Annotated in this window: 55 protein-coding genes (1 of these 55 cut by a window edge); 34 read left to right on the top strand and 21 right to left on the bottom strand. The window is 64.1% G+C overall.

Annotated elements, in window-relative coordinates:
- The 4 genes in view from IVA80_RS19005 to IVA80_RS18990 are tightly spaced (at most 49 nt apart) and all read left to right on the top strand, a layout consistent with a single transcriptional unit that may run on beyond the window.
- On the top strand, positions 1–114 hold the 3' portion of the coding sequence (locus IVA80_RS19005) for an ABC transporter substrate-binding protein (RefSeq protein WP_247433739.1). The gene continues 867 nt to the left of window position 1, outside the view; the window shows 114 of its 981 coding nt (coding positions 868–981); its start codon lies off the left edge, out of view; the stop codon is at positions 112–114.
- A gap of 1 nt (position 115) precedes the next feature.
- Entirely contained in the window at positions 116–853 is a 738-nt protein-coding gene (locus IVA80_RS19000; RefSeq protein WP_247433492.1) for an ABC transporter permease subunit, read from the top strand.
- Positions 843–1,553, top strand: a complete 711-nt coding sequence (locus IVA80_RS18995) for an ATP-binding cassette domain-containing protein (protein WP_247433489.1) — start codon at positions 843–845, stop codon at positions 1,551–1,553. Before IVA80_RS19000 ends, IVA80_RS18995 begins: the two co-directional genes overlap by 11 nt.
- Before the next feature lie 49 nt (positions 1,554–1,602).
- Complete coding sequence (locus tag IVA80_RS18990; protein WP_247433486.1) at positions 1,603–1,956, top strand: hypothetical protein; 354 nt, start codon at positions 1,603–1,605, stop codon at positions 1,954–1,956.
- A 10-nt stretch (positions 1,957–1,966) separates the two neighbouring features.
- On the opposite strand, the gene IVA80_RS18985 is transcribed toward IVA80_RS18990, so the two are convergent.
- The 4 genes from IVA80_RS18985 to IVA80_RS18970 all read right to left on the bottom strand — a co-directional run bounded on the left by IVA80_RS18985 (position 1,967) and on the right by IVA80_RS18970 (position 3,995).
- The gene (locus IVA80_RS18985) at positions 1,967–2,176 is read right to left on the bottom strand and encodes a hypothetical protein (protein ID WP_027562369.1); all 210 of its coding nucleotides are present in this window, start codon (positions 2,174–2,176) and stop codon (positions 1,967–1,969) included.
- Between the two features lie 245 nt (positions 2,177–2,421).
- Positions 2,422–3,327: a hypothetical protein gene (locus IVA80_RS18980; RefSeq protein ID WP_247433484.1), complete on the bottom strand. Its 906-nt coding sequence runs from the start codon at positions 3,325–3,327 to the stop codon at positions 2,422–2,424.
- A gap of 24 nt (positions 3,328–3,351) precedes the next feature.
- Positions 3,352–3,432 (bottom strand): pyrroloquinoline quinone precursor peptide PqqA, encoded by an 81-nt coding sequence (gene pqqA, locus IVA80_RS18975; protein WP_008562446.1) that lies wholly within the window; start codon positions 3,430–3,432, stop codon positions 3,352–3,354.
- Positions 3,433–3,602: 170 nt separating this feature from the next.
- Positions 3,603–3,995, bottom strand: a complete 393-nt coding sequence (locus IVA80_RS18970; RefSeq protein ID WP_247433479.1) for an EF-hand domain-containing protein — start codon at positions 3,993–3,995, stop codon at positions 3,603–3,605.
- A gap of 366 nt (positions 3,996–4,361) precedes the next feature.
- Between IVA80_RS18970 and IVA80_RS18965 the strand changes: the two genes are divergently transcribed.
- From IVA80_RS18965 to IVA80_RS18945, 5 genes are all read left to right on the top strand, one after another.
- The gene (locus IVA80_RS18965; RefSeq protein ID WP_247433476.1) at positions 4,362–6,026 is read left to right on the top strand and encodes a methanol/ethanol family PQQ-dependent dehydrogenase; all 1,665 of its coding nucleotides are present in this window, start codon (positions 4,362–4,364) and stop codon (positions 6,024–6,026) included.
- A gap of 10 nt (positions 6,027–6,036) precedes the next feature.
- Positions 6,037–6,393, top strand: coding sequence for a cytochrome c (locus IVA80_RS18960; protein ID WP_247433473.1), 357 nt, complete (start codon positions 6,037–6,039; stop codon positions 6,391–6,393).
- Entirely contained in the window at positions 6,390–7,316 is a 927-nt protein-coding gene (locus IVA80_RS18955; protein ID WP_247433469.1) for a transporter substrate-binding domain-containing protein, read from the top strand. The genes IVA80_RS18960 and IVA80_RS18955 overlap by 4 nt, the downstream gene beginning before the upstream one ends.
- A 220-nt stretch (positions 7,317–7,536) precedes the next feature.
- Positions 7,537–8,538 carry a tripartite tricarboxylate transporter substrate binding protein gene (locus IVA80_RS18950; RefSeq protein ID WP_247433466.1) on the top strand — a complete coding sequence of 334 codons (1,002 nt, stop codon included), beginning with the start codon at positions 7,537–7,539 and terminating at the stop codon, positions 8,536–8,538.
- Positions 8,539–8,672: 134 nt separating this feature from the next.
- Positions 8,673–9,098 carry a hypothetical protein gene (locus IVA80_RS18945; protein WP_247433736.1) on the top strand — a complete coding sequence of 142 codons (426 nt, stop codon included), beginning with the start codon at positions 8,673–8,675 and terminating at the stop codon, positions 9,096–9,098.
- Between the two features lie 34 nt (positions 9,099–9,132).
- On the opposite strand, the gene IVA80_RS18940 is transcribed toward IVA80_RS18945, so the two are convergent.
- Positions 9,133–10,101: a helix-turn-helix domain-containing protein gene (locus IVA80_RS18940; protein ID WP_247433462.1), complete on the bottom strand. Its 969-nt coding sequence runs from the start codon at positions 10,099–10,101 to the stop codon at positions 9,133–9,135.
- A gap of 517 nt (positions 10,102–10,618) precedes the next feature.
- On the opposite strand from IVA80_RS18940, the gene xoxF5 reads away from it, so the two are divergent.
- The 7 genes from xoxF5 (at position 10,619) to IVA80_RS18905 (ending at position 18,487) form a co-directional block, all read left to right on the top strand.
- On the top strand, positions 10,619–12,427 hold the full coding sequence (gene xoxF5, locus IVA80_RS18935; protein ID WP_247433459.1) for a lanthanide-dependent methanol dehydrogenase XoxF5: 1,809 nt from the start codon (positions 10,619–10,621) through the stop codon (positions 12,425–12,427).
- A 111-nt stretch (positions 12,428–12,538) separates the two neighbouring features.
- Positions 12,539–13,030 carry a c-type cytochrome, methanol metabolism-related gene (locus tag IVA80_RS18930; RefSeq protein WP_346348005.1) on the top strand — a complete coding sequence of 164 codons (492 nt, stop codon included), beginning with the start codon at positions 12,539–12,541 and terminating at the stop codon, positions 13,028–13,030.
- A gap of 60 nt (positions 13,031–13,090) precedes the next feature.
- Entirely contained in the window at positions 13,091–14,200 is a 1,110-nt protein-coding gene (locus IVA80_RS18925; RefSeq protein WP_014493614.1) for an S-(hydroxymethyl)glutathione dehydrogenase/class III alcohol dehydrogenase, read from the top strand.
- Between the two features lie 32 nt (positions 14,201–14,232).
- Positions 14,233–14,796 carry an S-(hydroxymethyl)glutathione synthase gene (gfa, locus tag IVA80_RS18920; RefSeq protein WP_247433455.1) on the top strand — a complete coding sequence of 188 codons (564 nt, stop codon included), beginning with the start codon at positions 14,233–14,235 and terminating at the stop codon, positions 14,794–14,796.
- Positions 14,797–15,404: 608 nt separating this feature from the next.
- Complete coding sequence (locus IVA80_RS18915) at positions 15,405–15,857, top strand: (2Fe-2S)-binding protein (protein WP_247433451.1); 453 nt, start codon at positions 15,405–15,407, stop codon at positions 15,855–15,857.
- A gap of 2 nt (positions 15,858–15,859) precedes the next feature.
- A complete protein-coding gene (locus IVA80_RS18910; protein ID WP_247433448.1) occupies positions 15,860–18,172 on the top strand; it encodes a molybdopterin cofactor-binding domain-containing protein in 2,313 nt (770 codons plus the stop codon).
- A 54-nt stretch (positions 18,173–18,226) separates the two neighbouring features.
- The gene (locus tag IVA80_RS18905) at positions 18,227–18,487 is read left to right on the top strand and encodes a hypothetical protein (protein ID WP_247433445.1); all 261 of its coding nucleotides are present in this window, start codon (positions 18,227–18,229) and stop codon (positions 18,485–18,487) included.
- 440 nt (positions 18,488–18,927) lie between these two features.
- Here IVA80_RS18905 and IVA80_RS18900 read toward each other — a convergent pair whose 3' ends face one another.
- The 4 genes from IVA80_RS18900 to IVA80_RS18885 form a co-directional block, all read right to left on the bottom strand.
- The gene (locus IVA80_RS18900; RefSeq protein ID WP_247433442.1) at positions 18,928–20,655 is read right to left on the bottom strand and encodes a methanol/ethanol family PQQ-dependent dehydrogenase; all 1,728 of its coding nucleotides are present in this window, start codon (positions 20,653–20,655) and stop codon (positions 18,928–18,930) included.
- Positions 20,656–20,774: 119 nt separating this feature from the next.
- Entirely contained in the window at positions 20,775–21,437 is a 663-nt protein-coding gene (locus IVA80_RS18895) for a Rieske 2Fe-2S domain-containing protein (RefSeq protein ID WP_247433439.1), read from the bottom strand.
- A 260-nt stretch (positions 21,438–21,697) separates the two neighbouring features.
- A complete protein-coding gene (locus IVA80_RS18890) occupies positions 21,698–22,162 on the bottom strand; it encodes a group III truncated hemoglobin (RefSeq protein WP_247433436.1) in 465 nt (154 codons plus the stop codon).
- A 151-nt stretch (positions 22,163–22,313) separates the two neighbouring features.
- The gene (locus tag IVA80_RS18885; protein ID WP_247433433.1) at positions 22,314–23,165 is read right to left on the bottom strand and encodes a 3-hydroxybutyryl-CoA dehydrogenase; all 852 of its coding nucleotides are present in this window, start codon (positions 23,163–23,165) and stop codon (positions 22,314–22,316) included.
- 451 nt (positions 23,166–23,616) lie between these two features.
- On the opposite strand from IVA80_RS18885, the gene IVA80_RS18880 reads away from it, so the two are divergent.
- From IVA80_RS18880 to IVA80_RS18870, 3 genes are all read left to right on the top strand, one after another.
- Positions 23,617–23,850, top strand: coding sequence for a hypothetical protein (locus IVA80_RS18880; RefSeq protein WP_247433430.1), 234 nt, complete (start codon positions 23,617–23,619; stop codon positions 23,848–23,850).
- 222 nt (positions 23,851–24,072) lie between these two features.
- Positions 24,073–24,204: a hypothetical protein gene (locus tag IVA80_RS18875; RefSeq protein ID WP_346348003.1), complete on the top strand. Its 132-nt coding sequence runs from the start codon at positions 24,073–24,075 to the stop codon at positions 24,202–24,204.
- Entirely contained in the window at positions 24,201–24,899 is a 699-nt protein-coding gene (locus IVA80_RS18870; protein ID WP_247433428.1) for an ABC transporter permease, read from the top strand. The genes IVA80_RS18875 and IVA80_RS18870 overlap by 4 nt, the downstream gene beginning before the upstream one ends.
- Here the strand turns inward: IVA80_RS18870 and IVA80_RS18865 are convergent.
- The gene (locus IVA80_RS18865; RefSeq protein ID WP_247433425.1) at positions 24,873–25,682 is read right to left on the bottom strand and encodes a substrate-binding domain-containing protein; all 810 of its coding nucleotides are present in this window, start codon (positions 25,680–25,682) and stop codon (positions 24,873–24,875) included. The genes IVA80_RS18870 and IVA80_RS18865 overlap by 27 nt on opposite strands.
- A 176-nt stretch (positions 25,683–25,858) precedes the next feature.
- Here IVA80_RS18865 and IVA80_RS18860 point away from each other — a divergent pair, with 176 nt between their 5' ends.
- From IVA80_RS18860 to IVA80_RS18850, 3 genes are all read left to right on the top strand, one after another.
- Positions 25,859–26,131 carry a hypothetical protein gene (locus tag IVA80_RS18860; protein ID WP_247433422.1) on the top strand — a complete coding sequence of 91 codons (273 nt, stop codon included), beginning with the start codon at positions 25,859–25,861 and terminating at the stop codon, positions 26,129–26,131.
- A gap of 224 nt (positions 26,132–26,355) precedes the next feature.
- On the top strand, positions 26,356–27,336 hold the full coding sequence (locus IVA80_RS18855) for a hypothetical protein (RefSeq protein ID WP_247433419.1): 981 nt from the start codon (positions 26,356–26,358) through the stop codon (positions 27,334–27,336).
- An 89-nt stretch (positions 27,337–27,425) separates the two neighbouring features.
- Complete coding sequence (locus IVA80_RS18850; protein WP_247433416.1) at positions 27,426–27,671, top strand: Plug domain-containing protein; 246 nt, start codon at positions 27,426–27,428, stop codon at positions 27,669–27,671.
- Between the two features lie 17 nt (positions 27,672–27,688).
- On the opposite strand, the gene IVA80_RS18845 is transcribed toward IVA80_RS18850, so the two are convergent.
- Positions 27,689–29,005 carry an alpha/beta hydrolase-fold protein gene (locus IVA80_RS18845; RefSeq protein WP_247433413.1) on the bottom strand — a complete coding sequence of 439 codons (1,317 nt, stop codon included), beginning with the start codon at positions 29,003–29,005 and terminating at the stop codon, positions 27,689–27,691.
- Between the two features lie 263 nt (positions 29,006–29,268).
- Here IVA80_RS18845 and blaBJP point away from each other — a divergent pair, with 263 nt between their 5' ends.
- Positions 29,269–30,156 carry a BJP family subclass B3 metallo-beta-lactamase gene (blaBJP, locus tag IVA80_RS18840; protein ID WP_247433410.1) on the top strand — a complete coding sequence of 296 codons (888 nt, stop codon included), beginning with the start codon at positions 29,269–29,271 and terminating at the stop codon, positions 30,154–30,156.
- A gap of 181 nt (positions 30,157–30,337) precedes the next feature.
- Here the strand turns inward: blaBJP and hutU are convergent, their stop codons facing one another.
- The 3 genes from hutU to hutI are packed head-to-tail and all read right to left on the bottom strand — an operon-like array spanning position 30,338 to position 34,791.
- Entirely contained in the window at positions 30,338–32,008 is a 1,671-nt protein-coding gene (gene hutU / locus IVA80_RS18835) for a urocanate hydratase (RefSeq protein WP_247433407.1), read from the bottom strand.
- 12 nt (positions 32,009–32,020) lie between these two features.
- The gene (gene hutH, locus IVA80_RS18830) at positions 32,021–33,580 is read right to left on the bottom strand and encodes a histidine ammonia-lyase (RefSeq protein WP_247433404.1); all 1,560 of its coding nucleotides are present in this window, start codon (positions 33,578–33,580) and stop codon (positions 32,021–32,023) included.
- Positions 33,577–34,791: an imidazolonepropionase gene (hutI, locus tag IVA80_RS18825; RefSeq protein ID WP_247433401.1), complete on the bottom strand. Its 1,215-nt coding sequence runs from the start codon at positions 34,789–34,791 to the stop codon at positions 33,577–33,579. The genes hutH and hutI overlap by 4 nt, the downstream gene beginning before the upstream one ends.
- Before the next feature lie 83 nt (positions 34,792–34,874).
- Here hutI and IVA80_RS18820 point away from each other — a divergent pair, with 83 nt between their 5' ends.
- From IVA80_RS18820 to IVA80_RS18790, 7 genes are all read left to right on the top strand, one after another.
- The gene (locus IVA80_RS18820) at positions 34,875–36,233 is read left to right on the top strand and encodes a formimidoylglutamate deiminase (protein WP_247433397.1); all 1,359 of its coding nucleotides are present in this window, start codon (positions 34,875–34,877) and stop codon (positions 36,231–36,233) included.
- Complete coding sequence (gene hutC / locus IVA80_RS18815; RefSeq protein WP_247433394.1) at positions 36,230–36,958, top strand: histidine utilization repressor; 729 nt, start codon at positions 36,230–36,232, stop codon at positions 36,956–36,958. Before IVA80_RS18820 ends, hutC begins: the two co-directional genes overlap by 4 nt.
- Before the next feature lie 106 nt (positions 36,959–37,064).
- Complete coding sequence (locus IVA80_RS18810) at positions 37,065–38,009, top strand: ABC transporter substrate-binding protein (RefSeq protein WP_247433390.1); 945 nt, start codon at positions 37,065–37,067, stop codon at positions 38,007–38,009.
- A gap of 73 nt (positions 38,010–38,082) precedes the next feature.
- Positions 38,083–38,856, top strand: coding sequence for an ABC transporter permease (locus tag IVA80_RS18805; RefSeq protein ID WP_247433386.1), 774 nt, complete (start codon positions 38,083–38,085; stop codon positions 38,854–38,856).
- Positions 38,853–39,638 carry an ABC transporter ATP-binding protein gene (locus IVA80_RS18800; protein ID WP_247433384.1) on the top strand — a complete coding sequence of 262 codons (786 nt, stop codon included), beginning with the start codon at positions 38,853–38,855 and terminating at the stop codon, positions 39,636–39,638. The genes IVA80_RS18805 and IVA80_RS18800 overlap by 4 nt, the downstream gene beginning before the upstream one ends.
- Complete coding sequence (locus tag IVA80_RS18795; protein ID WP_247433381.1) at positions 39,631–40,863, top strand: Zn-dependent hydrolase; 1,233 nt, start codon at positions 39,631–39,633, stop codon at positions 40,861–40,863. The genes IVA80_RS18800 and IVA80_RS18795 overlap by 8 nt, the downstream gene beginning before the upstream one ends.
- Positions 40,864–41,102: 239 nt before the next feature.
- Positions 41,103–42,263 carry an MFS transporter gene (locus tag IVA80_RS18790; RefSeq protein WP_247433378.1) on the top strand — a complete coding sequence of 387 codons (1,161 nt, stop codon included), beginning with the start codon at positions 41,103–41,105 and terminating at the stop codon, positions 42,261–42,263.
- Between the two features lie 6 nt (positions 42,264–42,269).
- Here the strand turns inward: IVA80_RS18790 and IVA80_RS18785 are convergent, their stop codons facing one another.
- Positions 42,270–43,259, bottom strand: a complete 990-nt coding sequence (locus IVA80_RS18785) for a tripartite tricarboxylate transporter substrate binding protein (protein WP_247433375.1) — start codon at positions 43,257–43,259, stop codon at positions 42,270–42,272.
- A 298-nt stretch (positions 43,260–43,557) separates the two neighbouring features.
- Between IVA80_RS18785 and IVA80_RS18780 the strand changes: the two genes are divergently transcribed.
- Positions 43,558–46,395, top strand: coding sequence for a winged helix-turn-helix domain-containing protein (locus IVA80_RS18780; RefSeq protein WP_247433372.1), 2,838 nt, complete (start codon positions 43,558–43,560; stop codon positions 46,393–46,395).
- A gap of 30 nt (positions 46,396–46,425) precedes the next feature.
- On the opposite strand, the gene msrA is transcribed toward IVA80_RS18780, so the two are convergent.
- The 6 genes from msrA to IVA80_RS18750 form a co-directional block, all read right to left on the bottom strand.
- The gene (msrA, locus tag IVA80_RS18775; RefSeq protein ID WP_247433370.1) at positions 46,426–46,941 is read right to left on the bottom strand and encodes a peptide-methionine (S)-S-oxide reductase MsrA; all 516 of its coding nucleotides are present in this window, start codon (positions 46,939–46,941) and stop codon (positions 46,426–46,428) included.
- Between the two features lie 175 nt (positions 46,942–47,116).
- Positions 47,117–47,539 (bottom strand): OsmC family protein, encoded by a 423-nt coding sequence (locus IVA80_RS18770; protein WP_247433367.1) that lies wholly within the window; start codon positions 47,537–47,539, stop codon positions 47,117–47,119.
- Between the two features lies 1 nt (position 47,540).
- Positions 47,541–47,708: a hypothetical protein gene (locus IVA80_RS18765; RefSeq protein ID WP_247433363.1), complete on the bottom strand. Its 168-nt coding sequence runs from the start codon at positions 47,706–47,708 to the stop codon at positions 47,541–47,543.
- Positions 47,709–47,771: 63 nt separating this feature from the next.
- A complete protein-coding gene (locus IVA80_RS18760) occupies positions 47,772–49,085 on the bottom strand; it encodes an epoxide hydrolase family protein (protein WP_247433360.1) in 1,314 nt (437 codons plus the stop codon).
- Positions 49,086–49,348: 263 nt separating this feature from the next.
- The gene (locus IVA80_RS18755; protein WP_247433357.1) at positions 49,349–50,038 is read right to left on the bottom strand and encodes a VOC family protein; all 690 of its coding nucleotides are present in this window, start codon (positions 50,036–50,038) and stop codon (positions 49,349–49,351) included.
- A 33-nt stretch (positions 50,039–50,071) separates the two neighbouring features.
- Positions 50,072–50,740 (bottom strand): sensor histidine kinase, encoded by a 669-nt coding sequence (locus IVA80_RS18750; protein ID WP_247433354.1) that lies wholly within the window; start codon positions 50,738–50,740, stop codon positions 50,072–50,074.
- Positions 50,741–51,068: 328 nt separating this feature from the next.
- Between IVA80_RS18750 and IVA80_RS18745 the strand changes: the two genes are divergently transcribed.
- The 3 genes from IVA80_RS18745 to IVA80_RS18735 all read left to right on the top strand — a co-directional run bounded on the left by IVA80_RS18745 (position 51,069) and on the right by IVA80_RS18735 (position 55,931).
- Positions 51,069–53,912 carry a winged helix-turn-helix domain-containing protein gene (locus IVA80_RS18745; RefSeq protein ID WP_247433351.1) on the top strand — a complete coding sequence of 948 codons (2,844 nt, stop codon included), beginning with the start codon at positions 51,069–51,071 and terminating at the stop codon, positions 53,910–53,912.
- 118 nt (positions 53,913–54,030) lie between these two features.
- The gene (locus tag IVA80_RS18740) at positions 54,031–54,738 is read left to right on the top strand and encodes a hypothetical protein (RefSeq protein ID WP_247433349.1); all 708 of its coding nucleotides are present in this window, start codon (positions 54,031–54,033) and stop codon (positions 54,736–54,738) included.
- 215 nt (positions 54,739–54,953) lie between these two features.
- Positions 54,954–55,931 (top strand): AraC family transcriptional regulator, encoded by a 978-nt coding sequence (locus IVA80_RS18735; RefSeq protein ID WP_247433346.1) that lies wholly within the window; start codon positions 54,954–54,956, stop codon positions 55,929–55,931.
- Positions 55,932–56,134 lie beyond the last annotated feature (203 nt).

The raw sequence follows: 56,134 nt of genomic DNA, 5'->3' as shown, positions 1-56,134 counted from the left end.
AAGGACGCGCGGGTGCTCTACCGCGTGCTGGCCGAGACCGGCGGCCGCGACCTGGTTGGCCCGGCGGCCGAGCTCGACCCCGGCACGTTCTATCACGCAGTCCCCGGAGACTGAGGTGCTGCGCCTTCTGTCGTTCACACTGTTCCTCGCGATCTGGTGGATTGCCGCGCTGTTCGTCGGCGGCGCAAAGCTGCCCTCCCCGCCCGCCGTGCTCGACGTCATCATCGCCGAAGCATCAAACGGCGCGCTGTTCCTGCATCTCGGCGCCACGCTCGCCCGCGTCATTCTCGCCTTCGTGCTGGCTATGTCGCTCGGCAGCGCCATCGGCTATTTGATGGGACGGGTGAAGCTTGCCGACCGACTCGGCGATCCCTGGCTGATCCTGCTCCTGAACCTGCCGGCACTGGTCGTGATCGTGCTGGCCTATATCTGGGCCGGCCTGACCGAAGCCGCCGCGATCGCGGCGATTGCCATCAACAAGCTGCCGACCGCCATCGTCACCTTGCGCGAGGGCACGCGCGCGCTCGACCGTTCGCTCGACGAAATGGCGACCGTGTTCGCGATGCCGCGCTGGCGCGCGTTCCGCCATGTCGTGCTGCCGCAGCTTGCGCCCTATATCGCAGCCTCGGCCCGCTCCGGATTGTCGCTGGTGTGGAAGATCGTGCTGGTCGCCGAACTCCTGGGACGACCGAACGGCGTCGGCTTCGAGATCGGCGTCGCCTTCCAGCTGTTCGATACGCCGCGGCTGCTCGCCTATTCCCTGACTTTCGCCGCCGTCGTGCTCGTGATCGAGACGGCGCTGGTGCAGCCGTTCGAAGCCCGCGCAACACGGTGGCGGCCCCGTGCGGCTTGAGGTCGAGATATCGGGCAAGACGTTCCGGAGTGTCGCGGGCGAAACGCACGAGGTGCTGGCGCCGGTCAACTTCTCGCTTCAATCCGGCGAGGTCGGCGTGCTCATCGGACCCTCCGGCTGCGGCAAGAGCACGATGCTGCGCATCATCCTCGGGCTCGACCGCGATTTTCACGGGACTATCGCGCGTCCGCCGGAGGCGCGGATCGGCATGGTGTTCCAGGAGCCGCGGCTGTTGCCGTGGCGCTCGGTCGAGCAGAATGTGCGGCTTGCGGCTCCGGGCATCTCCGAGACAAAACTGTCGGAGCTATTCAGGATCCTGGAGCTCGACGCGCATCGCGGCCACTTTCCCGGCGAATTGTCGCTGGGTTTGGCCCGGCGCGTCGCACTTGCCCGCGCCTTCGCGGTGGAGCCCGATCTGCTCGTGCTCGACGAGCCCCTCGCCTCGCTCGACGACGCGCTCGCCGGCCGCTTGCGCGGCGAGATCGCGACGCTGGTGGCGAGTCGCCCGGTCATGACGCTGCTCGTCACCCACAGCCTGGATGATGCGATCCGTCTCGGCGACCGCCTGTTCTTCCTGTCGCCAAGGCCGGCGCGCATCGTGCAGGAGGTGCCGATTGCCATTCCGCGCGCGGAGCGCAGCGAAGCCGCGCTCAGCAGGATCAGAACCGAGCTTGGGGCCTTGCTGCTTGAATCCAAATGAGAACTCGTGATCAACTGAAGCAAACGAACTTCTCGAGGGAGGCTTCACCATGCGGCGTACGCTGATTGCGATCGGCATCTTCTTGCTTGCGATGCCGGGCGCGGCGCTCGCGCAGGCCAAGGGCAAGGGCATCAGGCTCTGGAATTTGACGACGGAGACGATTTCCGGCTTCCAGCTCTCGCCCGCCGGCAAGACCGAGTGGGGGCCGAACCAATGCTTGAACGACAAAGACAAGGAGGTCGACCACGACGAGCGCTTGCGCATCACCGGCGTCGAGCCCGGCCGCTACGACGCCAGGGTGAGCTATCCCAATGCACGGCAGTGCGTCGTGCGTGATATCGACATCAAGGCCGATGCGGTGTTCTCGATCGCCGACAAGGATCTGAAGGACTGTACGAAGTAGCGCGGGCGCTTCACGCCTTGTCGTTCGGGTGCGGATATTCGCAGCGCCACCGCACCGCCTGCCACTTGGGATGGTCGCCGATCCATTGCGCGATATAGGGCGGCGCGGCCATCGCGCATTGCCTCGGCGAGCCCGCATAGTTGAATACCAGATGCTGCTCCTCGCAGGTCGCAGGCGAGAGCACCGCACACACAGTCACCACCAGGTCAATTGGGTTCATGCCGGAATCCTCTCGCAAGGGGCGATGGAGATTAGCACGAAAGATTACGCTCCGCAGGGCGGGAAGTTTCAATCGAGGATGGGAAAGGGGTGTGGGAACTGCCTCTTCCCTCCCTACTGTGGGGAAGCAAAATGCCGAAGCTTCCAGATCGTCTGGCCGGGCTTGTCCCGGCCATCCACGCCTTGCCCCGCGGTACAAAGAACGTGGATGCGCGGGACAAGCCCGGGGCATGACGACCTCCCGAGCTAGAAGTTAACGCCGAACACCAATCTCGCCTGGTGGCGCTCGAAATTGACGAGGTCGAGATTGGCACCCGATCCGGCCGGACGGCCCCAGGCCTGCATGCTCCAGCTCATGGTCAGCCGCGATCGCTCGGAGAGCTGGAAATAAGCGGTAGGTCCGACGAACACGGCCTGGCCGGAGAACTCACCAAGGCCGATGCCCTCGTACTGCCGGAAGTATCGCATCTCCCCGCCGAGCAGCAAATTGGGGCCCACGCGCACCATGCCGGCAAAAGCGGCGCCGACGGTGGAGCTCTTCTCGGATATCCCCGCCACCTCGAACCGCGCCCATTCCGGCTGGTAGATCAAATTGAGCGCGCCGATGGCGAAGTTCGGGATCAGCTCGCGATCGAAGGCGAGCGTAAAGTCGGTGCCATACATCCGGCCTTTTGCGCCCGAGGTCTCATCAATGCGGTCGCCATGGAGCTCGGCGGCGACAGTCAACCCAAATGGCGCGCGCTCGCGGTCGAGCAAGCGATAACGCAGGTCGAGCGAAGCGCCCTGGAAATTGAACTGGCGCCGATCGTCAATGCCGGGAACGCCGGTGATATCGTGCAGCGCGGCCGTGCCGCCGACCTCGATGCGGAAGTTCGGCAGCGGCACGATTTCGATCTCGACCTCCTGCTCGAGGGCACGATAGGTCCCAGCGCCCTTGCCGAAGCGTCCCGTGGTCCGGGTCTGGAATTCGCGCTCACCGGGATTGCCGACATCGGTGCCGATCATGAAGCCGAAGATGTGCTCGGTGTCGAAGCCCTCCTCGGCGTACACGCACGCCGGTGCGAGCGCGAATGTGCAGACAGCTATGATCCAGAATGTTTGGGCTCTCGCGCGCATCCCGAACACTACCACGGCTTCGACGGCGTTTACCATCGAAGCCGCGGCAGGTCGTCGGTCTTACTTGCGCGAAGCGCAGGCGTACATGTTGATTTCCATGCCGACCGGCACTTCCACGATCTTCGGAGCTTTCCAAGCCATTCGGGGTCTCCCAAGGGATGAGCGCGACATCGCGCGGGGCAAAACCTAGGGCTGCGTCAGCGACAGCGCAAGTCTGGAATCGGACCGCGAACACAGCGAACTGTCGCATCGCGCTCGCAAATTTCCCTCTTGGGCAAACCACCTTCGCTCCCAGTCAAGCGCGGCCGATTTCACCGCAACAATCGCAGCAGCGCGCGGCCGGCGCGCGAGTTCAGCTCCTTCGCATCCAGCGTTCCATCCTTGTCGGGATTCGCTGCGTTGAAGCGCTGCTCCACCACCGAGAGATATTCGTCGAGCGTGAGAGTCCCGTCGCGATCGGGATCGGCGGCGGCGAGTTCTTTTGCCGTTAACCGTCCGCGCAATTCGCGCGCATCCAGCGTGCCGTCGTGATCGGGATCGAGCTTTGCGAACGTTGCGGCGGCCGCCTTCTTCACCTCGGCAAGATCGAGCGTGCCGTCATTGTCGGTGTCGAACATTTTTACCGCGTTGCGGGATGCCGACCAGGCCGGACCGGACAGCAGTGCAATCGTGAGCGCAAGTGCAACAGAGCGACGCGATATCATGAAAACCTCCCTGGCCAAGAGCTCCGATTCGAGCCGGATGGAAACCACATAAGTCCACAAGCGAGCCCCGGTTCAAGTCCGGAATTGCAATCTACGCACCGCACGACTCGCGCAACCCGACTGCCCGAGCGCGGCGGCCACGCACTGGCATTGCTTCGTGCCGCGGAATTTTTTCAGCGCCTGCGCACAAGTGTTTTTCAGCGCCTGCGCACAAGTGAAAGTCTGTTGTAAGGTTTCCGTCAGGTGACCGGCGTCGGGCGCCCAGGATATCGGCATCGCAATTGCGACTTTCGTATTGACGCGTTTTGCGTTCGGGCGGAGTGTTGCTCCCGCAGCGTCAACAGGCGCGCATATTGGGAGGGACGGATGAAACGCTTTGCGATGGCCGCAAGCCTCGTCATGCTTGCATCGACTTGTGCAAGTGCACAGACCACCGAGCAGTTGGTCAAGGGCGCGACCGATACATCGAACGTTCTCAACTACGGGATGGGCTACAATCTCCAGCGCTTCTCGACGCTGAACCAGATCAACAAGGACACCGTCAAGAACCTTGTCCCGGTCTGGAACTATTCCTTCAACGACGATCGCAGCGAGGAATCGCAGCCGCTGGTGTACCAAGGCGTGATCTACGTGACCTCACACAACGCCACCATGGCGGTCGATGCCAAGACGGGCAAGCAGATCTGGAAATCCAAGATCGAATATCCCGCCGAGACGCCACGCATCGTCTGCTGCGGCATCATCAACCGCGGCGCCGCGCTCTATGATGGCAAAGTCTTCCGCACCACGCTCGACGCCAACGTGATCGCGCTCGATGCCAAGGACGGCAAGGAGCTGTGGCGGCAGAAGGCCGCCGATGTCAAGGAAGGCTATTCGATGACGGTGGCGCCCCTGGTCGCCGACGGCGTGGTCATCACCGGGATCTCCGGCGCCGAGTTCGGCACCCGCGGCTTCATCGACGGCTGGGACCCCGCAACAGGCAAGCATCTGTGGCGCACCCATTCGATCCCCTCGCCCGACGAGCCCGGCGGCGATAGCTGGAAGGGCGACACCTGGAAGCTCGGCGGCGGCTCGACCTGGATCACGGGCTCCTACGATCCCGAGCTGAACACGGTCTATTGGGGCATCGGCAACCCCGGCCCCTTCAACTCGGCGGTACGTCCCGGCGACAACCTCTACACCTGCTCCGTGCTGGCGATGGATCCCAAGACCGGCAAGATCAAGTGGCACTACCAGTTCTCGCCGAACAATCCGTTCGACTATGACAGCGTGGCCGAAATGGTGCTCGCCGACATGAACGTCGAGGGTAAGCCGACCAAGGTACTGATGGACGCCAACCGCAACGGCTTCTTCTACGTGCTCGACCGCACCAACGGAAAACTGCTCGCGGCCAATCCTTACGTGAAGGTGAATTGGGCAACCGGCGTCGACATGAAGACCGGACGTCCGATCGAGACCGACGTTTCGAAGGACGCGCGCGATGGCAAGAAGGTGACCGTCTATCCGTCGATCCTCGGCGGCAAGAACTGGGAGCCGATGTCGTTCAATCCTCAGACCGGATTGGCCTATGCCAACACGCTCGCCTTCGGCGGCAGGTACAAGACCGAACCGGTCACCTTCAAGCAGGGTGAATGGTATCTCGGCATGGACCTCACCGATCTCTGGGAATGGGGTGACGGTCCGCGCGGCCATCTGAAGGCGATCGATCCGATGACCGGCAAGGCCAAGTGGGAAGCGCCGGCCGACATCCCGCGCTTCTCGGGCGTGCTGTCGACCGCGGGCGGCGTCGTGTTCACGGGCGCGCTGACCGGCGAGTTCGAGGCCTTCGATGCCGACACCGGCAAGAAGCTCTGGCAGTTCCAGACCGGCTCCGGGATCGAGGGACAACCGGTGACCTGGCAGCAGGACGGCGTGCAGTATGTCGCGGTCACCTCCGGCTATGGCGGCGTCTATTCGCTGTTCTCCGGCGACGAGCGGCTTGCCAAGGTGCCGCCCGGCGGCTCGCTGTGGGTTTTTGCGGTCAAGCAGTAACCACGGCGCGATGCTGAAAGAAATATCTCACAAGACGGTGGCGATCTTCGCCACCGTCGCGGTGCTGACGGTCGCGCTTGCGGCGACCGTTCGTGCCGCGGACGACGCAACCGGCAATCCCCTTCAGGCGCAGATCGACCACGGCAAATCGACCTATGCCGAGAAGTGCTCGCACTGCCACGGCCCAAATCTGATGAACTCCGGCACCATCACGCCGGACCTGCGCGTCTTCCCCGACGACAAGACGCGCTTCGTCACCACGGTGAAGAACGGCAAGAACAACAAAATGCCACCCTGGGCCGACATCCTCAACGACGACCAGATCGGAGATCTCTGGGCCTTCATCTCCAGCCGGAGAAAGCCATGAGGACCTGGCTCGCTGCGTGCGGCGTTGCCGCGATCCTCGCGGCGGCCACGGCCGCCCGCGCGGCCGATGACCTGCTGAAAATATGCCTCGACGAGGACCGGCCGCCGCTCTCCGTGCATCACCGCGGCAAGCCGGATTCCGGCTTCGACGTGCTGCTGGCGCAGGCGATCGCAGACCGGATGGGCCGACCGCTGAAAATCCAGTGGTTCGAGAGCAAGCTGGACGAGGATTCCAGCCCGCAGCTCGAGGCCAACGCTTTGCTCTCCGACGGGCGCTGCTCGCTGGTCGGCGGCTATGCGCTGACCACGGATTCCCTCGTCAAGCCCGGCATGAAGACGGCACGCTTGCCGGATTTCACCGGGGCCACGCGCGAGGACCGGCGCCGCCGCGTCGCGCTCGGCGTGCTTGCGCCGAGCCAGCCCTATGTTTACGCGCCGATGACAGTCGTGCTCGGGCCGAAGGCGCAGGGTCGCAAGATCGGCAACGTCGGCGACCTCACCGGCCTTCGCCTCGCGATCGAGAGCGGCTCGCTGGGCGATGCCATCCTGATGACCTTCGACAAGGGCCGCCTGATCGACAGCATCACCCATCTCGTCCCCGGCCGCGACGATCTCCTCGGCGCGCTCCAGCGCGGCGACTATGACGCGACGCTGATCGACCTCGGCCGTTTCGACTCCCACCGCGCCGCGCATCCCGACACCGCGATCACACCTTCCGGCTATTATTATCCGATCGGTGCCAATCGCGGCTATGTCGGGCTCGCCAGCGATCCTGCGCTGATCGACGCCGTCAACAGAGCGCTGACCGGCCTTGCTGCCGAAGGCAAGATCGCCGAATTCGGCAAGCAGGCCGGCCTCACCTATTTGCCGCCGCGCGATCCTGCGATCCTCGGCGATGTCTGGATGAAGATCATTCAGCGTTAGTTGGTCATTCCGGGGCGCCTGCAGGGCGAACCCGGAATCCATTTCACGGCAGAACATCCGGCTCGATGGATTCCGGGCCTGCGTGCTGCAGAAGGTCCGATCGCCGGGGCGGCGAGCAAATGGGCGCCGCCGCCTTGTCGAATGCGCCAATCTGTCTCGCCTTCCGGCCCTAGCAGCGCGAGCTTGATGCAGTACCTTCGGCAAAAATCAGGAGGGAATCATGTCCGCAAAACTCGATCGCCGCCACTTCATCGCCGCCGGTACCAGCGCACTCGCGATACCCTTCGTCTCGCGCGGCGCCTCGGCGCAAGGCACATCGCAAGGCACGTGGCCGTCGCGGCAGATTCGCATGATCTGCAGCTATCCCGCGGGCGGACAGACCGACCTGCTCGCGCGCGCCTATGGCGAATTCATCTCCAAGCAGGTCGGCAAGACCGTCGTCGTCGAGAACAAGGCCGGCGCCTCGGGTGCGATCGGCACGGCAGAAGTCGCCCGCGCGGAGCCCGACGGCCACACCATCCTGTGCTCGATTTCGACCACCTACATCATGAATCGGGTCGTGATGAAGAATCCCGGCTACGACATGGGCAAGGATCTGACGCTCGTCAGCGTTATTCCGGGCGCCGGCCTGTTGCTGGTCGCGAACCCGAAAACCGGGGTCAAGACGCTGGAGGACTTCGTCGCCTTCGCGCGCAAGAGCGGCAAGGTCAACTTCGGCACCTATAGCGCGGGCTCGGCCCCGCACATGACGATCAACGAGCTCAACAAGCAGTACGGCCTTTCGATCGAACCGGTCCACTATCGCGGCGAAGCCCCGATGTGGACGGGGATGCTGGAAGGCACGCTCGATGCCGCGATGGGCAGCTTTACTGCCGCACAATCCGTTCTGCAAAGCGATCGCGGCACCGTATTCGCCGTGCACTCGAAGAAAGTCGATGCGATCCCTGCAATCAAGACCCTCCCCGAGCAGGGCGCGACGTCGAAATTCTTCACTGTGAGCGGCTTCTCGGGCTGGGCTGTGCCGAAGGCGACGCCGCAGCCGGTGGTAGACCGCCTGGCCGAGCTCTGCGTCTCCGCCAACAACGATCCGAAGGTGAAGGAGGTTCTCGCGACCTTCGTGCTCGAGCCGGCAATCGGCTTCAAGCAGACCAATGCCCTGTATCAGCGCGAGCTGCCGATCTGGATCGAGAGCGCGCAGTCGCTCGGCCTCGAGCCGGCCTGAACCTTACGCGGCGCACGGGCTATCCCATCGCGGCCCTCGGTCCGACCAAAGCCTAGTGTCGGAAGCGCATTTTCCCGCTATGATTGCGCGCCGCTGCCGGAAGCCCTCACCGGCGGACGAGAAAGGCCGATCGCATGACACCCGATGGCATTGCCGTAGCCGTCATGATCATCCTGCTCTTTCCGATGGGCTATTTCACGCTTGCCTCGCCCGCCTTCCTGCTGGTGAAGCTGGACATTCAACCCGTCGCCCAGTTGCTGCGCGGAATGTTCAATGCCCATTTTCTGGTGATGCGCGTTGCCGGAATCGTCGGAACGGCAGCTTTCCTGCTCGACGGTCGCCTGGTCGCCGCGATCGGCGTCGGCCTGATTGCGGCCTTGGCGATCTACGGACGCCGCTGGTTCATGCAGCGGATGGACGACCAGCTCAGCGCGAGTGACGCCGGCGATACCGAAGCCCCGCGTCGGCTGCGGCGGCTGCATTGGAGCGGGATGCTGGGCAACGCGGTCCTGCTTGCCGCTCTCCTGGCCAGCATTCCTTACATCGCCATATCGGCGTGAGACAGTCGGCGACCCGCCGCAGCGTGGCGTTCGCCTAATGCTTGTCCGCGACTGCCGCGCCCTGCTGGGCCTTGTGGATCGAGGACGGCACCACGCCGAAATATTTCCGGAACACCCGGCTGAAATGCGATGAGCTGGAGAAGCCCCAGGAGAAGGCGACGTCGGTGATGGTCTTGCCGCCATGCGCCTCGAGTTCCTGGCGGCAGTTCTGCAAGCGCGCCTGCCAGATGTAGTCGCTCACCGTGGTGCCGCGCTCGGAGAACAGCATGTGCAGATAGCGCTTGGAGCAGCCGAGCTCGGCGGAGATCTGGTCGATGCACAGATCCGGATCGCGCAGATGCTCGCGGATGAAGAACTGCGCGCGCACATACATCGCCTCGGGCCCGACGCGATCGAACATCGTGTCCGCTTCGCGCAGCGGCAGCAGCAAAAGGTCGATCAGGGAATCGGCAACACCGACCGCGCTGTTCGCCGACAGCTTGGCAGCCTCGTCGAAGGTGGCATGGACGAAATCATGGGCGATCCGCCCCGTTCCGGTCTTCGCCGACAATTTGCAGGCCGGCATCCGCTGCGACGGGAATCCGCGGTCGCGCAGCAGCGCCTTCGGCACGATCACCACGTCATGGCGGGTGAAGGCGGGGCTGATGATCGAATGCGGGCAGGAGACGTCATAGGCGATGATGTCGCCGGGATTGATTTCGATATGGCGGCCTTCCTGCTCGAAATAGGACACGCCGTAAGTCTGGAAGTGGATCTTGATGTAGGGGTGTTCGTTGGCCTTGGCGCGCGCCAGCGTGTGTGCGATGCGATGCTGGCTGACCTCGATCTGGCAGAGCTTCAGGCGCGAGACGCTGGTGTAGTCGATGCGGCCTTCGAGCGAGGACGCCTCGAGCGGATCGACGTCAAAATACCCGCACAGGCTCGTCAGCCCGTCGATCCAGCTCTGGATCTGCCGCTTCGGCGTCAGCCCGGTCGTCGAGAGCGTGTGAATTGTGTCGGACATTAATCCAGTCACTGATTTCATCCGGAGATTCGACGCGAATCGCGGCCAGCGCTGCCGGAGCCCTCAGCCATGATTGCGTGACGTTTACCTCGAAATTGAGTGGTCTTTTGCAACGAGCGCGATCGTTCCATTGCCGCCCTTGAAAGTTAATCCTCCGCCTTAGTTGCAGCGCCGTCAAGGGGAACCTAACCGTTGAAGGCAGTCGCGAAGCCGCGCGGAAGCCGCTGAATTCGCTACTGCAAAATCAAAATCTTCGCGTCCGTGCGCTGTCAAGCAAAGCAGCTTCTCTCTTGGGCAAGTTTCCCAATGACGAAGTCGTTAGGGATTGCTGCAGGAACAACAAGAACGGGCCGCTCCTGCACGTGTGGACCCGTAGCTCTCATCCGGAGGAGGAAACAGCACAGCATCGTTTCTGGTCGCAATCGTGACCGCCCTGCACGAGCAGACGCCGGACGAGAAGCCCGGTGATTAAGCAATGCTTCGGAAACAATAAAACGAGACCAATGGAGGAATGACTATGCGCAAGGTGCTAATTGCGACCTATCTTGGCTCCGCGGCCGTGCTCGCCGTCGGCAGCGCGTCAGCCAATGACGAGCTGATCAAGATGTCGCAGAACCCGAAAGACTGGGTGATGCCGGCGGGCGACTATGCCAATACCCGCTATTCCAAGCTGAACCAGATCAACGCACAAAACGTAGGCAAGCTCCAGGTCGCCTGGACCTTCTCCACCGGCGTGCTGCGCGGCCACGAAGGCGGCCCGCTGATCATCGGCAACATGATGTACGTCCACACGCCGTTCCCGAACAAGGTCTACGCTATTGACCTTTCGCAGGAGAACAAGATCGTCTGGAAGTACGAGCCGAAGCAGGATCCGAACGTTATCCCGGTGATGTGCTGCGATACGGTCAACCGCGGCCTGTCCTACGGCGACGGCAAGATCATCCTGCATCAGGCCGACACCAACCTCGTCGCCCTCGACGCCAAGACCGGCAAGGTCGCGTGGTCGGCGACGAACGGCAATCCTGCGAAGGGCGAGACCGGTACGTCGGCCGCGCTGGTCGTCAAGGACAAGGTGCTGGTCGGCATCTCCGGCGGCGAGTTCGGCGTGCAGTGCCACGTCACCGCTTACGACCTCAAGTCCGGCAAGCAGGTCTGGCGCGCCTTCTCCGAAGGTCCGGATGACCAGATCAAGGTCGATCCGGTCAAGACAACGGCGCTCGGCAAGCCGGTCGGAGCCGACTCCTCGCTGAAGACCTGGCAGGGCGATCAGTGGAAGATCGGCGGCGGCTGCACCTGGGGCTGGATGTCCTACGATCCCGCTCTGAACCTGGTGTATTATGGGTCGGGCAACCCCTCGACCTGGAATCCGAAGCAGCGTCCGGGCGACAACAAATGGTCGATGACCGTTTTCGCGCGTGACGCGGACACCGGCATGGCCAAGTGGGTCTATCAGATGACGCCCCACGACGAGTGGGACTATGACGGCGTCAACGAGATGATCCTCTCGGATCAGCAGATCAACGGCCAGCCGCGCAAGCTGCTGACTCATTTCGACCGTAACGGCCTCGCCTACACGATGGACCGTGAGAACGGCGAACTGCTGGTCGCCGAAAAGTACGATCCGAAGGTGAACTGGACCTCCGGCGTCGACATGGACAAGAACTCGGCGACCTATGGCCGTCCGAAGGTGCTCGATGCAGCGTCGACCGACAAGGCCGGCGAAGACCACAACGTGAAGGGCATCTGCCCGGCCGCGCTCGGCACCAAGGACGAGCAGCCGGCAGCCTACTCGCCGGACACGCAGCTATTCTACGTTCCGACCAACCACGTCTGCATGGACTACGAGCCGTTCAAGGTGAGCTACACCGCGGGCCAGCCCTATGTGGGTGCGACGCTCTCGATGTATCCGCCGCAGGGTGAAACCCACATGGGCAATTTCATCGCCTGGGACGGCAAGACCGGCAAGATCGTCTGGTCGAACAAGGAGCAGTTCTCGGTCTGGTCGGGTGCGCTCGCAACCGCTGGCGGCGTGGTGTTCTATGGCACGCTCGAAGGCTACCTGAAGGCGGTCGACGCCAAGTCCGGCAAGGAGCTCTACAAGTTCAAGACTCCCTCCGGCATCATCGGCAACGTCACCACCTATGAGAACGGCGGCAAGCAGTACGTCGCAGTGCTCTCCGGTGTGGGCGGCTGGGCCGGCATCGGTCTGGCGGCAGGTCTGACCGATCCGACCGCCGGTCTCGGCGCAGTCGGCGGCTACGCGGCCCTCAGCAACTACACGGCACTCGGCGGTACTCTGACCGTGTTCTCGCTGCCGGCGAACTAGCCTCACCTCCGTGTCGCTCCGGCGCGTGGATCAACTCCACGCGCCGGCTCGTCTAAACCGAACGCCTTCGAGGATAATCTCTTGCATAAAATCTGCTCTGTTGTTGCTGCGATAATCTTCGTTGCGTCCGGAGGAATTGCTGTTGCAGACGGTCCGGGCGACCCGACCGCCGTCAAGAAGGAAGACGACGGAAAGTGGCTCGATAAGGAAGGAAACCCGACCTACAAGATTTCGGCCGACGGCACCGTGGACTGGTTCACCTATTCCGGATATCGCCGCTATCACTCCGACTGCCACGTCTGCCATGGCCCCGACGGCATGGGATCCACCTATGCACCGTCGTTGAAGGACTCGGTCAAGTCCATGAGTTATGGCGACTTCCTCAGCGTCGTCGCCTCCGGTCGCAAGAACATCTCGACCGCCCAGGAGAACGTCATGCCCGCCTTCGGCGACAACCCCAACGTCGCCTGCTACATGGACGATCTCTACGTCTATCTGCGCGCCCGCTCCGACGAAGCGTGGGGTCGGCAGCGCCCCTCCAAGAAGGAGGAGAAGAATGAAACCTACACCAAGGCGGAAGACGCCTGCATGGGCAAGAAATGAACGTTGCGGGGGCTGCCGGCACTACCTCTTGGCGTCCTGCGAGAATTTGAGGAGTTTACGATGAAGACACGTGCCGCCGTTGCTTTCGAAGCCAAGAAACCACTCGAGATCGTCGAAGTCGATCTGGAAGGACCGAAGGCCGGCGAAGTCCTGGTCGAGATCAAGGCCACGGGCATCTGCCATACCGACGCCTACACGCTCGACGGCTTCGACAGCGAAGGAATCTTCCCGTCGATCCTGGGCCATGAGGGCGCCGGCATCATCCGCGAGATCGGACCGGGCGTGACCTCGGTGAAGCCGGGCGACCACGTCATCCCGCTCTACACGCCGGAATGCCGGCAGTGCAAAAGCTGCCTGAGCCAGAAGACCAATCTGTGCACCGCGATCCGCGCGACGCAGGGCAAGGGCGTGATGCCCGACGGCACCAGCCGCTTCTCCTACAAGGGCAAGCCGGTCTACCATTACATGGGCTGCTCGACCTTCTCGAACTTCACCGTGCTGCCGGAGATCGCGGTCGCCAAGATCCGCGAGGACGCGCCGTTCGACAAGAGCTGCTACATTGGCTGCGGCGTCACCACCGGCGTTGGCGCCGTCGTCAACACCGCGAAGGTCACGCCGGGCTCCAACGTGGTCGTGTTCGGCCTCGGCGGCATCGGCCTCAACGTGATCCAGGGCGCCAAGATGGCCGGCGCCGACAAGATCATCGGCGTCGACATCAACGACTCCAAGGAGGATTGGGGTCGCCGGTTCGGCATGACCGAGTTCGTCAATCCCAAGAAGATCACCGGCGACATCGTCGCGCATCTGGTCAACCTGACCGACGGTGGCGCCGACTACACTTTCGATTGCACCGGCAACACCACCGTGATGCGCCAGGCGCTGGAAGCCTGCCATCGCGGCTGGGGCACCTCGATCATCATCGGCGTTGCCGAATCCGGCAAGGAGATCGCCACCCGCCCGTTCCAGCTCGTCACCGGGCGCAACTGGCGCGGCACGGCCTTCGGCGGCGCACGCGGCCGCACCGACGTGCCCAAGATCGTCGACTGGTACATGAACGGAAAGATCCAGATCGATCCGATGATCACCCACGTACTCAAGCTCGAGGAGATCAATAAGGGTTTTGACCTCATGCACGAGGGCAAATCCATCCGTTCAGTCGTCGTGTTCTAGCTCGAAAGCGTCACCCCAAGGAGGATCGACCCATGACTGTTGCACTCCATCCCTCGATCGATAACGGCGTCAAGCAAGGCAGCGGCAGCTTTGCCGGCGGCACGCTGGCCTGCAAATGCAAGGACCACCAGGTCAAGGTCGGCATCAAGGGCGACGTCGCCCACAACCACGCCTGCGGCTGCACCAAGTGCTGGAAACCGCAGGGCGCGATTTTCTCGGTCGTGGCCGTGGTGCCACGCCAGAACGTCACTGTACTCGAGAACGGCGACAAGCTTCAGGTCGTCGATCCCTCCGCGGTGATCCAGCGCCACGCCTGCAAGGCTTGCGGCACGCACATGTACGGCCGCATCGAGAACAAGAACCATCCGTTCTACGGCCTCGACTTCATCCACGCCGAACTATTCGAGGAGCCGGGCTCGGCAGCGCCGCAATTCGCCGCCTTCGTCTCGTCGGTGATCGAGTCAGGCGTGAAGCCGGAGCAGATGGGCGAAATACGGTCTCGGTTCAAGGAGCTTGGACTGGAGCCCTATGACTGCCTGTCGCCGGCACTGATGGACGCGATCGCGACCCACGTGGCGAAATCCAAGGCCGCCTGAACGAGGCCGCCAGACCTTCGCCGTGCCCCGTCCGCCCGCTGGCCCCGACCACGCCAGCGGCCGGACGGATCCGGCTCTCGACCGATCGCGGCGATGCCGCCGCTTCCGCGTGACGCGTAAGCGAGGGCCATGAGCTCCCTCAGTCCTGGTCTCTGAATGACTGCGCAGTGCCGCCCACTTCCCTCTCGAAGTCCGCGCTCTGCGTTTCTCCCTCCCTCGACTGAGGCATCCTGCTTCGTCCGCGCAGTCTCTGCCGGACGAAGCTTTCTTCGTCGTGCAGTTTTCGCAGGCGCCGGGCATGATGATGCGCCCTGCTTTTGACAAACCTTCGTTGCAATCTTTTCCCGTCAAGAACACCCGGCTGTGAACGCCGGGCTGAGGCGATCTCTGCTAGGATCGCGTCGTGACGATGCCGCGCGAAGTCCAATCAATTAAGAACAAAAACGGGAGGTATCGAGCACATCCGGACATTGCGATCCGTATTCCAGCCTTCTGCCGGGATCTGCCTGCGCGGGGCGAGGATGCGGACGCGACACTGCACCGACCATTGCGCCGGCCGATGTCGGCGCTTTCAAAATCAGCAAGCTTATGAAGAGCGAGGGACGATCATGATCAAGGTGAAGATCAACGGCCAGGAACAGAGCTGGGACGGCGACCCGGATCTCCCGCTACTTTGGTTCCTGCGTGACGAGGCCGGACTGACCGGCACCAAGTTCGGCTGCGGCCAGGCGCTGTGCGGCGCCTGCACCGTCATCATCGACAAGGAGGCCGTGCGCTCCTGCATCACGTCGATCAACGACGTGGCCGGCCGCGAGGTCACGACGATCGAGGGGCTGCATCCGAACGGCGATCATCCGGTCCAGAAAGCCTGGCGCCAGGTCAACGTTCCCCAATGCGGCTTCTGCCAGGCCGGTCAGATCATGCAGGCCGCCGCGCTGTTGATGGACAACCCGAAGCCATCGCACGAGCAGATCCGCGAGGCGATGTCCGGCAACATCTGTCGCTGCGGCTGCTACCAGCGCATCGAGAACGCAGTCCATCTCGCATCGACGGGAGTGTGATCATGAATTTCATCGACAACCCCGGCAAGCTTCGCGGCTTCGAGAAGAACATTCGCGTCGAGAAGGTCTCGCGCCGCAGCATCCTGAAGGGGCTCGGCGTCACCGGCGGCTTCGTGCTCGCCGCCCCCGTGATGTCGCGCCAGGCCTTCGCCTACGAGACCGGCGCCGGCAAGATGCCGCACGGCGTCGTGGTCGATCCGCGCGTCTTCGTCGCGGTCGCGCCCGACGGCACCGTCACCATCCTCGCCCACCGCGCCGAAATGGGCACCGGCGTGCGCACAAGCCTGCCGCTGATCGTGGCCGAGGAGATGGAAGCCGACTGGTCCAGGGTGAAGGTGGAGCAGGCGCATGGCGACGAGGTCAAGTTCGGCAACCAGGACACCGACGGCTCGCGCAGCACGCGGCATTATCTGATCCCGATGCGCCAGATCGGCGCTTCCGCCCGCACCATGCTGGAGCAGGCTGCGGCAAAGCGCTGGGGCGTGCCGGCGACCGAGGTCAAGGCCGTCAACCACGAGGTCGTCCATAGCGCGAGCGGGCGCAAGCTCGGCTTCGGCGAACTCGCCGCGGACGCAGCCAAGGAATCGGTGCCGAGCATCGAAGGTCTCAAGCTGAAGGACCCCAAGGACTTCCGCTATCTGGGCAAGGGCCAGATCGGCATCGTCGATCTCCACGACATCACCACTGGCAAGGCGGGCTACGGCGCCGACGTGCGCCTGCCAGGCATGAAGTATGCGGTGATCGCGCGCCCGCCGGTGACCGGCGGCAAGCTGGTCTCGTTCGATCCGGACGCGGCGCTGAAGGTCCCCGGCGTCGAGAAGGTGATGCAGGTGCGCGGCTGGCCGTGGCCGTCGAAATTCCAGCCGCTCGGCGGTGTCGCGGTGATCGCGCGCAACACCGGCGCGGCGATCAAGGGCCGCGACGCGCTGAAGCTGACCTGGGACGACGGCGCCAACGGCAAATACGACTCCGTCGCCTATCGCAAGGAACTCGAGGAAGCCTCGCGCAAGCCGGGCCTCGTCGTGCGCCAGGAGGGCGACGCAGACGCTGCCCTGAAGGGCGCCGACAAGGTGGTCGTCGGCGAATATTATCTGCCGCACCTTGCCCATGTCAGCATGGAGCCGCCGGTGGCGGTCGCCGACGTCAAGGGGGACAAGGCGGAGATCTGGGCGCCGGTGCAGAGTCCCGGCGGCACCCGCGAGGACGTCGCCAAGACGCTCGGAATTCCCGAGGGCAACGTCACCGTCAACGTGACGCTGCTCGGTGGCGGCTTTGGCCGCAAGTCGAAATGCGACTTCGCGCTCGAAGCAGCACTGCTGTCGAAGGAGCTCGGCGTGCCCGTGAAGGTGCAGTGGACCCGTGAGGACGACGTCCGCCACGACTTCCTGCACACCGTCTCGGTCGAACGGATCGAGGCGGGGCTCGACAAGAGCGGCAAGGTGATCGCCTGGCGCCACCGCAGCGTGGCCCCGAGCATCGCCTCGACCTTCGCGGCCGGTGCAAAGCACGAGGCGCCCTTCGAACTCGGCATGGGCCTCGTCGACATGCCGTTCGAGATCACCAACATCTCCTGCGAGAACCCGGAAGCCGCGGCGTTCACCCGCATCGGCTGGTTCCGTTCGGTTTCCAACATCCCGCGGGCCTTCGCGGTGCAGTCGATGGTCGGCGAGATCGCGCATGCGACCGGGCGTGACCAGAAGGAGACGCTGCTCGCGCTGATCGGCAGCCCGCGGATCGTCAAGCCCGCGGTGAAGGACATGTGGAACTACGGCGAGCCCTTCGACAGCTATCCGATCGACACCGCGCGCTTGCGCAAGGTGGTCGAGCTGGTCGCCGAGAAGGGCGAATGGGGCCGCCAGGTGCCGAAGGGCCACGGCCTCGGCATCGCCGTGCACCGCAGCTTCGTCAGCTACATCGCGACCATCGTCGAAGTGGCTGTCGACGAGAAGGGCAAGCTGACGGTGCCGCGGGTCGACACCGCGATCGACTGCGGCACCTATGTCAATCCCGAGCGCATCGCCTCGCAGATCGAGGGCGCGGCGATCATGGGGCTGAGCCTCGCCAAATACGGCGAGATCACCTTCAAGGACGGCAAGGTGGAGCAGAAGAACTTTGACGACTTCCAGGTCCTCAGGATGGACGAATCTCCTGTGGTGACCAATGTCTACATCGTGCCGCCCGGACCCGACACGCCGCCGAGCGGCGTTGGCGAGCCCGGCGTTCCGCCGTTCGCGCCCGCGCTGATGAACGCGATCTTCGCCGCCACCGGAAAGCGCATCCGCAGCCTTCCGCTCGGCAAGCAATTGGAGGCGTAAGGGGAACACAAGACGACTTCGCGCCGTTTCCATCGATCTGACAGGAGCAGATCGATGACCAACGTCTCAAAGGCGCTCGCAGTCTCGCTGCTGTCGGGCGCCTTTCTTTCGACCACCGCTGGCGCGTTCGCCCAGAGCAACAGCAACCCGCCGACCACGGCCACGCGCCCGACCACGCCCGACCAGAACTCGCTTCCCAACGCCAACGCCCCGCCCGCCTCAACCACCCAGACCACCGGGCAGCGCAATCCGGATCCCAAGGTTCGTGAGATGAACCAGAAGGAGAAGGACAAGGTCGAGCGCGAGGGGAAGTAGCGACCTGGCGTCTGCGCATCGATGTGCCCTCTCCCCTTGTGGGAGAGGGCAGCGACGCCGGTTGCCACGATCTCACTTGGGTGAGGGGTCTATCTCCGCAATGACGGCTCGCATTGTTATCCGCGGATAAAACCCCTCATCCGGCGCTTCGCGCCACCTTCTCCCACAAGGGGCTAAGGCATGCACACATCTTTCGGTCGTTGGTCAGCACCAATAGAAAGCGCGAGTCTTTTCAATGATAACTGACCGACCGCTCCTTGGGCGGTTCCGAAACCCGGGGTCATCTAAGTCCCTGTATTAGATTCCATTTTTGAGATGTGTGCATGCCTTAGCCCACAAGGGGAGAAGGAAGACAGCATCACTTGGCAAAATGCGGCGGACGTTACCGTCCGCCGCATTGCCCCCTCACCGCTCCGCTTCTTTCGATCCGCCCACGGAGCTTATTTCTTCAGCGCGAACACCCAGATGACGCCGCCTTGCGGCACATTGGATTCGACGCCGATATTGTTGGTCGCGAGCGCATCCTGGATGCGCTGCGCGTCGACGCCCCATCCGGACTGGATCGCGATATATTGCGTGCCGTCGATCTCATAAGACGACGGCATGCCCATGATGCCCGAGTTGGTCTTCTGCTCCCACAGCAGTTCGCCGGTCTTGGCATTGAAGGCGCGGAAGTTGCGGTCATTGGTGCCGCCGACGAAGACGAGATCGCCTGCGGTCGCCGTCACCGAGCCGAACAACTGCGACTTCGGGAAGTTGTGCTGCCATACCTTCTTTCCTGTCGTGGGATCCCAGGCCTGAAGCTCGCCAAAATGGTCCGCGCCCGGCTTCGCGATCAGACCGATGTCCTCCGGCTTGGTACCGAGCCAGAGCTCGCCGGGCTTGAGCGGGAGCTTCTCGCCGGTGAAGCCGCCGCAGAAATTCTCGTTGGCGGGCACGTAGACGAGGCCGGTCCTCTGGCTGTAGGCCGCCGACGGCCAGTCCTTGCCGCCCCACAGCGACGGGCAGAACTCGACGCGCTTGCCGACGACCGGCTTGTGCGCGGGATCGACGATCGGCTTACCGCTCTCGGCATCGATGCCCTTCCAGACATCGGTGGAGACGAACGGCCAGCCGGCGACATAGTTGATCTTGGTCGGCGTGCGCTCGAGCACCCAGAAGATCGCGTCGCGGCCCGGATGGACCAGGCTCTTGATGTTGCGCCCATTGCGTTGCAGGTCGATCAACATCGGCGCCTCGACCTCGTCCCAGTCCCAGGAATCGTTCTGGTGGTACTGGTGATAGGTCTTGATCTTGCCGTTGCTGGGATCGAGCGCGAGCACCGACGAGGTGTAGAGATTGTCGCCGGGGTGCATCTCACCGGGCCACGGCGCGGCGTTGCCGACGCCCCAATAGATCGTCTTGGTGTCCTTGTCGTAGTTGCCGGTCATCCAGGCCGAGCCGCCGCCGTTCTTCCAGTCGTCGCCTTGCCAGGTATCGTGGCCGGGCTCGCCCTCGCCCGGAATGGTGTAGGTCCGCCACAATTCCTTGCCGTCTTTGGCGTCATAGGCGGCAACATAGCCGCGCACCCCGAACTCGCCGCCGGAACCACCGACGATGACCTTGCCGTCGACGACCAGCGGCATCAGGGTCATGTACTGACCCTTCTTGTAATCCTGCACCTTGGTGTCCCACACCACCTTGCCGGTCTTGGCATCGAGTGCCACGACATGGTCGTCGGTGGTGGCGAGATAGAGCCTATCCTCCCAGAGGCCGACACCGCGGCTGGTCGGATGCAGTTGGAACAGATCGTCGGGGAGCTGCCGCTTGTAGCGCCAGTATTCGTCGCCGGTCTTGGCGTTCAGCGCGATCACCTGCCCCATCGGGGTCGCCACGAACATCACGCCGTTGTTGACGATCGGGGGCGCCTCGTGGCCTTCGACCACGCCGGTGGCAAACGTCCAGACCGGCGTAAGGCTCTTCACGTTCGAGGTGTTGATCTGGTCGAGCGGGCTATAGCCCTGCCCGTCATAGGTCCGCCGATAGAGCATCCAGTTGCTGGGTTCCGGATTTTCCAACCGCTGCGCGGTGACCGGAGAATAATTCTCGATCGGGCCGGCGATTGCGGCGGTCGAGGCAATACACGTGAAGGCGACGAAGCCGGACAGTAACCACTGCTTCCTGGTCATGGACGTTCCCCTTTTTTATCCGTTTGAATTCTTGTTCTGAATTCTTGTCGTTCGTCCCGTCGTCCGCCCCTCGGCGGATGCGGCCTCTCGTGACGCGGGCCACAACCCCGCACCGTCCGTCATCCTGGCTGCGCGCCACCTACCTTTCCGATGAAGTTGCCGGCGACGCTGAGCGAACCGTCAGCGAGCGCCAGCGGCAGCGCCGCGAGCCGCCGTGGCGCCGGCCCGAACACGACCTGCGCGCCCGCGCGCGGATCGTATTCGGAGTTGTGACACATGCACTTGAACACCTCCTTGTCGCCGGCATCGCTCTTGACCCAGGCGGTGACCGGACAGCCGGCATGCGAACAGATCGCCGAATAGGCGAGGATGCCGTCGACGGCACGCGCGCCGGTCTTCTCGTCGAGCTCGGCGGGATCGAGCCGGATGATCAGGATCTCGTTGAGGCGGGAGGCGCTGCGCACCACCGAGGTGTTGGGATCCTTCGGCCAGGCATGGACCGGCGGTCCACCGGCCGGAAGATCGGCCGCGGTGATGAGTTTTCCTTCCTGATCACCCTCGGAGAAGACGAGCAGGTCGCCCTTCTGCGGACGTTCGTCGGAGCCTGGCGGATCTTCGCCCGCGCGCGTCTGCGTGGAACAACCAAGGCAGGCGGTCGTGGCGAGCGCGCCAAGCAGCAGCGTTCGCCGCGTCTGCTCCGTGCCCGCGTCCACTTCAGGTTCGGCAGTGCTCTCGGACGATGAGGATGATGAGGGAGTGGGATTGAACGATGCGCGCGACATGCACACCAGCAGGCGCTGGAACTCTGCCGAAAAAAAGGCGGAGAATTGGCGCCGCAGCGCATCAATATGTCTTTGCTCGCTTTGATTGAATGTAAATGAACGCTTTTCAGCGCATATTTGCAATTGCAACGTCGCATCGCGCGATCAGCATGATGATTTTGCAGATCAGACCGATGATGTAGGAATTGGTGCAGCGCGTTATTGGCCGCGCTGCGCAACTTCGAAACAATAAAGCTGCACGTCTGTGGGCCGGCCGGCCGTCAGGACCGGAGCACGTGACGCGGCGAAGCGATGCGCCCGGCGATGGTCGCCGACGCCATTTCAAAACTGTCGGCGATGCGACGCGCCTTGTCGATGAAGAGCGCCGCCGCCGGCGGCGGGCAGATCTCGCGCGCGGTCTGTTCGAACAGATCGAGCCAGCGGTCGAAATGATCGCCGACCAGGCTGAGCGGCATATGCGCCCGCATCGGCGAACCATGATAGCGGCCGCTCATCAGCACGACCGACGCCCAGAAATCCCTGAGCTTGGCGAGATGCTCGTCCCAATTCTGCACGATCGCAAAGACCGGCCCCAGCAGCGCATCCTCGCGCACGCGTCCGTAGAAGCGGGTGACGAGTTCCGCGATCATCTCCTCGGTGATCCCGGTGCGCTCGATCGCGTCCCGGGTGAGCAGATTCCGCCGTGCGGCCGCCGCCTCACGCTCCGCCTTCAGTCGATCCGACATGTCCTTATTTTCCGTTCCGTTGGCCCCGCAGGCCGCCCGTTCGACATTGTCGGGCCAATTGCGCACGGCGTCTTTGTCGCAGCGCAAATTGCGGGATCTGGCAGCGGACGCTATTTCTCGTGATTTCTAGTGCCCGCCGCCGATGCCTTGATCAGGCGCTATAGGTGTAGAAGCCCTGCCCGGTCTTGCGGCCGAGATGACCGGCATCGACCATCTCTTTGAGCAGCGGCGCTGGCCGATATTTAGGATCGTTGAAGCCTTTATAAAAGACCTCCATCACCGAAAGCATGGTGTCGAGCCCGACGAGGTCGGCAAGCGCCAGCGGCCCGATCGGATGATTGCAGCCGAGCTTCATGCCGGCATCGATCTCTTCCGCCGTCGCGATCCCCTCCTGGAGCGCGAAGATGGCCTCGTTGATCATCGGGCACAGGATGCGGTTGACGGCGAAGCCGGGGCTGTTCTTGGCCGTGATCGCCACCTTGCCGACGCGCTGGGCGAAATCGAGCGCCTTGGCATGAGTGTCGTCGGAAGTCTGCAAACCGCGGATGAGTTCCAGCAGCGCCATCACCGGCACCGGGTTGAAGAAATGCATGCCGATGAAACGGTCGGGGCGGTCAGTCGCCGCGGCGAGTTTCGTGATCGAGATCGAGGAGGTGTTGGTCGCGACCAGCGTGCGCGGCGACAGCGTGGCGCAGAGGTCCTTCAGGATCTTGACCTTGAGCTCCTCGTTCTCGGTCGCGGCCTCGATGACGAGGTCGCAATCGGCGAGCTTCGCCCGGTCGGTCGTGCCGGTGATGCGCTTGAGCGTCGCCTCGCGATCGGTCGCCGACATCTTCTCTTTCTTGACCAGGCGCTCGAGGCTGCCGCCAACGGTCGACAGCCCGCGGTTCACCGCCGCATCGGAAATGTCGACCATGACGACCGAGAGTCCGGCCGCTGCAGAAATCTGCGCGATGCCATTCCCCATGGTCCCTGCCCCGATGATGCCAACGGTGTTGATCATTGCTTCACATCCTTCTCATCCTGCGGCCCGTGCCAGCACCGGCCCGGCCCCATTGTTCCGGCATCAGGGTCTAGCACCGCCACCGGCTAGGTGCGACCTGATCCTGCCCCTTCCTTAAAGCATCCGAGGCGGGAATAAAGCCGCCTTTCGGGCGCGAACGGCATGATCTGGCGCTCTCGGCACTTGCGAGGGCGGGACGAGACGCAAAAACTCGGGCGAAACACGCCGCGAGACCGTTTCCGCGACTGCGGTTTGCGCGACACGGGTGCCCTCCTTGGAGCCGAATTCATTTTCGGTCGGGACCAATTGCTCCCGTGCCACCTGACCGCCCCAACATGACGACGGCCGCCGCAACCGCGTCCATCAACGCAGCGATCAACAGCGGCGCTCGATAGCTCCCCGAGCGATCATGGAGTAAACCATAGAAGCCTGGGCCAATGGCGGAGGCGAGTTGAATCACGCAGGACGCGACGCCGAAAATCGACCCGACGCGCCGATCAGCAAAGCCGGGGTCTCTGCCATCGCCAACACAGAACAAGAAATGGCAGCGACAATGAAGGCAATTGAACTCATCACCCCGGCGCTGATGCGATCCGCAAATGCTGTGATGATCGACCAGATCGAGCGCTACTGGCGGCAGAGCATCGAAATTGCACCCGCGGTCTCGGCGTCGGCTAAGCGCTGAGGCTGGACGATCCAAGGACCACCGCTCGGCGAACCGCTCCCGACTAGACGGCGAGCGGTTCGCCGGTGTATCCCGCGGACAGGGGCACCTCGATCCGTCTGGAAATTCCGCTGTGAATCGTGATTTAGTCGGCAAGAGGCCTGTTGCCGGCTCGCAGCGGCGGGAATGCGAGAGGATCCATGAGAAGCAGCCAACATGCTGCTGGGTGAGGGGGACTTTCGAATGACCGCGGTGATGGCGCATCCGATCCCGATCAAGCGGCCGATCGTGGTGAGGCCGAAGAGCGTTAGACTCTGGCGCACCTGCGAACTGGTGCTCGATCTGTTGCCGACACAACAGCGTCAGGCCGGATGAACGATTTCGCGCGATCCATTGGCGCAGCCTTCGCGCTGATCGGCGAGGCCGACGCCGAGCTCCTCGGCATCGTCGCATTGTCGGTTCGTGTCAGCCTGACCGCCAGCATCCTCGCGCTGCTGATCGGCGCGCCGTTCGGCGCTCTGCTTGCGATCACCCGTTTCCGCGGTCGGCAGGTCATTATCGTTCTGACCAATGCCCTGCTCGGCCTTCCGCCAGTCGTGGTCGGACTTGCGCTCTATCTTCTGCTGTCGCGGTCGGGCCCGCTCGGCGTAGCCGGCCTGTTGTTCACGCCGACGGCCATGGTGATCGCGCAGACGCTGCTCGCCACACCGATCGTGGTGGCGCTGGTGCATAGGCCGGCGAGCCTGCTGTGGTCCGAGTATGGCGATCTGGCGCGGATCGACGGACTGTCGGTGCTGCGCAGCATCGGCCTGCTGTTCGCGCTCGGCCGGACCTCGCTGCTGACGGCTTTTCTCGCAGCGTTCGGGCGCGCGATCGCCGAGGTCGGCGCCATCATCATCGTCGGCGGCAACATCCGCGGCTTCACGCGCACGATGACGACGGCCATCGCGCTGGAAACCAGCAAGGGCGACCTGCCGCTGGCGCTCGGCCTCGGGCTGATCCTGCTCGCGCTCAGCGTGGCGGTCTCGACCGTCGCCTTCCTGCTAGTGGGACGCGTTGGGGAAAAATAGCTGCTCCCCGCCAACCTTGTAGCCGGCGATCGCATCCTGCCCCTTCGGCGAGACCAGCCAATCGATGAAGGCCTGTCCATCCTTCGCCTTCACATTCGCATGCGTCGCCGGGTTCACCAGCATGACGCCGTACTGGTTGAACAGCCGCTTGTCGCCCTCGGTCAGGACGGCAAGCTCGCCGCGGTTCTTGAACGACAGCCACGTGCCGCGGTCGGACAGAAGATAGGCGTTCGACGACGAGGCCATGTTCAGCGCCGGACCCATGCCCTGGCCGATCTCGCGGTACCAGCTGTCCTTGCCGGCACCGATATCGACGCCCGCCTCCTTCCACAATCTCAGCTCGGCCGCATGCGTGCCCGATTTGTCGCCGCGAGAGATGAACGGCGCCTTTGCCACCGCGATCTTGCGCAGCGCATCAGTGACGTCCTTGCCGCCGGCGATCCTTGCCGGGTCGCTCTTCGGCCCGACGATGACGAAGTCGTTGTACATCACGTCGAAGCGCTTCACGCCCTGCCCTTCGGACATGAACACGTCCTCGGCAGGCCGGTCATGGACGAACACCACGTCGGCATCGCCCCGCCGCCCGATGTCAAGCGCCTGGCCGGTGCCGACGGCAACGACCTTCACGTCGATGCCCTGCGCCTTCGAGAATAGCGGCAGCAGGTAACCGAACAGGCCCGACTGTTCCGTCGACGTCGTCGAGGCCACCGTGATGGTGCGGTCCTGCGCGAACGCGCAAGTCGACCAGACCAGAACCGCTGCGATGGCGGCAAGCTTCCTCATTGCGTCGTCCTCATAGCGGATCCCGGGCGTTCCAAATTACCTTGGGCGAATGGCGCAGGAAACCCCGACCATCGGGGCAGCACAACTTGTCGCGAGGCGATCGCGGCCGAGCCACCGCATAGGAACGTCGTCTCCGCGGGCAGGTTGTCACGATGGTGAATTTGAAGGAGAATGTAATGAAGAAGATCATCTTGGTCTCCGCCTGCGTCATGGCGCTGGCAACTGGCAGCGCTTTCGCACAGACACAGCCCGCCCCGGGCGCCTCCGGTCAGGGCGACGTCGGTCAATCGTCGCGAGGCCCCGCGACCAAGGGCATGACGACGGGCAAGTCGTCGAACATGCAGAACGAGGCCGGCAGCAGCAAGGGCACGCAGCCTCCGAGCGCAGGTGGCAGCAACACCAACAACATGGGTAGCCAGGCCGGCGGCGGGGCGGGCTCCGGGAAGTAGGCCGGCATAGCCCAGAAATTTCGCGAGGGGACGGTCGTCCCCTCTCTCGACAAGGCGGCCCGAAGGCCAGTCAGCAGCGTCGCCCTTTCCCGCGCGCGGTGGGTGCGCGTATGTTCTGCAATTGGTCCCACCTGCATTGACACCAAGGTGACGGCCGGGGCAGTTTTTGCATTGCTGGCGAATCAGCGATTGCCTCACGCCGAGTACCCGTTGGACAACTCCCAGTGCTTTCGAGACTGATATCGTTGCTGCGCCGCATCCCCGCGGTGAAATGGGCGTTTAGCCGGCTTCGGCCCTTGCCGCACAGCGGCAGCATCGACGATGCCGTCCGCACCGCCGACGACTCATGTGCGATCGTGGCCGACACCACAGAAGCCGCTCCGGCTCTCGACAGCAGCATCAGCGCCCATCCGTCGCACTGCGATGCCGACATCACGGCTCCTGTCGGCGAGGACGACACCGCTATCTCTGTCATCGCAGAGAGCCCGTCGGCCGCGCCAACTGATATCGACGTCAGCGACGATGCATCCCGGCAGACGTCGACAGAGGTCGAGCCGGTCGATGCCGCTGAACTCATCGGCAACGATCCGGCTGCGGAGCTCGCGACGAGCGTTGACCTCGTCATCGCGGAGGAGGCACCGGTCTGGTCTGTCGACGTCGCGAGTGCCGCGGTTGATGCCCCCGTTCTTATCGTCAACGACGATCCCTCCTCTGACGTTGTCGTGGATCCGGCCAACGATGCTGCCCCGGTCGCAGTGATCGCTGCGGACGATTCTTCTGCCGGCACACCGAGCGTCATCACGAATGTCGCGCCGGAGCCGATCCTCGTGTCTCCCGCTCCGGTGATCACCAGCGCGCCCAAGACGCGCGCAAAGGTCATGGAGCCCGTCGATCGCGCCACGCTGATCCGGCAACGCTGGGCGGAGACCGGGATCAGGATGTGGAATCCGCGGCTTCACGGCACCGGCGATGCCACGCTGAACATCCAGGGCCGTGTCGAGCTGCTGCCGCCCGCGTCCGGCGAGACCATGCCACGCTACGACAAGCTCGAATTCAGAATGCTGGGCGGGCAGATCGTCTGCGAGGGCGTCATCGTCGAGGCGCCCGCGCCGGCGGGTCACCGCAGCTTTACCCGGCTCGCCGAGGCGCGTAACCCCGACCGGACCCGCGAGCCGGTACGGGAACGCCAGGCCGCTCTCGCCTGACCCTTTTCGCCTGCGACGATGCCCGCAATATGCTAGGCTGACGCCTTGGATATGGGAGGTCGCATGCCCGAAGATCATTGCGGCTGATCGTGATCGCTGCCCTCTGCATCTTGCAAGGGGCCTTTGCGGCCTCCAGCAAACGGCCGCGCAACACGCCCGCCACCGATCCGGCGGCGGCCTACAAGGCCGACCGGCTCTCCTCCTCGCGCGGCGAGACGATCCTCAACACGCCCGGCCAGACCAGCGTGCTGACGCGTCAGATCCTCGACGACATGAACGCGAGGAGCCTCAAGGACGCCATGCGCTCGACCGCCGGCGTGACGATCGGGCGCTAGTATCCCGCGCGTGGCACTCAGGGAGTAGGATAGCCCTTCCAGACCCACTCCAGCGCCGACGGCAGCGTTTGTGCGATCGTCGGCCGGTCGACGTGCTTGGCGTTGCGCACGAACAGGAACTGGTAGTGGTAGCCCTTCTCCGCCAGCACCTTCGCCATCAGCGCGTTCGAGAGGGTCCAATCGTGCATGCCGTCGGGGATGGTGGGGTTCGGATAGAACAGGTCCTGGTCGCCGCCGAAAAACCAGAAGCGGATCGGTTTCGCCGGCGCGGCGACGATCAGCGGCACGCCGGGCGGCTCGGCCGGCGTGAGCACGCCGGCCTTGGATATGAGATTCGGTCCGGTCGGGCCCGTCCAAGCGCTGTGATATTCCCAGGCGCCGCCACGCAGCGACGGATCGTGCGGCCATTGCTGGTTGACCATGGTCGGCGAGAAGGCCAGCACGCGGCGATAGAGATTGGGATAGAACCACGCCATGGTGAAGGCCGCAGCCCCGCTCGAGCTCAGCCCCATGGTCGCGCGCCCGTCAGGATTTTGGGTCAGGTTGACGTCAGCGTTCTTCTCGACCAGCGGCAGCACCTCGCGCTCGACGAACTGCGCGTAGGCGCCTGATACCGCGTCATATTCGCGGCCGCGCTGGCTGCCCTGCGCATCCTGGCCGCCATTGCCGATCTGGATCGCGATCATTGGCGGCACGCGGCGCTGCGCGATCAGATTATCGAGCGTGGTGGCAAGATCTTTGTAGGCATTGGAGCCGCCGTCGCCAACCACGATGAACGGCGCCGCGGTGCCGCGCACATATTGCGCCGGCACGTAGACATCGATCGTGCGCGACCAGACGCCAGGATGGCTGGTGGTGACGATCATGTGCGACTTGTCGCCGGCCGCTGTGACGGTCGTCATGATCGAGGAATTGGTGCAACCGGCGACGTCGTCGCGGATCAGGCCGGGATTATAGATGGTGCTCTCTTTCGACGTCAGCGTGAAGGATTTTGTCGTCCCGTGCGGCACACCCTCCTTCGCGATCGTCTCAGGCGCAGGATTGTGGGTGGGGCCGATAATAAAATTGCCCTCGGCCCCCGGTGGCGGCAGCGTTCCGTCCGGCAGCTCGGTCGCGCGCGGATAATTGGGATTGGAAGGATCGCGTGTCGGAGGCACCGTCTTGAAGTCGAGACCCGTCGTATCGATGAAGAACGGTGCCGCCTTGTCGGCCGTGTTGGCCCCAGGCGGCACGGCCATGTTCTGCGTGACGCAGGCCGGCTGCGAGAAGGCGATCGAAGTGAAGGAGACGACGGAAATCAGCGTCGCCGCAAGGACGGAGAATGAATTGGCCATTTTAGCTCCCGGCGCTGACGAGTCTTTCTGGCTCGTCTTGACGCAAAGTATGACGAGCCGCCTGCGCGCGGTCAAACGCCCGGCGGCTGCGTTGCAGCAATGGCCGCCATGCTTAAACCAGACAGGCACCGTTATTCCGCGCCTGTCGCCAAATTTCCGAACATGTAGCCGTTGCTGCCGCACCTCGCGCGACGTAGCTTGCCGGCCGGCAGCGCAAAGTCCGCGCCCGATCAAAACGACAAGAACAATCTGGGAGACAAACTATGAAAAAGCTTACCGCCGCGCTGTGTGCATTGGCGTTCTTCGCAACCGGCGCCCAGGCGCAGACCGTCAAGGACTTCCTGGCAGCGGTCACCAAGAAATGGACCACGCCGTTCGAGCCGTTCCAGCTGATCGGCAACATCTACTACGTCGGCACCGACGGCATTGCCGTCTACGTCATCAAGACCTCGCAAGGCCTGATCCTGATGGATACGGCGCTTCCGGAGTCGACCGGCATGATCAAGGACAACATCGCAAAGCTCGGCCTCAAGGTCGCGGACATCAAGGTCATCCTCAACACCCACGCGCATTTCGACCACACCGGCGGTTTCGCCGAAATCAAGAAGGAGACCGGCGCGCAGCTCGTGGCCGGCGAGCGCGACAAGCCGCTGCTCGAAGGCGGCTACTATCCCGGTGACGAGAAAAACCAAGATCTCGCCTTTCCCGCGGTCAAGGTCGATCGCGCCGTCAAGGAAGGCGACAAGGTCACGCTCGGCGACACCACGCTGACGGCGCACGCCACGCCCGGCCACTCGCCGGGCTGCACGAGCTGGGAGATGACCGTCAAGGATGGCAATCAGGACCGCGAAGTGCTGTTCTTCTGCAGCGGCACGGTGGCACTGAACCGGCTCGTCGGCCAGCCGACCCATGCCGGCATCGTCGACGACTACCGCGCGACCTACGCCAAGGTGAAGGCGATGAAGATCGACGTGCTGCTCGGGCCGCATCCGGACGTGTATGGCATGCAGGCAAAACGTGCGGAGATGAAGGACGGCGCACCGAACCCGTTCGTCAAGCCGGGCGAACTCGCAACCTACGCAACAAGCCTGTCGGAGGAGTTCGACAAACAGCTTGCCAAGCAGACAGCGGCGCTCCAGACCGTGAAGTGATGCGGTTCGCGCGCTCCACCTTTCCCAGCGGCAAGAGGTGGACCATGCGGCAATAGGCTGCACCGCCGTCACCGACGCACATGGTTAGCCGGGCAGTGAGACCGTAGGCCCTCACCCGGATCGCATCTGTCGATATGATCCGACCTCTCCCTACGGGAGAGGTCGAAAGAAAGACGCGCGGCTACTTCGCCAGACTCGGCAGGTCGAGCCCGCTGGTGCGGGCGCACTCAATCGCGGTGTCGTAGCCCGCATCCGCGTGACGCATGACGCCGCTCGCGGGATCGTTCCAGAGCACGCGCTCGATCCGCTTCGCCGCTTCCGGCGTGCCGTCGGCGACGATCACCATGCCGGCATGCTGGGAATAACCGATGCCGACGCCGCCGCCATGATGCAGCGACACCCAGGTCGCGCCGCTGGCGCAATTGAGCAGCGCGTTGAGCAAGGGCCAGTCGGACACGGCGTCCGAACCGTCCTTCATCGCCTCGGTCTCGCGGTTGGGGCTTGCCACCGAGCCGCTGTCGAGATGATCGCGGCCGATCACGATGGGTGCCTTCAATTCGCCGCGTGCCACCATCTCGTTGAAAGCCAGACCCAGGCGATCTCGGTCGCCGAGGCCGACCCAGCAGATCCGCGCCGGCAGGCCCTGGAACTTGATGCGCTCCTTGGCCATATCGAGCCAATTGTGCAGATGCTTGTCATCAGGCATCAGCTCCTTGACCTTGGCGTCGGTCTTGAAGATGTCTTCAGCGTCACCCGACAGGGCGGCCCAGCGGAACGGCCCGACGCCGCGGCAGAACAAGGGACGGATATAGGCGGGAACGAACCCAGGAAAATCGAACGCGTTGTTCAGGCCCATGTCCTGCGCCATCTGGCGGATGTTGTTGCCGTAGTCGAGCGTCGGAATGCCCTGCGCGTGGAAATCCAGCATCGCCTGGACGTGCTCGACCATCGAGGTTTTTGAGGCCCGCTCGACTGCCTTCGGATCGGCGGCGCGCTTGGCCTCCCAATCGGCGAGCGTCCAGCCTTTCGGCAAGTAGCCGTTGATCGGATCATGCGCGCTGGTCTGATCGGTGACGATGTCGGGCTTGACGCCGCGGCGCACCAGCTCCGGAAAGACCTCCGCGGCATTGCCGAGCAGACCGACCGAGATCGCCTTCTTCGTCTTTGCGGCCTCTTCCATGATCGCAAGCGCTTCGTCGAGCGTCGCGGCCTGGCGATCGAGATAGCCTGTACGCAGCCGCATCTCGATGCGGCTCGGCTGGCATTCGACCGCCAGCATCGAGGCCCCGGCCATGATCGCGGCCAACGGCTGCGCGCCACCCATCCCTCCGAGACCCGCGGTGAGAATCCATTTGCCGGCAAGGCTGCCGCCATAATGCCGCCGGCCGACCTCGACAAAGGTCTCGTAAGTGCCCTGCACGATGCCTTGGCTGCCGATATAGATCCAGGAGCCCGCCGTCATCTGGCCGTACATCATCAGGCCCTGGCGATCGAGCTCGTTGAAATGATCGAGCGTCGCCCAGTGCGGCACCAAGTTGGAATTCGCGATCAGCACCCGTGGGGCATCCGCATGGGTGCGGAAGACGCCGACCGGCTTGCCGGACTGCACCAGCAGCGTCTGGTCGTCCTCGAGCTTGCGCAGCGAAGCAACGATCCGGTCAAAACTCTCCCAATCGCGCGCGGCGCGGCCGATGCCGCCATAGACGACCAGCTCGCTCGGGCGCTCCGCGACCTCCGGGTCGAGATTGTTCATCAGCATGCGGAGCGGCGCTTCCGTCAGCCAGCTCTTGGCGCTGATCTCGCTGCCGCGAGGGGCGCGGATGGTGCGGTCATTGTCCAGTCGGCGGTTCATGCGAAAACCTCTTTATCCAAGTCGCGGAAACGGATCTGCCGGAAGTGCGGCGATCGCTGTGGCTGGCAGCGCGTCGGTTTCGATCAGCGCGGCTGCTTTTGCGAGATCATCCGCCATGTAGCGGTCGGCACCGAGCGCGGGCACCTGTTCGCGCAACGCGGCGATGACGGCAACGAGTGGCGCGCTGGTCGCATGCGGCGCACGCAGTGTGATGCCCTGTGCTGCGACCAGGAGCTCGATGCCGAGGATGGTGGCGAGATTGTCCGCCATGTCCGACAGCCGACGCGCGGCATGCGCAGCCATCGAGACATGGTCTTCCTGATTGGCGCTGGTCGGCGTCGAATCGATCGAGCAGGCAGCCGCACGCTGCTTGTTCTCGGCGTAGAGCGCGGCGGCCGTGACCTCCGCGATCATGAAGCCGGAATTGATGCCGGGATCGGGCGTGAGGAACGGCGGCAGCCCGAAGTTCAGCGCCGGATCGACCAGCGTCGCGATGCGCCGCTCGCTGATTGCGCCGATCTCCGACAGCGCGAGCGCGATGGCGTCCGCCGCAAAGGCCACCGGCTCGGCGTGAAAATTACCGCCGGAGACGATCTCGCCGGTCTCGACCAGGACGAGCGGATTATCGGTGACGGCATTGGCCTCGACGACCAGCGTGCGCGCGGCCTGCGTGATCAGGTCGAGCGCAGCACCCGCGACCTGCGGCTGGCAACGCAGGCAATAGGGATCCTGCACGCGCTCGTCGCCTTCGAGATGCGACGACCTGATATCGCTGCCGTCGAGCAACGCGGTCAACGTCGCGGCGGCAGCGATCTGACCGGGATGTCCGCGCAGCACCTGAATTTCGGGGCGAAACGGCGCCGTCGACGCCATCGCCGCATCCACCGACAGAGCGCCGGTGACGAGCGCGGCACGGGCCAGGCGAAACGCACGCAGCACGCCGGAGACGGCATAGGCGGTCGAGAACTGCGTCCCGTTGATCAGTGCGAGGCCTTCCTTGGGGCCGAGCGTTAGCGGCGCAAGACCGGCGACGGCGAGTGCCTCGCTGCCGGAGACGGTCTTGCCATCGACGATCGCCTGCCCCTCACCGATCATCACCGCGGTCATGTGCGCCAGCGGGGCGAGATCGCCGGAGGCACCGACCGAGCCCTGCTGCGGCACCAGCGGATAGACGCGCCGCGCCAGCATGGCCTGCAACTTCTCGATCAACTCGCGGCGCACGCCGGAGGCCCCGCGGCCGAGCGAGACGATCTTCAGCGCCATCATCAAACGGACGATCGGCTCGGGCGTCGCCGGGCCGACGCCGCAGCAATGCGAGACGATGAGGTTGCGCTGGAGCAGCGCGGTCTGGTCGGGCGGAATGCGTTTCGACGCCAGCTTTCCGAACCCGGTATTGATCCCATAGACGGGGACGTCGGCTCGTGCGGCGTTTGCAACGATCTCCGCCGCCGCCTCGACGCGCGGCCAGAACGACGGATCGAGCACCACGGATTGCCCTGCAAGCATGCGCGCGAGATCATCGAGGCTGACCGCTCCCGGCTTGACGACGATCGCTGCGCCCTGCTCCGTCACTGCCCCCTCCATATCCGGCGATGCAGCGGATTGAAGCCGATGCGGTAGACGAGCTCGGCCGGTCGCTCGATGTCCCAGATCGCGAGATCGCACCATTTGCCGGCCTCTAACGTGCCGATCTCATCCAGCATGCCGAGCGCTCGCGCACCTTCGCGGGTGACACCGGCAAGGCATTCGGCCACCGTCATCCGGAACAGCGTCGCACCCATGTTCATCGTGAGCAGGAGCGAGGTCAGCGGGGAGCTGCCGGGATTGCAGTCGCTCGCGAGCGCAATGTGGACGCCGTGCTTGCGGAACGCCTCCACTGGAGGCTTCTGCGTCTCGCGAATGAAATAGAAGGCGCCCGGCAGCAGCACAGCCACAGTTCCAGCCTTGGCCATCGCGGCCGCGCCGGCTTCATCGGCGTGCTCGAGGTGATCGGCGGAGAGCGCCGAGAATTTTGCGGCAAGCGCCGCTCCGCCGAGGTTTGACAATTGGTCGGCGTGGAGCTTGATCGGCAGCCCCAGCCCCCTCGCCGTCTCGAACACGCGCGCCGTCTGCTCGCCCGAGAAGGCGATACCCTCCATGAAGGCATCGACCGCATCGGCGAGGCCCGCCTTTGCGACAGCCGGCAACATCTCCTTGCACACGAGATCGATGTATTGGTCCTTGTCGCCATCAGCCTCTGGCGGCAGCGCGTGCGCACCGAGGAAGGAGGTGCGAATCGCAACGGGTCGTTGACGGCCGAGACTGCGCGCGGCGGAGAGCTGCCGCATCTCGGTCTTGGCGTCGAGGCCATAGCCGGACTTGATCTCGATCGTGGTGGCGCCTTCGCCGATCAGTGCGTCGAGCCGCGGCAGCGCGCTTGCGGCGAGCTCCGCCTCGCTTGCCTTGCGGGTCGCGGCCACCGTCGAGACGATGCCGCCGCCGGCGCGTGCGATCTCCTCGTAGCTCGCGCCCTTCAGGCGCAGCTCGAATTCATGTGCGCGGTTACCGCCATAGACGAGATGGGTGTGGCAATCGACGAGGCCGGGCGTAATCCAGCGTCCCTCGCAATCGATGCGCTTGATCGCGTCTGCATCGGCAGGAAAATCCGTCGCTGCGCCTGCATAGACAATGTGGCCGCCGCGCGCGGCGATCACGCTATGCTCGATCTCGCCGAGGTCGGGACGGTCGGCCCGCAGTGTGGCGAGCCGGGCATTGTACCAAATCCGATCGAAGCGCTCTGCCATGCAACGGTCCCTTCGTGGGATGCTTGACTTATATGTCTAGACATATAATCGTTGGGACGGTTCTGTCCAGCCGGCGTGTAAGCATGACCCGACTGCATTTCGCCTCCGCGCTCCTGCCTTCGGGCTGGGCCAATGACGTGCAGGTGGTGATCACCGCCGGCGCGATCGCCGAAGTGACGCCGGGCGTGGCGCCGGCCGCGGGCGATGAGCGCCACGGAATCGCGCTTCCGGGATTGACGAGCCTGCACAGCCACGCCTTTCAGCGCGGCATGGCGGGACTTGCCGAGCTGCGCGGCGACAGCACCGATACGTTCTGGACCTGGCGCGAGGCGATGTACCGCTTTGCGCTCGCGATGACACCGGACGACATCGCCGCCGTCGCGACGCTGCTGTATGTCGAGATGCTGGAGCAGGGTTTTACCCGCGTCGGCGAATTCCATTATCTGCATCACGATCGCGACGGATCTCCCTACGCGGATATCGGCGAAATGGCCGCACGCATTGCGCAGGCTGCCGAAGCCTCAAGCATTGCGCTGACGCTGCTGCCGAGTTTTTATGCGCATGGCTCCTTCGGTGGCGCGGCACCGCACGCCGGCCAGCGCCGCTTCATTTGCTCGGTCGATCAATTCGCCGCGCTGATGAGCGCCTCGCGCAAGGCGATCAGCAAGTTGCCGGGTGCCAATATCGGCATCGCGCCGCATAGCCTACGCGCGGTGACGCCGGGCGAGCTCGCGGCGATCATTCCGCTCGCGGATGACGGACCGGTGCACATTCACGCCGCCGAGCAGGTGAAAGAAGTCGAGGATTGCCTGGCCTGGTCGGGACAGCGACCGGTGCAATGGCTGCTGGAGCACGCGCCCATCGATCGACGCTGGTGCCTCATTCACGCCACCCACACGACGGATGAGGAAGTCACCGCATTAGCGAAGACTGGCGCGGTGGCGGGTCTTTGCCCCATCACGGAAGCAAGCCTCGGCGACGGCATCTTTCCGGCGCGCGAATTCGTTGATGCCGGCGGCGCGTTTGGTGTGGGCACCGACTCCAATGTGCTGGTCGGCGTCGCCGACGAGCTGCGCCAGCTCGAATACGGCCAGCGGCTGAAGCACCGCGAGCGCAACGTGCTCTCCAGCGGCGCAGGTCGCTCGACAGGACGCACGCTGTTCGATCATGCGCTAACCGGCGGTGCACGAGCGCTGGCACAGGCGACGATCGGCCTCCGGCCTGGAGCGCGCGCCGACATCGTCACGCTCGACACAGCACATCCGTCGCTGGCGGGGCGCTTGCGCGATACCGTCATCGACGGCTGGATCTTTGCCGCCGGCAACGGTGCCATCGATTGCGTCTGGGCCGGCGGCCACAAGGTCGTCGAAGGCGGACGGCACAGACTGCGACAGACCGCGCGCGAACACTTCAACGCTGCGGTGCGGAGGCTCGTTGCATGAATGTCGCCGCCGATACACCAGACCAGCCGACGCTCTACAAGCGGATCCGCGCCGACATTGAAAAGCGAATTCTGACCGGCGAGTGGCCGCCCGGGCATCGCATCCCGTTCGAGCACGAACTGGTCGCGCGTTACGGCTGCTCGCGCATGACGGTGAACAAGGCGCTGTCGGAGCTCGCACAAGCCGACCTGATCGAGCGGCGGCGGCGTGCCGGCTCCTTCGTGCGCCGGCCGCAACACCAGTCTGCCGTGCTCAAGATCGCCGACATCCGCGCCGAGATCACCGCGCTCGGCCGCGGCTACGGCTACGAGCTGATCGGGCGCAAGCTGCGCGCGGCGACCGCGGCCGACCGCGCGCGTCTCGGCGTCAAGAAGGCCGGCAAGGTCGTTGCGATCACCTGCCGTCATAGCGCTGACAGCGTGCCTTTTGCCGTCGAGGACAGGTTGATCGATCTGGCGTCCGTGCCGGATGCGGCGACCGCGGATTTTTCGGGTGAGCCGCCCGGCTCGTGGCTGCTTCACCATGTTCCATGGACAGAGGCCGAGCATACGATCAGCGCTATCGTTGCGGACGATCGCACGGCTGAGGCGCTCGACATCGCCGTCGGCGCGCCTTGCCTTGTGATCGACCGCTATACCTGGCGCAGCGCGCGCACGATCACGGCGGTGCGCCTGCTCTATCCCGGTGACTCTCACCGCCTTATCGCCCGATTCAAGGGAGGTTGAGAGAACGATGTCGGCACAAATCGTGCAACGCTTCGGGCAATGGCCCATATGGGCCGGCAATCATCAACAGGACGTCAATCCATCGATCGGCAAGAGGACCAGAATCATGCGTAGTTCGACAATATTTGCGACAATCATTGCCCTCGCGGCCTCCACTCCGGTGCTCGCCGACGACGTCAGGGTCGGCGTCGGCATCTCCGGATGGACCGGCTTCGCGCCGCTGACGCTGGCGAAAGAGGCCGGCATCTTCAAGAAGAACGGCCTCGACGTCACTATCAAGAAGATCCCGCAGAAAGATCGCCATCTCGCGATCGCCTCCGGTGACGTCCAGTGCGCGGCAACGACCGTCGAAACCTGGATCTCCTGGAACGCCAACGGCGTCGCGACCAAGCAGATCTTCCAGCTCGACAAGAGCTTTGGCGCCGACGGCATGGCCGTGCGCAACGATCTCGCCGCGATCAAGGATCTGAAGGGCAAGACTGTCGCGGCTTCCGCGCCCGGCACCTCGCCCTATTTCGCGCTGGCCTGGATGCTCAAGAAGAACGGCCTGTCGGTGAAGGACGTCACGGTCGTGAACCTCGAGCCGGCCGCGGCTGCGCAAGCCTTCGTCTCCGGCCAGAACGACGCCGCGATGACCTATGAACCGTATCTGTCGACGGTTCGCGCCGCGCCCGACAAGGGCAAGATCATCGCGACCACGCTCGATTATCCGATGGTCATGGACACGTTCGGCTGTACGCCAAAATTCCTCACCGAGAACCCGAAGGCCGCCAAGGCGCTCGCCGACAGCTATTTCGATGCCCTCGACATGATTGCCAAGGACCAGGCCAAGGCCTACGAGATCATGGGCGCGGACGTGAAGCAGACCGGCGAGCAGTTCGGCAGCTCGGCAAAATATCTGCGCTGGCAGGACAAGGCCGCGAACCAGAAATTCTTCGCTGGCGACTTCCTGACCTTCAACAAGGAGGCCGCCGACCTCCTGCTCGATATCGGCATCATCAAGGCCGCGCCGAAGGTCGAGGACCTCTTCGACGCGAGCTACATCAAGTAAACCTGTCAAGAGCCACCGGCCCCGTCTCGCGGCGGGGCCGGTAAACTTGTTCACCGCCCGGATAGACAGTTTGATGCGTCCCCTCGATCCTGTGACGTCAAAGCAGCGCGTGGCTTACGGCCTTGCGTTCTTCGTGGTGTTCGTTGCCCTCTGGTCCTGGGCGACCTTCGGCGGCCACGTGTCGAAAGTGTTCCTCGCCAACCCGCTGACCATGGTGCGGGAAGGCGTCGATCTGATCACCAAACAGGGCTTCCTGTTCGATATCGGCATGACGATCTGGCGCGTCGTCGGCGGCTTCGCGCTGGCCGCAATCATCGCGGTGCCGTTCGGCGTGCTGATGGGGGCCTACAAGCCGGTCGAAGCGTTCCTCGAACCGTTCGTCTCGTTTGCGCGCTATTTGCCGGCTTCCGCCTTCATTCCCCTCCTGATCCTGTGGGCCGGCATCGGCGAGATGCAAAAGCTGCTCGTCATCTTCATCGGCTCGGTGTTCCAGATCATCCTGATGATCGCCGTGACCGTCGGCGCAACACGGCGTGATCTGGTCGAGGCGGCCTATACGCTAGGGGCCAGCGACCGCGGCATCATCCGCCGCGTGCTGCTGCCCTCCTCCGCGCCCGAGATCGCGGAGATCCTGCGGCTGGTGCTGGGCTGGGCCTGGACCTACGTCATCGTCGCCGAGCTAATCGGTTCGTCCTCGGGCATCGGCCACATGATCACCGACAGCCAGGCGCTGCTCAACACCGGCCAGATCATCTTCGGCATCATCGTGATCGGACTGATCGGCCTCATCTCCGACTTCCTGTTCAAGGCGTTCAACGCCTGGCTGTTTCCGTGGAAGCTCGCATGACGACCCTCAAGATCGAACAGGTCTCGCGAACCTTCGCCGCGCGCCACGGCAACGCACCGACCAAGGCGCTGGAGCCGACCGATCTGACGATCGGCAACAACGATTTCGTCACCATCCTCGGCCCCTCCGGCTGCGGCAAGTCCACGCTGCTTCGCATCGTCGCCGGCCTCGATCGCCCGACCAGCGGGCGCGTCACGCTCGACGGGCGCGAGGTGACCGGCCCCGGCGCCGATCGCGGCATGGTGTTCCAGTCCTACACGCTGTTTCCCTGGCTGAGCGTGCGCGAGAACATCGCCTTCGGCCTGCGCGAGCGCGGCGTGCCGCAGGACGAGCGGAACAAGATCGCCGACGCCTTCATCCGCCAGGTCGGACTGTCCGGCTTCGAGAACCACTGGCCAAAGCAACTCTCCGGCGGCATGCAGCAGCGCACCGCGATCGCCAGAGCGCTCGCCAATGATCCAAAGATCCTGCTGCTCGACGAGCCCTTCGGCGCGCTCGACAACCAGACCCGCGCCTTGATGCAGGAAATGCTGCTCGGGATCTGGGAACGCGACCAGAAGACCGTGCTGTTCGTGACCCACGACATCGAGGAAGCCATCTTCCTCGGCAGCCGCGTCGTCGTGATGAGCGCACGTCCCGGCCGGATCAAGGCCGAGATCACTGTGGACCTGCCGCATCCGCGCTCCTACAAGATCAAGACCACCCCCGAATTCGTCCAGCTGAAGGAACGGCTGGTCGAGGAGATCCGCACTGAAGCGCTGAAGGTTGCCGAACATGCCTGACACCCAGCCGCGCGCCAATGGCGAACGTGTTCTCGCCGACCTCAATGCACTGCGCGCCATCGGCGCCTACAAGACCGGCGCGCACAAGCCGACCTTCTCCGAGCCGCACAAGCAATCGCTGGAGTGGCTGGTGCAGAAGCTGCCGGAAGCCGGCCTCACCGCCGCGATCGACGGCATCGGAAATGCCTTCGGCACCAGTGCAAAGCCAGGGCCGAAGCTGCTGGCGGGTTCCCACCTTGAAAGCCAGAACTACGCCGGCTGGCTCGATGGCCCGCTCGGTGTCGTCTATGCGCTCGAGGCGGCCCGCGTGCTCAATGACGATCCCTTGCTCAATGGCGCCGTCGAAATTGCCACCTGGTGCGACGAGGAAGGACATTTTGGGCATTTCCTCGGCTCGCGCTCCTATGTCGGACAGGTGACCGAGGCCGAGATCGACGCTGCCCGCGACCGCACCAGCGGCCGCACCATGCGCGACGCGCTCGCCGACATGGGGCTCTCGGGGCGAGCACGCATCGCTGCCGAACCGGGACGGCACGTCGGATATCTGGAGGCGCATATCGAGCAGGGCGACACGCTCGAAAGTGGCCGCCTTGCGATCGGTGTCGTGACCTCTATCGTCGGCATCTGGCAATACCAGATCAATTTCACCGGCGAGCAGAACCACGCCGGCACAACGCGCATGGCGGTACGCAAGGATGCGGGACTGGCGCTGGCAAAATTCTGCGTGGCGATCGACGAGCGCTTCCCTGATACCTGCGGGCCACGCACGGTCTGGACCACCGGCCGCATCACGCTCGATCCCGGCGCGCCGAGCATCATTCCGGGTGCCGCCGAGATGCTGTTCCAGATCCGCGACGACGATCCAGCCGTCATTGCTCGGCTGGAGGATCTGCTGCGGACGATGGCGGATGAAGTCAATGCTCAGGGCCGCTGCACCGTGACAGTCGAGCGGATTCGCACCGGTGCCCCAGCCATGATGAATTCCGGCTTTCAGGACGCAATCGAAGCTGCGAGCAAGACCTTGGCGGGCGGACGGTCCATCCGCATGCCGAGCGGCGCCGGCCACGATGCGCAGATGCTCGCCACCGTCATGCCCGCCGGCATGCTGTTCGTGCCGTCGATTGGTGGCATCAGCCACCACTGGACCGAAAACACCGCCGATGCTGATATCGTCACCGGCGCGAAGGTGTTTGTCGACGCTTGCCGGCGCATCCTCGGCGGCTAGAACGACGTGCCGCCGCCGAACCTGAATTCCTGGACGGTGTCGTATTTGCCCTTCGTGATCGGCACGAGATCACGCTGACGATCTCGGACACGAGCGGCGTGTAGGACTGGGTGTCTACCGCTGTCTTCAGACCCTCGCCGCTTCATCGCCGGCTGCGACAATTCAAGCACGCCCCGGACATAAAGGCGCGGTAATCTCAGGGCTTATCGATCGCCCCGCCCTGCTTTCCCGGAGTTCCCATGCATTCTGCCGACCGTCCGGCAACGCGCCTCGCGACGCGGCTCGCCTTCCTCGTCGCAGGCTTCGGCATCGCGTGCTGGGCGCCGCTGGTGCCGTTCGCAAAGACGCGGCTCGGCGTCGATGACGGTGTTCTTGGATTGCTCCTGCTCAGCCTCGGCATCGGCTCGGTCGTCGCGATGCTTCTGACCGGAATCATGAGCGCGCGCTACGGCAGCAAGCCGATCATCATTGCGGGCGGGCTCGGTCTGGCGCTGGTGCTGCCCCTGCTGGCGATCGCGAGCTCGCCTGCAATGCTGGCGCTGGCACTGTTCGCCTTTGGCGCCGCGCTCGGCTCCATCGACGTCGCCATGAACATCCATGCGGTCGAGGTCGAGCGCGACGCTGGCCGCCCGCTGATGTCCGGCTTCCACGCGCTGTTCAGTATCGGTGGCTTCGCCGGATCTGCCTTGATGACTGCGCTGCTCTCGCTGCAACTCGGCGCGTTCGCCTGCACCCTGATCTGCTCCGTGCTGATGTTGGTCGCGATGCTGGCGGCCTGGCCGCGCCTGCTTCTTTCGCTGCAGGTGCAGGACGGGCCGCTCTTCGTGCTGCCGCATGGCTCGGTGCTCCTGCTCGCGCTGTTCGGTGCCATCACTTTCCTCGTCGAGGGCACGATGCTCGATTGGGGCGCGCTGCTCGTCATCGGCGCGGGGCTCGTCTCCGAGGCGCAAGGCGGAATCGGCTACATCGTGTTCTCGATCGCGATGACGATGGGGCGGCTCGGCGGCGACGCCGTCGTTGCGCGCATCGGGGATCGCACGACATTGTTCTGGGGAGGCCTCATTGCCGTCGCGGGCTTCGCGGTGCTGCTCACCGCGCCTGTTGCGGCGGTCGCTATCGTTGGTTTTCTGCTCATCGGCCTCGGCGCGTCGAACCTCGTGCCGGTGCTGTTCCGCCGGGCGGCCAGGCAGACTGTGATGCCCACGGGGCTGGCCGTCGCGGCGATCACGACCGCGGGTTACGCGGGTATCTTCATCGGTCCCGCCGGTGTCGGCTTCGTGGCACGGCTTGGCGGACTGCCGACGGCGTTCTGGCTTCTGGCCGCGCTGATGGGGCTCGTCACGCTATCGGCGCGCATCGTCACGGCGGAGCAGCGCCAGACATCGCAGGTCGACGCCTGATCGGCCTCACAAATTGCTCAGCCCGATCGATTTGATCACGGGCGAAAGGCTTGCCATTGTCGCCTCGACAATGCGCTGGAATTTGTCCGGGCTTGAATCGCTGTCCGGCTCCATGCCCTGTGCACGATAGCTGGACAGAAGCGCCGCATCGTCCATGGCAACGCGTGTCGCCTGCGCGATCCGATCGATGATCGCATCGTCGGTGTGCCTGGGCGCAAAGATACCGAACCACCCTTCGTAACGGAGATCCGGCAGGCCGGATTCGACAGCGGTCGGAATCTCCGGTGCGCCGCTCAGCCGCCTCTCGGTGGTGACCGCCAGCAGTCTGACCTTCCCGGCGTCGCTCAGCTGCTGCAATTGAACGGACATGACCGCAATGACGAGCGATATCTGGCCGCTGACGAGATCGTTGGTCGCTTGCGCGATGCCCCGATAGGGAACATGGACGATGTCCAGCGCGCCGGCCTGCTGCTTGAAGGATTCGCCGACCAGATGATTCCCGGTGGCGATGCCGGGCGTCCCATAGGACAGCTTTCCCGGATTGGCCTTTGCGTGAGCGATCAGCTCGCGCAGGTCTACGGCTGGCACCGACGGATGGATGGCGAAGACCAGCGCGCTGCTGATCAGGCGGTAGATGGCGCGGAAATCGCCAACGGAATAGCCGGGATTTGCCGACGTCAGCGGAATGATGACTTGCGTGCTGCCGTTGCCGAGCAGCAGCGAATAGCCATCAGGCTCCTCGCGCGCGACCATCGCGGTCCCGATCGCGCCGCCCGCACCGCCGATATATTCGACGAATGCCGGCCCGAGCAGCGACGACATCCTGTCTACCCAGGGACGTCCGATCTGATCGCCCGCTCCGCCGGCTCCGTAGGGAATCACCAGGCGAATGGAGCGCGACGGATAATCGGCGGTTTGCCCGCTACGCGGTATCGCCGCCAGCGCCGCTGCGCCCGATAACGCATGGACGAACTGTCGCCGCGAGAAGGAAGGCATGTTCGAATTCCGGAAGTCGGTAGTCATTGTCGAGGCGGGACCGGCTCCCGGATTATCCATCGCAGCAATCTGCCAGCGCGGTCAATGCTCCATCCGGACTGGCCCCGTTGTCATCTCCTCGTCACGCGGATCTAACTCATTACGTTTTAAGCATTATTTCGACGAGTTGGCTGACCCAAGCCATCCGCGCAGGGCTGCCAGCCCTGCCCACTGCTTTCGACCAGTTTACTGGGCGCCTCGTTCTGCTAGAGCAGAAAGTAATACCTTTTTTGACTCCCTTCGAGGGGGCTGATGGCGCGTGCCAGATCATAACGAAGACTCGGCCATTGCATTTGGGCCATTTCGACTGTTTCCGAAGTCCCGGCTCTTGGAGAAGGAGGGCGGGCCTCTTCACGTCGGCGGCCGTGCGCTCGATATTCTGATCTTCCTCGCCGAGCGCCCCGGCGAAGTCGTCGACAAGAGAGAGCTGGTCAAGCGCATCTGGGCCGACGTCAATGTCGACGAGGGCAGCCTGCGCTTCCACATCGCAGCACTTCGCAAGGTGCTGGGAGATACCGGCAAGTCGGCCCGTTATGTCGTCAATGTGCCGGGCCGCGGCTACTGCTTTGTCGCCTCGTTCACTCAGGCATCCCCGCCGGCCGCTCAGCCCGCCCTGAACATCACACCTCCCCGTTCTCTCCCCGCGCCGCTCTCGAAGATGATCGGACGGGAGGAGATCGTCGAGAAGATATCGAACGGGCTTTCGCTCCATCGCTTCATCACTGTGGTCGGTCCGGGCGGCATCGGCAAGACCGCCGTCGCCATCACGGTCGGGCATCGCCGTTCCCCGGATTTCGGAGGGCGCGTTTTCTTCGTCGACTTCGGTCCGCTGAGGGATGCGAGCCATGTTGCGACCACCATCGCCTCCGCGCTCGGACTGACCATCAGCGCCGAGGATCCGACGCCGGCCTTGCTGACATTTCTGAAGACCGGCCCGACCTTGCTGATCTTCGACAGTTGCGAGCATGTGCTGGATGCGTTGGCACCGCTCGTCGAGCGCATCGTTCGCGACGCGCCGCAGCTTCGCGTTCTCGCAACCAGCCGCGAGTCGTTCCGGAGCGAGGGCGAACGCATTTTCCGGCTGTTCCCGCTGGATTGTCCGCCGGAGCGCGAGGACCTTGATGTCGGCAAGGTTCTCGCTTACCCCGCGGCCCAGCTCTTCGTCGAGCGCATTGCGCAGAGCTCGGGTCCGTTTCAGCTCAGTGCGGAGGAGGCGCCGCTCGTCGCGAGCATTTGCCGGCGCCTCGACGGCATTGCGCTCGCGATCGAGCTCGCGGCGGGCCGTGTCAATGCGTACGGCATCGCCGGCACGGCATCGCTGCTCGACAGCCGCTTCTCGTTGCAGTGGCGGGGGCGGCGCACCGCCGTGCCGCGACACCAGACGCTCGCCGCGGCGCTCGACTGGAGCTACGATCTGCTATCTCCCGCCGAGAGTGCCACGTTGCGACGCCTGTCGGTCTTTGCCGGGCCCTTTGCGCCGGAGGCGGCCGCTGCGGTGGCAGCCGGCGACGGCCACGGTGCGTCCGAAACGCTCGAAGCGATCGACAGTCTGGTCACCAAATCACTGATCTCGCCATCCGGTTCGCGGACGCTGCGCTATCGCCTGCTCGACACCACACGCACCTATGCGCATGGAAAGCTGAACGAGCTCGGTGAAACCGGTCAGTTCGCGCGGCGTCATGCAGAGCATTATCGCGACTTGTTCGAGCGCGCGGAGGCCGACACATCGACGCCGCTGCCGGAATGGCTGAGCATCTATGGCGCGGAGCTGGACAACGTGCGCGCCGCATTGGACTGGGCCTTCGGATCCGACGGCGACGCCGCACTCGGGATCGCGCTGACAGCGGCTGCTGTCACGCTGTGGGTCCGCCTGTCCCTGTTCGCCGAATGCCGCGAGCGCGCCAAAACGGCGCTCACCGCGCTCGGCGACAGCGGCGATGATCGCATTCGCATGCAACTCCTGTCGGCACTCGGCTGGTCGCTGATGTATGGCGAGGGCCGCGTCCGTGAGGCGCGCCCGATCCTCGAGACGACCCTGGAGCTGGCTGACAGGCTCGATGACAAGGACTTCCGCCTGCGCGCGCTCTGGGGCTTGTGCATCGACCAGTTCAACAACGGACAGTTCGGCAAGGCCCGCGCGCTCGCCGACCGGTTTGCGAACGCCGCGGCGAATTCGCCCGACACGACGGATGTCATGCTCGGTGACCGCCTGAGGGCGGTGGCGCTGCATTATCTCGGCGACCAGAACGACGCTCGGCTGCGCATCGACCGGGTGAACGCGTCGCTGCACGTGCTGGCGGAGAAGCCGAAGATCTTCCCGCTCGACCTCAGGATATCGACGCAATATTTCCGGGCCCGCATCCTGTGGCTTCAGGGCCTCGCCGATCAGGCCCAGGCGCTCGCCGCCAGGAATATCGAGGAAGGCCGCGCCAACGGCCACGCGCTGACTTTCTGTAGCGTGCTCGGACAGGCCAGCTGCCCGATCGCCTTCTGGTCCGGCAATTTCGAGGCCGCGGGGCGCCACGGCGCCGAGCTGCTCGAACACACCGAGCGCCACGCCATCCGGCTCTGGGGCCTGTGGGCCCGGGCCTTCAACGCAGCCGTCATTGCGAAGCGGGGCGACGTCGCGACGGGCCTGCCGCTGCTGCGTGAGGAGCTCAATCGCGCCGGCGATGCGCGCTTCCTGCCGCGCTTTCTTCCTCTCCTTGGCGAGCTCGCGGCATGTTTTGGCGAGGCCGATCAGACCGACCGCGGCCTCGACATGATCGAGGACATATTGGCGCGTTGCATCGACCGACAGGAGCGCTGGTATCTGCCGGAGCTGATACGCATCAAGGGAGACTTGATGTTTAGACGCGCGCGGCATTCGGGTGGCGCCGAGGCCCATTTTCGCGAAGCTATGGACATTGCCGTCCAGCAGGGCGCGCGTTTCTGGGAGCTGCGCTGCGCGATCAGCCTCGCGCGGTTCACGATCGGGACTGGCCAGAGCGCGCAAGCTCTGGCGCTTCTGGAGAATGTCGCCGGGTCGTTCACGGAAGGCGCGGAGATCGCCGACGTGCGGAACGCGCACGAGCTGATTGCGCAATTGCGGGCCTGACGGCGCGCGGTGAGCGCACAACGACGGGGTCTAAGCCCCTGCAGCGGTCGCGCGTCGTGGCAGCTTCCAGCCGGGCCGGATGAAGTGGCAGGTGTAGCCGTCAGGATAACGTTCGAGGTAATCCTGATGCTCCGGCTCGGCTTCCCAGAATTCGCCGGCGGGCGCAACCTCGGTCACCACCTTGCCGGGCCAGAGCCCCGACGCCTCGACATCGGCGATCGTGTCTTCGGCAATCCGCTTCTGTTCGTCCGTCGTGGTGAAGATTGCGGAGCGGTAGCTCGTGCCTCGATCATTGCCCTGACGGTTGAGCGTGGTCGGGTCGTGGATCTGGAAGAAGAACTCGAGCATCGTCCGGAAGCTGGTCTTCGCGGGATCGAAGATGATCTCGATCGCTTCGGCATGACCTTCGTGATTGCGGTAGGTGGCATTCTTCACGCGACCGCCGGTGTAGCCGACGCGTGTGGAGATCACACCTGGCTGCTTGCGGATGAGGTCCTGCATGCCCCAGAAGCAGCCTCCGGCCAAAACTGCGCGTTCCATTGTCATATCTCCGCTCCCACTTGCTCGGTCTGTCCGTTCTGCATCTGTCGCATACTATGCTTACGGCCGCCCGGCCGAAAGCCGGGCATTTGTCCATCCGGTTCCTGTCGTGGAGGCCAAATCTTCGACGATTTCAGCTTCCCCAACCAGAACCGGATGGGCACATATTGGACGCTCGCTTCTACGTCAGCTTGGCATCGAGCGTGATCGCGGCGTTGAGCACCTTTGACACCGGGCAGTTTTTCTCCGCCTCGCCGGTAATGCGGGCAAAGCCGGCCTGGTCGAGGTTCGGCACCTTGGCGCGCAAGGTGAGGGCGGATTTGCTGATCTTGAAGCCCTTGCCTTCGGGCTCGAGCGTAACCGCGGCTTCCGTCGAGAGCTCGTCCGGCGTGAAGCCGGCGAGCTGAAGACCGAAAGCCAGCGCCATGGTGAAGCAGCCGGCATGGGCCGCCGCAATCAGTTCCTCGGGATTGGTGCCCTTCTCGTTCTCGAAACGGGTCTTGAACGAATAGGGCGTCTCGGCAAGCACGCCGGATTCGCACGACAGATGGCCAGTGCCGTCGCGACCCGTGCCCTTCCAGACTGCATTCGCCTTGCGGATCATCTCATCTCTCCTTGCTTGTTTTTGCACCGGCGTTCGGCACCGGGGAACGCGACATCGGCACCGGCGCCTGTCGCCATTCCAACCGGTCGAGCGCCGCAGCGGTTCCGTCAGCTGCCGAAACCGAGCCGGTTTTCAGTGTCGCCGGCATGGCACGTTCAGGGCGGTTCATGATTTGACTCCTGATGTATGCTGGAAGCCAGAAACGTGCGGGGCGCACACGTCCTTTTGATTTTCAGATCGACTGGCGCAGCGGCCGGAACGCAGTGCGCATCTCCGCGCAAAACAACGCAGGCTGCTCCCAGGCAGCGAAGTGCCCGCCCTTGTCGAGGCGGTTGTAGTGCATCAGCCTGGGATAGGCCTTCTCGGCCCAGCTCCGCGGCGCGGCATAGATCTCGTCCGGGAAGACGCTGACGGCGACCGGGATCTTGATGTGCTTGGGCTCGAAGAACACCAGCTTGTTCTCCCAATAGAGCCGGGCCGACGAGACCGCTGTGTTGGTGAGCCAGTAAAGCGTGATGTTGTCGATCACATTGTCCCTGGACAGCCCCTCCGTCTTGCCGTCGAAGACGCGCGCAATCATCGCTGCGCTGCGCGCGTCGTGATCGAGCATCCAGGACGCAAGGCCGGCGGGCGAGTCCACCAGGCCATAGAGCGTCTGCGGCCGGTTCGACATCTCGATCGCGTAGCCAAGACCGTACTTGTAGAAATCCTCGAGCTGCTCGTAGGCATAGCGTTCGTCGGCCGAGAGACTGGACGGGCGCGACCCGCCGGGCTGAAGCGCCTTGGCAATGTCATCGGGAACGGTGGCAGGCATGTTGGTGTGGATGCCGAGCAGCTCCGGCGGCGCGATCACCGCCATCTGCTCCGTCACTGCATTGCCCCAATCGCCGCCTTGCGCAACGTAACGGCTGTAGCCGAGCCGCTTCATCAGCACGATCCAGGCGCGCGCGATGCGCTGGGGATCCCAGCCGAGCGCCCTCGGCTTGCCGGAGAAGCCGTGGCCGGGCAGCGAGGGGATCACCAGATCGAAGGCGTCCGCGGCCTTCGCGCCGTGCGCGGTGGGATCGGTGAGCGGGCCGACGATCTTCATCTGCTCGATGATCGATCCCGGCCAGCCATGCGTGACGATCATCGGCAGCGCGTTCTCGTGGCGGGAGCGGACGTGAATGAAATGGATGTCGACGCCGTCGATCTCGGTGACGAATTGCGGCAAGACGTTCAGCCGCGCTTCCATCTTGCGCCAGTCGTAGTCGTTCTGCCAGTGGCGCACGAGCTGCTGCACCGTCGTCAGCTGCACGCCCTGCGATTGGTCGGCGACGATCTCGCGATCCGGCCAGCGCGTCGCGGCGAGCCGGCGGCGGAGGTCAAGCAGATCCTCCTCGGGCACGTTGACCTGGAAGGGGCGGATCGCGTCGCTCGCTGCGGCCTTTGCCGAATGCAGCGGCAACAGGCTCGATACGCTGGCGGCGACCGCGGTCATCGCAGCCTGGCCCAGCAATTGACGGCGATCGGGGTTGAGGATGTCGGCACGTGCTTGCGTGGCCATCTTGGATCTCCCTTGCTTTCCTCGGTGACGCCGACCGAATTCGAAATCGACGCGTCGGCTCGTCATGGAGAGAGAGTGACGCAGACACCCGCAATTAGCTCGTTATGCATTGTTAGACTGCGTTAGCCGTTGCGAGTTGGCCGCTACCGGCGAGAGCGGTCGATGACCCGCATGCGTGCGACAAAAACGACAGGGCGCGCGATGGGCTCAGTCATCGCGCGCCGCGTCGGATTGCATCAGTCGAAGCGCTCGTGCAGTCGAACTCAGGATGGCAGCGGCTGGCCCGCCTGCTCGCGGACGATGTAATCCGCGTACCAATCGGCCCAGTTCTCGTCGTGCCCACCGGTCCGCATCTCGTGCTCGCCATGTGCTGCCGCCGCGCGACGCAGTGCCGCGGCCAGCTCAGCCTGCGAAGCGAATGTCGTGCCATCACCCGCGATGCGCCCCGGCAGCCGCGTGGTAACCTCCTGGAACAGCCAGCCATTGCCGTCGGGATCGCTGAACGAGACAAATGAGCCGTAGCTGCCGCGCTTCGGGTCAGCACCGCTTATGCGAACGCTGCCGAACAGATACGGCTCGTCGCGCCCGGCGTGAACGTCGCCGGCACCGTGGAACGGCTCGCTCACCTCGATGCCGCGATCAAGCAGATCCTGTCGGGCCGCCTCAAGATCGGAGACGATCAGATACAGGCCACGCGCCGAACCGGGCGCTGACGGCGTGACGTTCTTGCCGAAAATCACCGAACAGGCCGAGCCCGGCGGCGTGAACTGGATCACGCGCCATTCATCACCTGAGGCAAAATCGGCGTCCAGTCGCCAGCCAAGGCGCGTGTAGAATGCCTTGGCGCGGTCGACATCGGACACCGGGATGACGATGACCTCGAGCTTCAGATCAATGCTACGCGATGTCAAAGGCTTGGCCGCGGCGTCGCGGTCGATTTCGAGTGTGGCCATGTCGAACTCCCTGAGTTGAAATCAAAACGAGCTTCAAGTGGTGGCCGGCATCACGATCGTCACCCGCGTGCCGCCCTGCCCCGCCTCGCCCTGCAACTGCGCCTGGATGCTGCGTGCGAGCCCTTCAAGAATACGGCTGCCGGTGCCCTGAAGCGGACCGGTCGCGCCGATGCCGTTGTCAGCCACCGTGCAGAGCCAGGCGCCGTCGCGGTTGGCCATTTCGATGCGGATTAGCGCACCATTGTTGTTCGGGAAGGCATGTTTTGCTGCATTCGTGACCAGCTCCGTCAGCATCAGCGCAAGCCGATGACACTGCGATGCCGGCAGCGTGCCGCTCTCGATCGCAGCCTCGCAGCGGATGCAAGCTGGTTCGAGCACTGCCTCGGAGAGCGCTTCGCACAGGATTTCGAAGAAGGCCTCGACCGAGACGGCGGACAGATTGTCGCTGTCAGACAGGAGCTGATAGAGCCTGCCGAACGCGACGATGCGCCACTCGAACCGGTCTACGGCGACCGACACGTCCCTGGTGCCGGCACGCGTAAAGTCGCGGCGAACTGACGCACCCAGCAGCGTCAGCGTGTTCTTCATCCGATGGTGGGACTCCCGCAGCACGAGCTCCCAATCACGCGACTGATCTTCAAGACTGGCGACGTATTGAGATCGAACGACGTCATCGTTTGGCCAGGAGCCGATAGCGGGCATGGTAGCCTCCCCGTTGGACATAGGACTAACTCGGATGCCATACTGGATGCACCGCCCGCGTTTTGCTCGTTAGACGTTGCAAGATTCTGTTATGATCGCCAGCACCACATGCGTGGCGGCCAGACTGTCCTGCCAACGGTCAAGCACGCTGACGAGTCGTCCCGATCGCCTGACAAGCCGCTCGCGTTTAAGCGAAATTCGTGACGGATAGTCCCGGTGCAATCGGCCGATTGCCGCGTGATTTCGCCACTTTCGGCCAGTTTACTCATGACCTCGTTCTGTTCGATCAGAGTGCAGACATCAGCCCCTTCATGGGAATCATTGGCGCGTGCCGGACACTAACGACCAGGATTCGGCGACTTCCTTCGGACCATTCCGATTGTCCCCCAAGTCGCGCCTGCTCGAGAAGGACGGGGCCCCGCTTCACCTCGGCGGCCGCGCACTCGACATTCTCATTGTTCTCGTGGAGCGCGCCGGCGAGGTCATAAACAAGCGTGAGTTGATCAAGCGCGTCTGGGCCGACGTGACTGTCGATGAAGGCAGCCTGCGCTTCCATATCACGACGCTGCGCAAGGCCCTGGGCGGTGCCGGCGAAAGCTCCCGCTATATAGTCAACGTGCCCGGCCGCGGCTATTGCTTCGCGGCCCCGCTGGTCCAGTCTGACTGGTCGGAGAAGCGGACAAGCCCGGCCGTCTCGTCCCCTCACGCACTCCCCTCGCCGCTTGCAAGAATGATCGGACGAGACGACGCGGTCGAGCGGATTTCCACCGAGCTTGCGCAGCATCGCTTCGTGACAATTGTCGGCCCAGGCGGGATTGGCAAGACTTCCGTCGCGCTCGCCGTCGCGCATGGCGAGCTTGCAGCCTTCGACGGGCAGGTCAACTTCGTTGATTTCGGCGCGCTGACGGATGCCAGGCTCGTTCCCGGCACCATCGCCGCCGCGCTCGGCCTGGCCGTCAATTCCGAGGACCCGATGCCGGGCCTGCTGACGGTGCTGCGCAGCCGTCGGATGCTGCTGGTCTTCGACAGCTGCGAGCACATCATCGACGAACTCGCGCCGCTGGCCGAGCGCATCATCCGGGAAGCGCCCGAGCTGCATATTCTCGCCACCAGTCGCGAATCCTTTCGCATCGAAGGCGAACGCGTCCACCGGTTGTTTCCGCTGGACTGCCCGCCCCAGCGCGACGGCCTCGGCATCGCCGACATCCTTGCCTATCCCGCAAGCCAGCTCTTCGTAGAACGCATTGCCGAGAGTCTGGGCGAATTCGAACTGAGCGAGGAGGATGCTCCGCTTGTCGCCGATATCTGCCGGCGACTGGACGGCATCGCGCTCGCGATCGAGCTCGCGGCCGGACGCGTCAACGCCTATGGCATTGCCGGCACCGCCTCGCTGCTCGACAGCCGCTTTTCGCTGCTGTGGCGGGGACGCCGCACCGCAATCCCGCGGCACCAGACCCTGAGCGCGGCGCTCGCCTGGAGCTATGACCTGTTGCCGGCAGCCGAGAGTGCGACGCTGCGTGGATTGTCGGTGTTCGTCGGGCCATTCACGCTGGAGGCTGCGCTCGCCGTTGCATCCAGCCAGGGCATCAGCGAACCCGAGGCGGTCGAGGCGATCTCGAACCTGCTCTCCAAATCGCTGATCGCAACCTCGCCTGCGGAGCGGCGGCTGCGCTATCGCCTGCTCGACACCACTCGCGCCTTCGTCGGCGAGAAGCTCGTCGAGAACGGCGAAGCGGCCCGCGTCGCGCGCGCTCACGCCGAATATTTCGGCAACTTCCTGCGCGACATTGCGCTCAAATCCACGGGCATGCAGACCGCGGGCGGCTTCCTTCCCTACGCCGACCATTTGCCCAATGTCAGGGCCGCGCTGACCTGGAGCTTTTCGGATAGCGCCGACCGGACGATCGGCGTGGATCTGGCGGCTTCGGCGGCCCAGTTTTTCCTCGAACTGACGTTGCTGACGGAGTGCTACCGCTGGACCCAGCAAGCACTTGCATCTCTCGATACGGCCGCGGTGGACAGCCGCCAGGAAATGACGCTGCAGGCCGCGCTCGGCGTCTCCGTGATGTTCACGCAGGGCAATACCGAGGCGGTCCGGTCGGCGTTCACGCGCAGTCTTCAGCTTGCGCGGGATCTCGAGGATCTGCACTGGCAGCTCTGGCTGCTGCGCGGATTGCACATCTACCTGACCAGGGTCGGGGATTTTCATGGCGCGCTCGGCACCGGCGAGCAGGGCGAGAGCGTTGCGCGCAAGCTGAATGATCCAGCCGCCGCGCTCAACGTGGAATGGATGTTGGGCGTCGCACACCACCTGATCGGCAATCAGGACAAGGCCGTGCAGTTCTGCGAGAGCGCGATGGTGCACAATCCCGGCTCGCAGCGGCTGAACATGGGGCATCTCGGTTATGACGACCGCATCGTCGCGCTGGTCGCGCTGGCGCGCGGGCTCTGGCTCACCGGCCGGCCCGATCGCGCGATCGAGGCGGCGAGATACACCGTTCGCGAGGCCGAGCTGCTCGAACAGCCGCTCACTCTCGGCATCTCCCTGATCTGGACGATCTACATATTCCTCTGGATCGGCGACTGGGCCAATGCCGAAATCCTGATTGAGCGGCTGATCGACCATTCGGCGCGGCACTTCCTCGGCCCTTATCATGCCGTCGGTATCGGCCAGAAAGGCGAACTCATGCTTCGCCGCGGCGACATCGCCGGCGGGATCGAGCATCTTCGTCGTAGCCAGGCCACGCTGTACGCGACGCGGCACCGGATCATGACGACGGTGTTTGCGACGGCGTTGGCGGAGGGCCTCGTGGCGGAGAACCAGCCCGACGAGGCCTTGCGCACGATCAATGAGGCCATTGCCCAGATTCCCGATCATGGCGAATCCTTCGACATGCCAGAGATGCTCCGGGTCAGGGGCGACATCCTCGTCCGGTCGGGCAACGCCGTGGAAGCCGAGAGCTGCTTCCAGAAATCGCTCGATCTGTCGCGCCGACAGTGTGCGCTCGGCTGGGAGTTGCGGGGGGCGATCAGCCTCGGCCACGTCTGGCGCCAAGCCGGACAAGCTGGCGAAGCGCGCGCCCTGCTCGCCCCGCTCGTCGCGCAGTACCAGGAAGGCCTCCAGACCCGCGATCTCGTGGCCGCCAGGGAGCTCTTGAGCGCGCTGAATTAAGAGCATCTTCAAAGGGATACTGCCAAAGTGCCTGCTCGCAAGTCCTAACAACTTCTAACACGCCAAGTCGCATGCGCCCCGCCATGGTGGAGACACTTCATGGTGGATATGGCGGGACATGGCGCTCCTTGATGATGTAATCGATGCCAGCGGCGGAATGGCCCGCTGGAATAGCTTGAGCCGGTTCACGCTCCACCTCTCCGTCGCCGGAACACTGTTCTCCGGCGCCGGACACGCCGGCGAATTCAAGGATGTGACGGCGGAGGGAGCGACGCGGACCCAATCGGTCCGCTTCACCGGGATCACCGGGGGTGAATACTCCGGCTGCTTCCAGCCGGACGCGATCACGATCGAGAGTCTGGAGGGTGAGGTCCTGCGCACCTGGCGCAATCCGAGTCTTGCGTTCCCCGCGACCAGCCCTCCTCCGCTCGCGGACGAACTGCACCTTGTCTTCTTCTGCGGCGTCGCGATCTGGAATTATCTGACCAATCCATTCCTGCTCGCCCATCCCGATGTCGTCGTGGAGGAGCTTGTGCCGTGGCGCGAAAATGCTGACACCTGGCGACGACTGCGAGCGCAATTCCCGTCGAGCCTGATCACGCTCGCGCCCGAGCAGATCTTCTATTTCGACGAGAACGCGCTGCAACGGCGGACGGATCATGATCTCTTCGGAATCAAGGTCGCGCATTACTCCTGGGCTCATGACAATTTCGGCGGCATCGTCGTGCCGACGCTTCGACGCGCGCAAACGTTGCAGCCTGACGGAACCGTGATCGCCAAGCCCGTGCTGATAGACGTCGAGATCTTCGACGCCCTGTTCGAGTAGCAGCGACGACGCGCGCGAGCAGGGCTCACGAGCAACGAACGAACAAACGTCCTGCGGCGGGCTGTCACACCTTATGCCGGCGCACAAAATCTAACACCTCCTAATCACCACTAACGGGCTTCTTGCCCGGCTCACGCCTATCCTCCGACCATGGAAAGCACTGAGAGTTGGCCGATCGTTGCAAGTGTCGGTGAGACCAGGAGAGAGGACGCGCGATGTTGACTGACTTGCAGGCGGCGCATGCCTGGATCGAATTTCCCACCAGCCGGCGTGATCACGAGGTCTCGCACGAGACGCAGGCAATCGCCCGGGAAAGCGGATGGCGCCAGATCGACTGCGGCCCGGAGGCGGCCATCGCGATTTCGCGATGGGAGGACTCTCGGGCCACCTCGTCGCACCAAGCGACGACGCCGGAGGATCGCTATTTCGTCGCCATCGCCCTGAAGAGCGCTCGCGTGAAGCTGATTCGCGACCGTCAGATCATTTTCGACGGCACCATGCCCGCAGGCACGCTGTATGTCAGTGCGCCATCGAAGCTTCTCGGCGTGCAATTCCAGTCGCCCTGCGCTTTCCTGCACTTCCACATCTCCACCGACCTTTTTCCGGCGGCGTTGCCCGCGACCGAGGGCCTCAATGATCTCGTCCTGCTGCGCGACCCGCTCGCCGCCGAGCTCGCCAAGGCGCTGACCGAGCATGGCGACGCCGCGGACCGGCAGTTCGCGCGCTGCATCGGCCAGACCCTTGCGATGCATCTGACCCGGATCGAGCTGCCGCGCGCCAAAGTCAATGCTTTGCTGAAATGGCGGCTGCGGCGCGTCGAGCAATATATCGCTGATCGCTTTGATCGCTGCATCAGCCTGTCCGAACTCGCCAATGTCGCAGGCCTCTCCAGAATGCATTTCGCGGCACAGTTTCGCGCCGCGACCGGTTATCGTCCACGCGAATATCTGCTCAATCACCGGGTCGAGCATGCGAAGATCTTGCTCACGACGACCGAGCGGCCTCTGGCGGAGATCGCGCTTGCCGTCGGCTTCAGCACCCAGGCGCATTTTTCGACCGTGTTCAAGCGCATCAGCGGCCAGTCTCCGGCACGCTGGCGCCTGGCCAGCAGGGCTGCGCGACCTGCTGCGGAAGCGCTTCCGCGGCGCCGTCCGGCTGCGGACAGCAACTGGATGGTGGGCGCGGCCGCGTAGTTGGCCTGCTCTGCAGCGCACTGCTCAGCAGAGCGCGCGCCTCAGGATGACGGTCGTGGAGGGGAGTTCGCGGCCTCACCAACTCGCATCTCACCCGTAGGATAGGTAGAGCGAAGCGAAACCCATCAGGTCTCATCCACGCGGAAGCATGATGGGTTTCGCAAGTGCTCTACCCATCCTACGCCTTCCTCTCGTTTCAACTT

It is taken from the genome of Bradyrhizobium sp. 139 (assembly GCF_023074175.1).
Taxonomy (GTDB): Bacteria; Pseudomonadota; Alphaproteobacteria; order Rhizobiales; family Xanthobacteraceae; genus Bradyrhizobium.
This window is presented reverse-complemented; position numbering and strand designations above follow the sequence as displayed.

What these genes read in the sequence shown, in the direction of transcription:
- hutU (WP_247433407.1), bottom strand. Translation starts at nt 32,008, where the DNA reads ATGAACCGCCGACTGGACAATGACCGCACCATCCGCGCCCCTCGCGGC.
- IVA80_RS18960 (WP_247433473.1), top strand. Translation starts at nt 6,037, where the DNA reads ATGCTGAAAGAAATATCTCACAAGACGGTGGCGATCTTCGCCACCGTC.
- IVA80_RS18795 (WP_247433381.1), top strand. Translation starts at nt 39,631, where the DNA reads ATGCCTGACACCCAGCCGCGCGCCAATGGCGAACGTGTTCTCGCCGAC.
- IVA80_RS18845 (WP_247433413.1), bottom strand. Translation starts at nt 29,005, where the DNA reads ATGGCCAATTCATTCTCCGTCCTTGCGGCGACGCTGATTTCCGTCGTC.
- IVA80_RS18770 (WP_247433367.1), bottom strand. Translation starts at nt 47,539, where the DNA reads ATGATCCGCAAGGCGAATGCAGTCTGGAAGGGCACGGGTCGCGACGGC.
- IVA80_RS18765 (WP_247433363.1), bottom strand. Translation starts at nt 47,708, where the DNA reads ATGAACCGCCCTGAACGTGCCATGCCGGCGACACTGAAAACCGGCTCG.
- IVA80_RS18860 (WP_247433422.1), top strand. Translation starts at nt 25,859, where the DNA reads ATGAAGAAGATCATCTTGGTCTCCGCCTGCGTCATGGCGCTGGCAACT.
- IVA80_RS18990 (WP_247433486.1), top strand. Translation starts at nt 1,603, where the DNA reads ATGCGGCGTACGCTGATTGCGATCGGCATCTTCTTGCTTGCGATGCCG.
- IVA80_RS18885 (WP_247433433.1), bottom strand. Translation starts at nt 23,165, where the DNA reads ATGATCAACACCGTTGGCATCATCGGGGCAGGGACCATGGGGAATGGC.
- IVA80_RS18945 (WP_247433736.1), top strand. Translation starts at nt 8,673, where the DNA reads ATGACACCCGATGGCATTGCCGTAGCCGTCATGATCATCCTGCTCTTT.
- IVA80_RS18905 (WP_247433445.1), top strand. Translation starts at nt 18,227, where the DNA reads ATGACCAACGTCTCAAAGGCGCTCGCAGTCTCGCTGCTGTCGGGCGCC.
- IVA80_RS18760 (WP_247433360.1), bottom strand. Translation starts at nt 49,085, where the DNA reads ATGGCCACGCAAGCACGTGCCGACATCCTCAACCCCGATCGCCGTCAA.
- IVA80_RS18805 (WP_247433386.1), top strand. Translation starts at nt 38,083, where the DNA reads ATGCGTCCCCTCGATCCTGTGACGTCAAAGCAGCGCGTGGCTTACGGC.
- blaBJP (WP_247433410.1), top strand. Translation starts at nt 29,269, where the DNA reads ATGAAAAAGCTTACCGCCGCGCTGTGTGCATTGGCGTTCTTCGCAACC.
- IVA80_RS18890 (WP_247433436.1), bottom strand. Translation starts at nt 22,162, where the DNA reads ATGTCGGATCGACTGAAGGCGGAGCGTGAGGCGGCGGCCGCACGGCGG.
- IVA80_RS18980 (WP_247433484.1), bottom strand. Translation starts at nt 3,327, where the DNA reads ATGGTAAACGCCGTCGAAGCCGTGGTAGTGTTCGGGATGCGCGCGAGA.
- IVA80_RS18870 (WP_247433428.1), top strand. Translation starts at nt 24,201, where the DNA reads ATGAACGATTTCGCGCGATCCATTGGCGCAGCCTTCGCGCTGATCGGC.
- IVA80_RS18750 (WP_247433354.1), bottom strand. Translation starts at nt 50,740, where the DNA reads ATGCCCGCTATCGGCTCCTGGCCAAACGATGACGTCGTTCGATCTCAA.
- IVA80_RS18785 (WP_247433375.1), bottom strand. Translation starts at nt 43,259, where the DNA reads ATGCCTTCCTTCTCGCGGCGACAGTTCGTCCATGCGTTATCGGGCGCA.
- IVA80_RS18940 (WP_247433462.1), bottom strand. Translation starts at nt 10,101, where the DNA reads ATGTCCGACACAATTCACACGCTCTCGACGACCGGGCTGACGCCGAAG.
- IVA80_RS18865 (WP_247433425.1), bottom strand. Translation starts at nt 25,682, where the DNA reads ATGAGGAAGCTTGCCGCCATCGCAGCGGTTCTGGTCTGGTCGACTTGC.
- IVA80_RS18925 (WP_014493614.1), top strand. Translation starts at nt 13,091, where the DNA reads ATGAAGACACGTGCCGCCGTTGCTTTCGAAGCCAAGAAACCACTCGAG.
- msrA (WP_247433370.1), bottom strand. Translation starts at nt 46,941, where the DNA reads ATGACAATGGAACGCGCAGTTTTGGCCGGAGGCTGCTTCTGGGGCATG.
- IVA80_RS18820 (WP_247433397.1), top strand. Translation starts at nt 34,875, where the DNA reads ATGACCCGACTGCATTTCGCCTCCGCGCTCCTGCCTTCGGGCTGGGCC.
- IVA80_RS18735 (WP_247433346.1), top strand. Translation starts at nt 54,954, where the DNA reads ATGTTGACTGACTTGCAGGCGGCGCATGCCTGGATCGAATTTCCCACC.
- IVA80_RS18875 (WP_346348003.1), top strand. Translation starts at nt 24,073, where the DNA reads ATGACCGCGGTGATGGCGCATCCGATCCCGATCAAGCGGCCGATCGTG.
- IVA80_RS18955 (WP_247433469.1), top strand. Translation starts at nt 6,390, where the DNA reads ATGAGGACCTGGCTCGCTGCGTGCGGCGTTGCCGCGATCCTCGCGGCG.
- IVA80_RS18910 (WP_247433448.1), top strand. Translation starts at nt 15,860, where the DNA reads ATGAATTTCATCGACAACCCCGGCAAGCTTCGCGGCTTCGAGAAGAAC.
- IVA80_RS18790 (WP_247433378.1), top strand. Translation starts at nt 41,103, where the DNA reads ATGCATTCTGCCGACCGTCCGGCAACGCGCCTCGCGACGCGGCTCGCC.
- IVA80_RS18915 (WP_247433451.1), top strand. Translation starts at nt 15,405, where the DNA reads ATGATCAAGGTGAAGATCAACGGCCAGGAACAGAGCTGGGACGGCGAC.
- IVA80_RS18740 (WP_247433349.1), top strand. Translation starts at nt 54,031, where the DNA reads ATGGCGCTCCTTGATGATGTAATCGATGCCAGCGGCGGAATGGCCCGC.
- hutC (WP_247433394.1), top strand. Translation starts at nt 36,230, where the DNA reads ATGAATGTCGCCGCCGATACACCAGACCAGCCGACGCTCTACAAGCGG.
- IVA80_RS18950 (WP_247433466.1), top strand. Translation starts at nt 7,537, where the DNA reads ATGTCCGCAAAACTCGATCGCCGCCACTTCATCGCCGCCGGTACCAGC.
- IVA80_RS18895 (WP_247433439.1), bottom strand. Translation starts at nt 21,437, where the DNA reads ATGTCGCGCGCATCGTTCAATCCCACTCCCTCATCATCCTCATCGTCC.
- hutI (WP_247433401.1), bottom strand. Translation starts at nt 34,791, where the DNA reads ATGGCAGAGCGCTTCGATCGGATTTGGTACAATGCCCGGCTCGCCACA.
- IVA80_RS18800 (WP_247433384.1), top strand. Translation starts at nt 38,853, where the DNA reads ATGACGACCCTCAAGATCGAACAGGTCTCGCGAACCTTCGCCGCGCGC.
- IVA80_RS18965 (WP_247433476.1), top strand. Translation starts at nt 4,362, where the DNA reads ATGAAACGCTTTGCGATGGCCGCAAGCCTCGTCATGCTTGCATCGACT.
- IVA80_RS18900 (WP_247433442.1), bottom strand. Translation starts at nt 20,655, where the DNA reads ATGACCAGGAAGCAGTGGTTACTGTCCGGCTTCGTCGCCTTCACGTGT.
- pqqA (WP_008562446.1), bottom strand. Translation starts at nt 3,432, where the DNA reads ATGGCTTGGAAAGCTCCGAAGATCGTGGAAGTGCCGGTCGGCATGGAA.
- IVA80_RS18970 (WP_247433479.1), bottom strand. Translation starts at nt 3,995, where the DNA reads ATGATATCGCGTCGCTCTGTTGCACTTGCGCTCACGATTGCACTGCTG.
- gfa (WP_247433455.1), top strand. Translation starts at nt 14,233, where the DNA reads ATGACTGTTGCACTCCATCCCTCGATCGATAACGGCGTCAAGCAAGGC.
- IVA80_RS18755 (WP_247433357.1), bottom strand. Translation starts at nt 50,038, where the DNA reads ATGGCCACACTCGAAATCGACCGCGACGCCGCGGCCAAGCCTTTGACA.
- IVA80_RS18985 (WP_027562369.1), bottom strand. Translation starts at nt 2,176, where the DNA reads ATGAACCCAATTGACCTGGTGGTGACTGTGTGTGCGGTGCTCTCGCCT.
- IVA80_RS18810 (WP_247433390.1), top strand. Translation starts at nt 37,065, where the DNA reads ATGCGTAGTTCGACAATATTTGCGACAATCATTGCCCTCGCGGCCTCC.
- xoxF5 (WP_247433459.1), top strand. Translation starts at nt 10,619, where the DNA reads ATGCGCAAGGTGCTAATTGCGACCTATCTTGGCTCCGCGGCCGTGCTC.